Origin of the sequence: Teretinema zuelzerae, assembly GCF_021021555.1 — a bacterium.
In the GTDB taxonomy this organism is placed as follows: Bacteria; Spirochaetota; Spirochaetia; order Treponematales; family Treponemataceae; genus Teretinema; species Teretinema zuelzerae.
Map to the genome: position 1 here is coordinate 1,784,681 of NZ_JAINWA010000003.1, position 57,671 is coordinate 1,842,351.

Annotated in this window: 66 protein-coding genes and 1 pseudogene (1 of these 67 cut by a window edge); 5 read left to right on the forward strand and 62 right to left on the reverse strand. The window is 32.8% G+C overall.

The features are described 5' to 3' along the window. The 10 genes from K7J14_RS15035 to K7J14_RS15080 form a co-directional block, all read right to left on the reverse strand. Positions 1 to 580: the beginning of an IS256 family transposase gene (locus K7J14_RS15035; protein ID WP_230752658.1), read on the reverse strand. 623 nt of this gene lie to the left of the window's left edge; 580 of the gene's 1,203 nt are visible here — the first part of the coding sequence; it begins with the start codon at positions 578 to 580; the stop codon falls past the left edge of the window. A gap of 424 nt (positions 581 to 1,004) precedes the next feature. Beyond that, on the reverse strand, positions 1,005 to 1,385 hold the full coding sequence (locus tag K7J14_RS15040) for an alpha/beta fold hydrolase (RefSeq protein WP_230758318.1): 381 nt from the start codon (positions 1,383 to 1,385) through the stop codon (positions 1,005 to 1,007). Positions 1,386 to 1,733: 348 nt separating this feature from the next. After that, the gene (locus K7J14_RS15045; protein ID WP_456243442.1) at positions 1,734 to 2,804 is read right to left on the reverse strand and encodes an IS91 family transposase; all 1,071 of its coding nucleotides are present in this window, start codon (positions 2,802 to 2,804) and stop codon (positions 1,734 to 1,736) included. Positions 2,805 to 3,109: 305 nt separating this feature from the next. Then, complete coding sequence (locus K7J14_RS15050; protein ID WP_230758319.1) at positions 3,110 to 3,457, reverse strand: hypothetical protein; 348 nt, start codon at positions 3,455 to 3,457, stop codon at positions 3,110 to 3,112. Positions 3,458 to 4,015: 558 nt separating this feature from the next. Beyond that, positions 4,016 to 4,498, reverse strand: coding sequence for a hypothetical protein (locus K7J14_RS15055; protein WP_230758065.1), 483 nt, complete (start codon positions 4,496 to 4,498; stop codon positions 4,016 to 4,018). Positions 4,499 to 4,812: 314 nt separating this feature from the next. Continuing rightward, positions 4,813 to 5,778, reverse strand: a complete 966-nt coding sequence (locus tag K7J14_RS15060; protein WP_230758321.1) for a Fic family protein — start codon at positions 5,776 to 5,778, stop codon at positions 4,813 to 4,815. A gap of 196 nt (positions 5,779 to 5,974) precedes the next feature. Beyond that, positions 5,975 to 6,625 carry a hypothetical protein gene (locus K7J14_RS15065; RefSeq protein WP_230758323.1) on the reverse strand — a complete coding sequence of 217 codons (651 nt, stop codon included), beginning with the start codon at positions 6,623 to 6,625 and terminating at the stop codon, positions 5,975 to 5,977. A 166-nt stretch (positions 6,626 to 6,791) separates the two neighbouring features. Next, on the reverse strand, positions 6,792 to 7,460 hold the full coding sequence (locus K7J14_RS15070; protein WP_230758325.1) for an alpha/beta fold hydrolase: 669 nt from the start codon (positions 7,458 to 7,460) through the stop codon (positions 6,792 to 6,794). A gap of 183 nt (positions 7,461 to 7,643) precedes the next feature. Continuing rightward, positions 7,644 to 8,330: a 2-phosphosulfolactate phosphatase gene (locus K7J14_RS15075; protein ID WP_230758328.1), complete on the reverse strand. Its 687-nt coding sequence runs from the start codon at positions 8,328 to 8,330 to the stop codon at positions 7,644 to 7,646. A 273-nt stretch (positions 8,331 to 8,603) separates the two neighbouring features. Beyond that, positions 8,604 to 9,635 carry an IS91 family transposase gene (locus K7J14_RS15080; RefSeq protein WP_456243443.1) on the reverse strand — a complete coding sequence of 344 codons (1,032 nt, stop codon included), beginning with the start codon at positions 9,633 to 9,635 and terminating at the stop codon, positions 8,604 to 8,606. On the opposite strand from K7J14_RS15080, the gene K7J14_RS15085 reads away from it, so the two are divergent. Beyond that, a complete protein-coding gene (locus tag K7J14_RS15085; protein ID WP_230752658.1) occupies positions 9,611 to 10,813 on the forward strand; it encodes an IS256 family transposase in 1,203 nt (400 codons plus the stop codon). The genes K7J14_RS15080 and K7J14_RS15085 overlap by 25 nt on opposite strands. Here K7J14_RS15085 and K7J14_RS16445 read toward each other — a convergent pair. The 24 genes from K7J14_RS16445 to K7J14_RS15200 all read right to left on the reverse strand — a co-directional run bounded on the left by K7J14_RS16445 (position 10,763) and on the right by K7J14_RS15200 (position 32,863). Next, complete coding sequence (locus K7J14_RS16445; RefSeq protein WP_408034000.1) at positions 10,763 to 10,963, reverse strand: transposase zinc-binding domain-containing protein; 201 nt, start codon at positions 10,961 to 10,963, stop codon at positions 10,763 to 10,765. The genes K7J14_RS15085 and K7J14_RS16445 overlap by 51 nt on opposite strands. A 238-nt stretch (positions 10,964 to 11,201) precedes the next feature. After that, positions 11,202 to 11,687 (reverse strand): AAA family ATPase, encoded by a 486-nt coding sequence (locus K7J14_RS15090; RefSeq protein ID WP_230758333.1) that lies wholly within the window; start codon positions 11,685 to 11,687, stop codon positions 11,202 to 11,204. 826 nt (positions 11,688 to 12,513) lie between these two features. Next, entirely contained in the window at positions 12,514 to 12,708 is a 195-nt protein-coding gene (locus K7J14_RS15095; RefSeq protein ID WP_230758337.1) for a hypothetical protein, read from the reverse strand. 1,401 nt (positions 12,709 to 14,109) lie between these two features. After that, the gene (locus K7J14_RS15100; protein WP_230758340.1) at positions 14,110 to 15,198 is read right to left on the reverse strand and encodes an IS91 family transposase; all 1,089 of its coding nucleotides are present in this window, start codon (positions 15,196 to 15,198) and stop codon (positions 14,110 to 14,112) included. 920 nt (positions 15,199 to 16,118) lie between these two features. Next, positions 16,119 to 17,174 carry a GGDEF domain-containing protein gene (locus K7J14_RS15105; RefSeq protein ID WP_230758347.1) on the reverse strand — a complete coding sequence of 352 codons (1,056 nt, stop codon included), beginning with the start codon at positions 17,172 to 17,174 and terminating at the stop codon, positions 16,119 to 16,121. A gap of 904 nt (positions 17,175 to 18,078) precedes the next feature. After that, positions 18,079 to 18,954 (reverse strand): hypothetical protein, encoded by an 876-nt coding sequence (locus K7J14_RS15110; RefSeq protein ID WP_230758351.1) that lies wholly within the window; start codon positions 18,952 to 18,954, stop codon positions 18,079 to 18,081. A gap of 234 nt (positions 18,955 to 19,188) precedes the next feature. Next, positions 19,189 to 19,686: a DUF4304 domain-containing protein gene (locus K7J14_RS15115; RefSeq protein ID WP_230758354.1), complete on the reverse strand. Its 498-nt coding sequence runs from the start codon at positions 19,684 to 19,686 to the stop codon at positions 19,189 to 19,191. 161 nt (positions 19,687 to 19,847) lie between these two features. After that, positions 19,848 to 20,402, reverse strand: a complete 555-nt coding sequence (locus K7J14_RS15120) for a hypothetical protein (RefSeq protein WP_230758357.1) — start codon at positions 20,400 to 20,402, stop codon at positions 19,848 to 19,850. Between the two features lie 499 nt (positions 20,403 to 20,901). Continuing rightward, on the reverse strand, positions 20,902 to 21,093 hold the full coding sequence (locus K7J14_RS15125; protein WP_230758360.1) for a hypothetical protein: 192 nt from the start codon (positions 21,091 to 21,093) through the stop codon (positions 20,902 to 20,904). 18 nt (positions 21,094 to 21,111) lie between these two features. Further along, positions 21,112 to 21,351, reverse strand: a complete 240-nt coding sequence (locus K7J14_RS15130) for a hypothetical protein (protein ID WP_230758363.1) — start codon at positions 21,349 to 21,351, stop codon at positions 21,112 to 21,114. A 139-nt stretch (positions 21,352 to 21,490) separates the two neighbouring features. Beyond that, positions 21,491 to 21,892: a hypothetical protein gene (locus K7J14_RS15135; protein ID WP_230758366.1), complete on the reverse strand. Its 402-nt coding sequence runs from the start codon at positions 21,890 to 21,892 to the stop codon at positions 21,491 to 21,493. Positions 21,893 to 22,298: 406 nt separating this feature from the next. Beyond that, positions 22,299 to 23,036 carry an AAC(3) family N-acetyltransferase gene (locus K7J14_RS15140; protein ID WP_230758368.1) on the reverse strand — a complete coding sequence of 246 codons (738 nt, stop codon included), beginning with the start codon at positions 23,034 to 23,036 and terminating at the stop codon, positions 22,299 to 22,301. A 146-nt stretch (positions 23,037 to 23,182) separates the two neighbouring features. Beyond that, positions 23,183 to 23,920, reverse strand: coding sequence for an AAC(3) family N-acetyltransferase (locus K7J14_RS15145; RefSeq protein ID WP_230758370.1), 738 nt, complete (start codon positions 23,918 to 23,920; stop codon positions 23,183 to 23,185). A gap of 127 nt (positions 23,921 to 24,047) precedes the next feature. Then, entirely contained in the window at positions 24,048 to 24,344 is a 297-nt protein-coding gene (locus tag K7J14_RS15150; protein WP_230758372.1) for a nucleotidyltransferase domain-containing protein, read from the reverse strand. Continuing rightward, positions 24,331 to 24,633 (reverse strand): hypothetical protein, encoded by a 303-nt coding sequence (locus K7J14_RS15155; protein WP_230758374.1) that lies wholly within the window; start codon positions 24,631 to 24,633, stop codon positions 24,331 to 24,333. Before K7J14_RS15155 ends, K7J14_RS15150 begins: the two co-directional genes overlap by 14 nt. Then, entirely contained in the window at positions 24,630 to 25,148 is a 519-nt protein-coding gene (locus K7J14_RS15160) for a hypothetical protein (RefSeq protein ID WP_230758379.1), read from the reverse strand. Before K7J14_RS15160 ends, K7J14_RS15155 begins: the two co-directional genes overlap by 4 nt. Before the next feature lie 357 nt (positions 25,149 to 25,505). After that, positions 25,506 to 26,576, reverse strand: coding sequence for an IS91 family transposase (locus tag K7J14_RS15165; protein WP_230758381.1), 1,071 nt, complete (start codon positions 26,574 to 26,576; stop codon positions 25,506 to 25,508). A gap of 175 nt (positions 26,577 to 26,751) precedes the next feature. Then, entirely contained in the window at positions 26,752 to 27,564 is an 813-nt protein-coding gene (locus tag K7J14_RS15170) for an abortive infection family protein (protein WP_230758384.1), read from the reverse strand. 143 nt (positions 27,565 to 27,707) lie between these two features. Then, positions 27,708 to 28,385 carry a DUF4386 family protein gene (locus K7J14_RS15175; protein WP_230758216.1) on the reverse strand — a complete coding sequence of 226 codons (678 nt, stop codon included), beginning with the start codon at positions 28,383 to 28,385 and terminating at the stop codon, positions 27,708 to 27,710. Between the two features lie 1,657 nt (positions 28,386 to 30,042). After that, complete coding sequence (locus K7J14_RS15180) at positions 30,043 to 30,594, reverse strand: hypothetical protein (RefSeq protein WP_230758387.1); 552 nt, start codon at positions 30,592 to 30,594, stop codon at positions 30,043 to 30,045. Continuing rightward, positions 30,591 to 31,004, reverse strand: a complete 414-nt coding sequence (locus K7J14_RS15185; RefSeq protein WP_230758389.1) for a hypothetical protein — start codon at positions 31,002 to 31,004, stop codon at positions 30,591 to 30,593. The genes K7J14_RS15180 and K7J14_RS15185 overlap by 4 nt, the downstream gene beginning before the upstream one ends. A gap of 164 nt (positions 31,005 to 31,168) precedes the next feature. Further along, positions 31,169 to 32,224, reverse strand: a complete 1,056-nt coding sequence (locus K7J14_RS15190; protein ID WP_230758391.1) for a GGDEF domain-containing protein — start codon at positions 32,222 to 32,224, stop codon at positions 31,169 to 31,171. 153 nt (positions 32,225 to 32,377) lie between these two features. Continuing rightward, positions 32,378 to 32,599, reverse strand: a complete 222-nt coding sequence (locus tag K7J14_RS15195; RefSeq protein WP_230758393.1) for an ATP-binding protein — start codon at positions 32,597 to 32,599, stop codon at positions 32,378 to 32,380. Between the two features lie 9 nt (positions 32,600 to 32,608). Continuing rightward, positions 32,609 to 32,863 (reverse strand): AAA family ATPase, encoded by a 255-nt coding sequence (locus K7J14_RS15200; RefSeq protein WP_230758395.1) that lies wholly within the window; start codon positions 32,861 to 32,863, stop codon positions 32,609 to 32,611. Positions 32,864 to 34,045: 1,182 nt separating this feature from the next. Here K7J14_RS15200 and K7J14_RS15205 point away from each other — a divergent pair. Together K7J14_RS15205 and K7J14_RS15210 are read left to right on the forward strand one after the other, a co-directional pair. After that, entirely contained in the window at positions 34,046 to 34,288 is a 243-nt protein-coding gene (locus K7J14_RS15205) for a DUF6364 family protein (protein ID WP_230758398.1), read from the forward strand. Further along, entirely contained in the window at positions 34,269 to 34,676 is a 408-nt protein-coding gene (locus K7J14_RS15210) for a PIN domain-containing protein (RefSeq protein WP_230758080.1), read from the forward strand. The genes K7J14_RS15205 and K7J14_RS15210 overlap by 20 nt, the downstream gene beginning before the upstream one ends. Positions 34,677 to 34,982: 306 nt before the next feature. On the opposite strand, the gene K7J14_RS15215 is transcribed toward K7J14_RS15210, so the two are convergent. The 3 genes from K7J14_RS15215 to K7J14_RS15225 form a co-directional block, all read right to left on the reverse strand. Further along, positions 34,983 to 36,053: an IS91 family transposase gene (locus K7J14_RS15215; protein WP_456243444.1), complete on the reverse strand. Its 1,071-nt coding sequence runs from the start codon at positions 36,051 to 36,053 to the stop codon at positions 34,983 to 34,985. 175 nt (positions 36,054 to 36,228) lie between these two features. Then, on the reverse strand, positions 36,229 to 36,498 hold the full coding sequence (locus K7J14_RS15220; protein ID WP_230758107.1) for a hypothetical protein: 270 nt from the start codon (positions 36,496 to 36,498) through the stop codon (positions 36,229 to 36,231). Between the two features lie 62 nt (positions 36,499 to 36,560). Beyond that, the gene (locus K7J14_RS15225) at positions 36,561 to 37,109 is read right to left on the reverse strand and encodes a GNAT family N-acetyltransferase (RefSeq protein WP_230758404.1); all 549 of its coding nucleotides are present in this window, start codon (positions 37,107 to 37,109) and stop codon (positions 36,561 to 36,563) included. Positions 37,110 to 38,457: 1,348 nt separating this feature from the next. On the opposite strand from K7J14_RS15225, the gene K7J14_RS15230 reads away from it, so the two are divergent. Together K7J14_RS15230 and K7J14_RS15235 are read left to right on the forward strand one after the other, a co-directional pair. Further along, a complete protein-coding gene (locus K7J14_RS15230) occupies positions 38,458 to 38,625 on the forward strand; it encodes a hypothetical protein (RefSeq protein WP_230758944.1) in 168 nt (55 codons plus the stop codon). Further along, the gene (locus tag K7J14_RS15235; protein WP_230758414.1) at positions 38,606 to 39,013 is read left to right on the forward strand and encodes a PIN domain-containing protein; all 408 of its coding nucleotides are present in this window, start codon (positions 38,606 to 38,608) and stop codon (positions 39,011 to 39,013) included. Before K7J14_RS15230 ends, K7J14_RS15235 begins: the two co-directional genes overlap by 20 nt. A 340-nt stretch (positions 39,014 to 39,353) precedes the next feature. Here the strand turns inward: K7J14_RS15235 and K7J14_RS15240 are convergent, their stop codons facing one another. From K7J14_RS15240 to K7J14_RS15355, 25 genes and pseudogenes are all read right to left on the reverse strand, one after another. Beyond that, positions 39,354 to 40,463, reverse strand: coding sequence for an FRG domain-containing protein (locus K7J14_RS15240; protein WP_230758416.1), 1,110 nt, complete (start codon positions 40,461 to 40,463; stop codon positions 39,354 to 39,356). A 137-nt stretch (positions 40,464 to 40,600) separates the two neighbouring features. Then, complete coding sequence (locus K7J14_RS15245; RefSeq protein WP_230758418.1) at positions 40,601 to 41,152, reverse strand: CDP-alcohol phosphatidyltransferase family protein; 552 nt, start codon at positions 41,150 to 41,152, stop codon at positions 40,601 to 40,603. Positions 41,153 to 41,161: 9 nt separating this feature from the next. After that, the gene (locus K7J14_RS15250) at positions 41,162 to 42,364 is read right to left on the reverse strand and encodes an IS256 family transposase (protein WP_230756810.1); all 1,203 of its coding nucleotides are present in this window, start codon (positions 42,362 to 42,364) and stop codon (positions 41,162 to 41,164) included. Positions 42,365 to 42,461: 97 nt separating this feature from the next. Further along, a pseudogene (locus K7J14_RS16455) lies at positions 42,462 to 42,602 on the reverse strand (hypothetical protein); the annotation flags it as partial. A 267-nt stretch (positions 42,603 to 42,869) separates the two neighbouring features. Beyond that, on the reverse strand, positions 42,870 to 43,856 hold the full coding sequence (locus tag K7J14_RS15255; protein WP_230758420.1) for a Kelch repeat-containing protein: 987 nt from the start codon (positions 43,854 to 43,856) through the stop codon (positions 42,870 to 42,872). Positions 43,857 to 44,000: 144 nt separating this feature from the next. Further along, positions 44,001 to 44,537, reverse strand: a complete 537-nt coding sequence (locus tag K7J14_RS15260) for a GNAT family N-acetyltransferase (RefSeq protein WP_230758132.1) — start codon at positions 44,535 to 44,537, stop codon at positions 44,001 to 44,003. Between the two features lie 272 nt (positions 44,538 to 44,809). Continuing rightward, positions 44,810 to 45,268, reverse strand: coding sequence for a hypothetical protein (locus K7J14_RS15265; RefSeq protein WP_230758423.1), 459 nt, complete (start codon positions 45,266 to 45,268; stop codon positions 44,810 to 44,812). Positions 45,269 to 45,556: 288 nt separating this feature from the next. Next, a complete protein-coding gene (locus K7J14_RS15270; RefSeq protein ID WP_230758433.1) occupies positions 45,557 to 46,336 on the reverse strand; it encodes a PHP domain-containing protein in 780 nt (259 codons plus the stop codon). Between the two features lie 152 nt (positions 46,337 to 46,488). Next, positions 46,489 to 46,818 (reverse strand): type II toxin-antitoxin system RelE/ParE family toxin, encoded by a 330-nt coding sequence (locus tag K7J14_RS15275; RefSeq protein ID WP_230758435.1) that lies wholly within the window; start codon positions 46,816 to 46,818, stop codon positions 46,489 to 46,491. A 3-nt stretch (positions 46,819 to 46,821) separates the two neighbouring features. Then, complete coding sequence (locus tag K7J14_RS15280) at positions 46,822 to 47,103, reverse strand: type II toxin-antitoxin system Phd/YefM family antitoxin (protein ID WP_230758437.1); 282 nt, start codon at positions 47,101 to 47,103, stop codon at positions 46,822 to 46,824. 1,016 nt (positions 47,104 to 48,119) lie between these two features. Beyond that, positions 48,120 to 48,392, reverse strand: coding sequence for a type II toxin-antitoxin system RelE family toxin (locus tag K7J14_RS15285; RefSeq protein ID WP_230758439.1), 273 nt, complete (start codon positions 48,390 to 48,392; stop codon positions 48,120 to 48,122). After that, positions 48,385 to 48,618: a CopG family transcriptional regulator gene (locus K7J14_RS15290; RefSeq protein ID WP_230758441.1), complete on the reverse strand. Its 234-nt coding sequence runs from the start codon at positions 48,616 to 48,618 to the stop codon at positions 48,385 to 48,387. Before K7J14_RS15290 ends, K7J14_RS15285 begins: the two co-directional genes overlap by 8 nt. A 255-nt stretch (positions 48,619 to 48,873) precedes the next feature. After that, positions 48,874 to 49,722, reverse strand: a complete 849-nt coding sequence (locus K7J14_RS15295; protein ID WP_230758442.1) for a hypothetical protein — start codon at positions 49,720 to 49,722, stop codon at positions 48,874 to 48,876. Between the two features lie 108 nt (positions 49,723 to 49,830). Then, positions 49,831 to 50,316, reverse strand: a complete 486-nt coding sequence (locus K7J14_RS15300) for an AAA family ATPase (RefSeq protein WP_230758445.1) — start codon at positions 50,314 to 50,316, stop codon at positions 49,831 to 49,833. 330 nt (positions 50,317 to 50,646) lie between these two features. Continuing rightward, positions 50,647 to 51,684, reverse strand: coding sequence for a DMT family transporter (locus K7J14_RS15305; protein ID WP_230758449.1), 1,038 nt, complete (start codon positions 51,682 to 51,684; stop codon positions 50,647 to 50,649). 133 nt (positions 51,685 to 51,817) lie between these two features. Further along, positions 51,818 to 52,783, reverse strand: a complete 966-nt coding sequence (locus K7J14_RS15310) for a Fic family protein (RefSeq protein ID WP_230758451.1) — start codon at positions 52,781 to 52,783, stop codon at positions 51,818 to 51,820. Between the two features lie 196 nt (positions 52,784 to 52,979). Continuing rightward, positions 52,980 to 53,294: a hypothetical protein gene (locus tag K7J14_RS15315; RefSeq protein ID WP_230758454.1), complete on the reverse strand. Its 315-nt coding sequence runs from the start codon at positions 53,292 to 53,294 to the stop codon at positions 52,980 to 52,982. Positions 53,295 to 53,326: 32 nt separating this feature from the next. Further along, positions 53,327 to 53,749 (reverse strand): hypothetical protein, encoded by a 423-nt coding sequence (locus K7J14_RS15320; RefSeq protein WP_230758457.1) that lies wholly within the window; start codon positions 53,747 to 53,749, stop codon positions 53,327 to 53,329. 212 nt (positions 53,750 to 53,961) lie between these two features. Beyond that, the gene (locus K7J14_RS15325) at positions 53,962 to 54,108 is read right to left on the reverse strand and encodes a hypothetical protein (RefSeq protein WP_230758460.1); all 147 of its coding nucleotides are present in this window, start codon (positions 54,106 to 54,108) and stop codon (positions 53,962 to 53,964) included. Between the two features lie 71 nt (positions 54,109 to 54,179). Further along, positions 54,180 to 54,635: a GNAT family N-acetyltransferase gene (locus K7J14_RS15330; RefSeq protein WP_230758462.1), complete on the reverse strand. Its 456-nt coding sequence runs from the start codon at positions 54,633 to 54,635 to the stop codon at positions 54,180 to 54,182. Between the two features lie 115 nt (positions 54,636 to 54,750). Next, on the reverse strand, positions 54,751 to 54,990 hold the full coding sequence (locus K7J14_RS15335) for a hypothetical protein (protein WP_230758465.1): 240 nt from the start codon (positions 54,988 to 54,990) through the stop codon (positions 54,751 to 54,753). Positions 54,991 to 55,574: 584 nt separating this feature from the next. Continuing rightward, positions 55,575 to 55,904: a type II toxin-antitoxin system RelE/ParE family toxin gene (locus K7J14_RS15340; RefSeq protein WP_230758467.1), complete on the reverse strand. Its 330-nt coding sequence runs from the start codon at positions 55,902 to 55,904 to the stop codon at positions 55,575 to 55,577. A 3-nt stretch (positions 55,905 to 55,907) separates the two neighbouring features. Continuing rightward, positions 55,908 to 56,189, reverse strand: coding sequence for a type II toxin-antitoxin system Phd/YefM family antitoxin (locus K7J14_RS15345; protein WP_230758437.1), 282 nt, complete (start codon positions 56,187 to 56,189; stop codon positions 55,908 to 55,910). Positions 56,190 to 56,471: 282 nt separating this feature from the next. Further along, positions 56,472 to 57,026, reverse strand: a complete 555-nt coding sequence (locus tag K7J14_RS15350) for a YdeI/OmpD-associated family protein (protein WP_230758469.1) — start codon at positions 57,024 to 57,026, stop codon at positions 56,472 to 56,474. A gap of 180 nt (positions 57,027 to 57,206) precedes the next feature. After that, on the reverse strand, positions 57,207 to 57,476 hold the full coding sequence (locus tag K7J14_RS15355; RefSeq protein ID WP_230758287.1) for a hypothetical protein: 270 nt from the start codon (positions 57,474 to 57,476) through the stop codon (positions 57,207 to 57,209). Between the last annotated feature and the right edge of the window lie 195 nt (positions 57,477 to 57,671).

Sequence of the window (57,671 nt, forward strand, 5' to 3'; positions counted from 1 at the left end):
GCCGATTCCCGCTGTAATCAACGCCAATAGCCACTAGAAGAGCCTGCTTGACCACCTGGGAACCGACGCGCACCGATTCATAGGTCGCATCAAGTACCAAGTATTGAATCTGTCCGACAGGCTGCGCCTTCCAAGACGTAATCTCTTCATCGAGCTCCTTTGCCAGCCTGCTGACCTGGGACGAGCTGACTTCGGTGCCACAAAGAATTTCGACGATATCCGAGACCCTGCGGGTACTTACTCCTTTGACATACATTTCGGCGATGGCGAGCTTGAGAGCACGCTCACTGCGCATGCCTTTCTCGATGCAGCTGGGGTAAAACTCCATCCCGCGAACTTGTGGTACTTTCAAGAGGACTTTCCCGGTCGCAAGATTGAGCGTCTTGTCTTTAAATCCATTGGCATGCCCAGTACGCTCTTCCGTGCGTTCATATGGTTCGGCGTTGAGAGCCTTTGCTCGCTCGATCTTCATGGCCTCATTGACGACCACTTCGATAACACGAGAAAATTTATTGTCCCCATTCGCTGCCAGCATCTGGATCACTTGCTCCAAAAGTGTATATTCTGATTCGTAGGCCATCGGGTTCTCCTTATGGTTGGTTTGGTCACTTACCATTTGAGCCCGATCGGCCTGCTTTTTTCAACCCAATTTACAGAAAGAATTGTACACTAACAATAAGTCAGGTTGAAGCAGTTGTTAGGCAATCGTTTTTCGTTTAGCTCTTTAAGAAATTAATAACGTCATTTTTTACCATTTCTTTTTGTGTAATTAAGCCAAAATGATCAACTTTATCAAAAAAAACTACCCGTCCATTATTTTTAATTATTTTTTCGTTTTGGATATTCAATTTCTGATAAACACTAGCATCATCAGTTCCTGTGTATATAAGATAAGGACAATTCATTTGTTCTGGTTCAATTATTGGCCATTTATATAAAGCTCTTATCCTTTTTTGTAATACAATATCCTCTGTTCCTTTAATTCCCTTTTTTATAAATTCCTTTTAAAAAATTATTCCAAAATATGTACCACAAACAATTGCTTTTTTTAATCTATATTTTGAAGCGTATTGTGTTGTAATTGTTCCACCTAGAGACCACCCAAAAAGTATTGGATCGTTTATTTCTTCATAATCAAGTATTGAAGTAATATCAGCTAAATGATTTTCTATAGAATAAAAATCCTCATTGTGTCCCACTTCACTTTGACCACATCCTCGTAAATCAAAAGTTATTACAGTAAAATCATTTTTTAATTCATCTATCCAACCAGAATTATTCCAAATAGTATGATCACCACCCAATCCATGAATTAACAATATAGCAGGTCCTATACCCGTTTTATCATAATAAATTGAAGCGTTATCATTACTTTTTATGAACATATGTTCCTCAAAAAAAGACATTAAGAAAGCTCTTTAAGTTTAACAAATTCCTCGCCCGCCGAAGGCGTGTGCCTAACATTTGCTTAACCTGCATTGCGAAGCAATGTCAGGTTGAAGCAGTTGTTAGTCGCTTCTCTCTTATTGCATTTCAAATGATTTGATTTGGAAGATTTTACAGGTTTCTTTCTACTAGTTGCTGCTTTTAATACTTATACTCATCATCTTTTGTACTAGTTTTTTTTTTATTATATCTCTTTCACATTTATTTCTTTCATTTCTCTTTTTTGGACATATCTTTACCAGGTCTTTTACTATCTTGGAGTCGCTATACTCTTACACCCATTCTCTTTACGTTTCAGGAAGCTTTATCTTACACAATATTTCATGTGCAGGAACTTCTTCATACGGTTCCAAGGTCATAATGATTTCCATTGCCGCATGACATATAGGACAATGATCTACACATTCCGCTTCTTCCATCTCTATTTCCATCGGAAATATTTTCTGCAGTTTTTCTAACTTATCGCTGTATTGGTTTGAGTATAATCCATAATTCCGTACTGTTACAGTATGAGGGACAGGTATGTGATTCATGTATCGAGATACAAACAGTTCCTTATCCAACTCAATCCGCGTCTCTTTCCCTGCATGACGTTCAATATAACTAAATGTTCCTTTCTCTTCGTTTTCCACCAATTCTTGATTAAGGTTTATCACTACACCCTTAGCGGCGTGTGCTAAATATCCTATTATCTTTTGTACATTTCCCTGATAATATGTTGCGTATACATTCCATTCGCGATCATTAATATCCTTCTGTTCAGGAATATCTTGTATATGTTTTCTCTGTAATTCCTTAACAAGATATTCTTTTATCACATCAGTAATTCGCGTATATGATATCGTTCCTAACGGCATCCAGTCACCGTTACCAGTCAGTCCACCATCAGATAACACGCAATGTATATGCGGTTTATAAGACATCCCCTTTCCATGTGTTTGAAATACCGCTATACATCCAGGGGTTATTCCATAATATTTCGATATGTTATTTATTGCACGCTTTACACATTCGAAAAAAGCGTTCATGAAATCTTTCTTATTTCTGAGCCATACGCCTGTGAAAACCTGTGGAATTGATATGACTAAATGAAAGTGATTAACATTTAAAACAGATGTTAATACCTTATCCTCCCATCTTTTCTGGTTCGCTTTATAACAGATAGGACAACCACGTTGGTTACAGGAATTATATACAGTTGCGATTGTTCCACATTTTGTGCATTGCACAACTCGGCCGCCATACCGGGTTGTTTTACACTCCCTCATATTCTGAAGAGAGCGTTTTTGTTTCGCATCAAGCTTAAAGGATCTTTTAAGCGCAACAGAGCATATCTGCTCGAGTATACGGTTCTTCATGCATAGCTTGTATGCACAAATTCCTTTTCCTGCCTAACATATTCTTTCTTTTCCTCGGCGCCGTAGGCGTCCGACTAACATTTGCTTAACCTGCGTTTTGTTTGGCGCGGTTTTTGCCGAGCGTAGCGAAGTGCAAAAATCCGTGACAAGCAAATAAGTCAGGTTGAAGCAGTTGTTAGAGAGCCGAATTGATAGCGTGTATGCATTCCAATAATTATACGGATTTAATATTCAATGATTTCAATTTATCAATTGCACAATCAAAATCTGATCTCTGTTTTTTATAATTTCATAATTACTTATTCTTAATACTTTTGATTATTACCATTTAATATAGTATATGCTTTTACCCACAACCATTTTTTTTGTAATATCGTATAATCAGAACCATAATTTACTGATGTAAAGTGATTAAATACTTTTGATATGCTTATAATTCTGTTATTAATTGTTATTGTTTTAATTCCCTTACTAATTGAAACATAACTAATTAATAAAAAAATAATAATATCATATTTTAATGTTAAACTAGACAATGGTAAAACAAGTGATCCTGTACTAACTAAAAGCCAGATACTGATAATTGAAAAATATACAGTAAAAGCCATAAAGGTTTTAATTCCAATAAATAATACCGAGCCTTTATAGATCATTTTTTTCTCCTAGAGGTTAATCGAAATTATATCTCATTAAATAATATTTGAGTGAAGAAATATAATTTTGACTGAATATCTTACACCTAAGAATAATCAAAGCAATAACATTTAAATATCAGCGATATTATCAAATATTTTTTTTTGAAATAAAAAATAATATTGTATCGATAAAATAAAATACTTCTTCATCAAATTTTTATTTCATTTTTTTGTAGATTTTTTTTGTATTCACACCTTAATAGAAATTTATTTTGAGTAAATCTTAAAAAAACTAAAACCTTGTCACACACAATAATAGTTGAACAAGTTGTATGAATCACAAGGTCTTTCTAACATACGCTTAACCGGTAATTTCGCGCCCGTAGGGCTTGGCACATTTTTTGCAGAGGAGCGAAGCGACGACAGCACAAAATGTGACAAAGAAATTATCCGGTTGAAGCAGTTGTTCGATGCTCTTATACTAAATAACACTATTTATTTACGGATTAAAATCTATTTAATTTATTTTGATAAACTCATATACACATCCATCCAGTTACTATTCTGTTCTATAATTTAAATATTCTTTACAATAAATATTGATCCAATTAATAAAGAAACTAACTCCATGCTTCCAACAATATAATTAATAAAATTAAAATTTTGAAATGCTATGCCCTGTAAAAGACCTAAAACTATAAAAGGAATTAACCATAACACTTTTCTTCTAATAATTATATCAACTAATAATCCGATATATATAACAATTGATGCAAAATAATTATGTAAAGACAAATATTCAGGAAAATACGAACTAAATGTTGCTAAGGTAATAAACCCAATACCAGTTAAAAACTTATTATAAAGGAGCCAACAACCAATAATTAATAAAAAGAAAGTATAAAAATATACTCTACTAATATCCATACCCATAATTGAAGAATATGTTACTTGATTATGTAATAAAGCATCAATACAGCCTATAATAATAAATGAAAATAATATTAAAGCTGTAATCAATTTTCTTATTGTGACTTTGTTAACTCTTTTTATCAACATAATGCTTTCCTTGATTCTTTTGCTAATTTAGTAATTCACCTTTATTAATTTTATGATAAATTATATAAACCTACTACTAAAAGCCATAGATTTATCTTTATAAATATTTTTATTTACCTCAAAAAAATAATTTTAAAATTATTTCATTTATTTGTAAAATTACCAATAGTTTTTATATAGATAAATAATTCTTTCCGCGCGCGCAGCGTCCATCGAACATTTGCTTAACCTGCGTTTTGTTTGGCGCGGTTTTTGCCGAGCGCAGCGAAGTGCAAAAATCCGTGACAAGCAAATAAGTCAGGTTGAAGCAGTTGTTAGCCACTTGCTTTTTTACGATATTTTGTCATTCGGCCTGTACCTAATGACTCAATTTTCTCTTCAATAAGTAATTGTTTAATATCTCTACTCGCAGTTGCAGTTGATATACCCTTGCATACATTCATGTATTCTTTACGATCAAACCAATCATTTAAGACAGATAATGCATATTCAATTCGTTTCTTATAATCTGGGCTTGCGGGCTTTGCATCCTCAACAGTCTCTCTTAATGATTTATTAATCGTATCAAGCATGAACTCAATAAAACTAGTTGATGATCCAGATAAATCTGATTGCTCCAAAACCCTATAATATTCTTCTTGATTATCTCTTATTACCTTTTCTATTGGAACAAATTCAAAAATAGGATTAGCTTTCATCAATAATCGAGTTTGCCAGTAACGACCCATTCTACCATTTCCATCTTCAAACGGATGGATAAACTCCATTTCATAATGGAAAACACAGCTTTTAATTATCTCAAGATCATTATCATTTTTTAAGTAGTTAAATAGATCTTTCATGAGCCCTGGAACCATGTCATATCCAGGTGCAATATGCGAAACTTCTTTTCCCTTAATTATTCCTACTTGTGTTCTTCGAAATTTACCTGGATTCTCAACCAATCCATTCATTAATGTCTTATGAGCTTTTAAAAAGTCATTTACATTTACAGGATTAAACTCATTTAATTGCTCATATGCTTTAATTGCATTTTGTACTTCAAGAATGTCCTTCTGTGGTCCAAGAACATGATTATTATTTATCAACGCCGTTACATGCTCAATATTGAGAGTATTACCTTCAATGGCGAGAGATGAGTGGATTGTTTTAATGCGATTTTGCTTACGTAATCTTGCTTCAGGCTTAACAAGCAATAAACTCTGACAGATACCAAGAGCTTCAGTAATCTGTCCATATAAATCAAGTATTCTGTGAGTAATTTGATATGGTGGTTTCATACATACATGATAGTATCAAATGATACTATCGTCAAGATTTTTTTCCCCGGCGCCGGAGGCGTCTGGCTAACATTTGCTTAACCTGTATTTTCGCGCCCGAAGGGCTTGGCGCATTTTGTGCGTCAGGAGCGAAGCGACAGCACAAAATGTGACAAAGAAAATATCAGGTTGAAGCAGTTGTTAGATTTCTTCTTTCCTAAAACAGGAATTTTATATACAAATATAATTTATAACTTACAAAAAGGATCATGAATAAATTTGCAAATAAAACTACAAATATATTTTTTTTGGTTTTACATATCCCTTGTATATATGAAAAAATAAGATATATACCTACAGGGATAACAATACTTGGAATATTTATTAGTAAATAGATAACGAAAAGAAATAGATTTATTGCATAAATAGTTTTATTTTTTGCTTCTGATTTTTCTGTTATACATATTATTTGTTTTAATCTGAAAAGCAAGTCATCATAATTACTTATTGTTTTATAGATCCTATAATTCTCATTATTAGAAATAATCACCAAATCCTTATTAACTGTTGTATAAACTTCTTTTATTTCAGAAACAGGAATATATTTATCACATATCGAAATACTATCAGAAATATTAATTGTAAAAGTTCTTATTTTTTTTAGGCATATCAAATACCAATAGGGAATGCACAAAATGATAGTAATGGTTGATACAAGCAAATACACATTGAATGCATCATTATAATTTTTCATTTTAAGCAATATTGCAATACCTAATGTTGATAATAGTGTAGCAAAACTCAATATCAAGTATTTTTCGTTAAACTCAGATAAGGCTGATTGATATGGATTCTGGTAAGTATGCATATTGTTTCCTATAATTTGTTTCTCTTCTTCTGCCCGAAGGGTCAATCTAACATTTGCTTAACCTGCGTTTTGTTTGGCGCGGTTTTTGTCGAGCGTAGCGAAGTGCAAAAATCCGTGACAAGCAAATAAGTCAGGTTGAAGCAGTTGTTAGGCAATCGTTTTTCGTTTAGCTCTTTAAGAAATTAATAACGTCATTTTTTACCATTTCTTTTTGTGTAATTAAGCCAAAATGATCAACTTTATCAAAAAAAACTACCCGTCCATTATTTTTAATTATTTTTTCGTTTTGGATATTCAATTTCTGATAAACACTAGCATCATCAGTTCCTGTGTATATAAGATAAGGACAATTCATTTGTTCTGGTTCAATTATTGGCCATTTATATAAAGCTCTCATCCTTTTTTGTAATACAATATCCTCTGTTCCTTTAATTCCCTTTTTTATAAATTCCTTTGAAAAAATTATTCCAAAATATGTACCACAAACAATTGCTTTTTTTAATCTATATTTTGAAGCGTATTGTGTTGTAATTGTTCCACCTAGAGACCACCCAAAAAGTATTGGATCGTTTATTTCTTCATAATCAAGTATTGAAGTAATATCAGCTAAATGATTTTCTATAGAATAAAAATCCTCATTGTGTCCCACTTCACTTTGACCACATCCTCGTAAATCAAAAGTTATTACAGTAAAATCATTTTTTAATTCATCTATCCAACCAGAATTATTCCAAATAGTATGATCACCACCCAATCCATGAATTAACAATATAGCAGGTCCTATACCCGTTTTATCATAATAAATTGAAGCGTTATCATTACTTTTTATGAACATATGTTCCTCAAAAAAAGACATTAAGAAAGCTCTTTAAGTTTAACAAATTCCTCGCCCGCCGAAGGCGTGTGCCTAACATTTGCTTAACCTGTATTTTCGTGCCCGCAGGGCTTGGCGTAAAACTTGCCGAGCGAAGCGACAAGCAAGTTTTATGACAAAGAAAATATCAGGTTGAAGCAGTTGTTAGACCATTTTTTCTAATATCACACAATTACTTTCTACAGATTTCCTAACTATGATTGAATCGAATTTATCTAGATCCATACAGTATTCAAAATCTGAATATGGAGCAAACCCATTTTCCTTAAAACCTTTTCCGCTTCCTATTCTTAACTTTTTCTTTATTTCTATATAATCTACTTCTTCTTTTTCTATTTTTTTCTTTAAGTATTCTGCAAAATAATAATCTTCTTCTCCATACAAATTTCCCTTTTCTGCTGTACAATAAATGTTGACTACTTCGATTTTATTTTTATGGATATATTTTGTTATAGCATTTGCATTTACAAAACTCCCTACAATAACAGTATTGTGTTTTGGTTGACGCATGAGTCCTTTGGTTCCTGCTGTTGTTGTATGAATTATTGTTTTATTTGTAAAATCCTTATTAACAATTTCGGTGGGTGAATTACCGTAATCAAAACCATCGATTTTAACACCTTTTCTTTCTCCAATTAATAGTGATTTACTATCTTGGTGATTTAATAAAAAAGCTAATTCAATGTTATCAACCGCAATGTATTTTTGTGGATTATTAGCCATTATAAAATATGAAACAGTAAAAGCACGAAAAACATCAACTACAATAGTGAAACCATTTATGTTATTAACATCAGTTTCAGGATCATAAATATTCACAACTATATTCATAGTTTCCTTTATTCCTCGCTCGCCGAAGGCGTAGGTCTAACATTTGCTTAACCTGCATTGCGAAGCAATGTCAGGTTGAAGCAGTTGTTGGGCAAATCCTAAGATAATTTCATTAAGTTTTTTATCAGCTAATAATGTAAAGAACTAAACAATTTTCTAGAGTGCTCTTTACTTATTTTATGCATTTCATATTTTACGAACATTATTATAGCTTTTTTATACTGATTATTGAACTTTGAATATAGCTTCGCAACCCATATCCTACTTGAGAAATCAATTGTACGCATGTGAACCAAGTAATCTTGGCGGTCCATGGCTGCATAATTGTTCTATGTCTTCAGGATCAGTATTTGCAGGAAACAGTACAACTGTATACATTCGATTTTGACAATTCGGACACAGATCTATTACCGATTCTTCTTCTGTTTCTAAAACAGTTTCAAATTCTTTTCTTATTGCTTTTAACTCATCCGTATGTTGATTCGAGTATAATCCATAGTATCGAATTGTAACCAATCCCGCCGGCGGTATATGATTTAGATATCGTTCAACAAATACCTTTTTCCCTAATACTGTTTCTATTTGTTTTCCATTATGTGTTTCGCTAAAACCTATAGTGTTTTCATTTATATCAAAGGTCTGTTTTAAGTTTATTACTGCACCACACGAAGTGTGACCTAGATAACCAGCTATGCTTTTTCCTGTATCTCGATGATACTCCGGATATATACGCCACTCGTTGTCTTTAATATCTTTTGTGTTGGGTAAACTTTCTATATGAATCTGTTTTAGCAATTCTTGATAAGCAATCTCATGAAATCTATTTGCCATTTCAGTGTAGCGGAGTGTCCTGAGCCTTTCCCATTTTCCGTTCTGATTTATCCCACCATCACTGAGAATGCAGTGTATGTGAGGTTTATAACTCATTCCTCTTCCGTGCGACTGAAAATCTAAAGCACTTCCGCATAATAAACCTGTTGTTGCTCGTAATTCCGCAATAACTTTGCTAGCGCTCTTAAATAATATTTCTGCTACTTTTTTCTTGTTCCTTAGCCAGGTTGTTGTAAATGCTGCCGGCATAGAAAAAACTAAATGATAGTGGCTTACAGGCAAGAGCTTTTTACTAACCTTCTTTTGCCACAACACTTTATTTCTATTTGAACAGATTGGACATCCACGCGTATTGGTTAGTGTACAATTCTTTCTGTAAATTGGGTTGAAAAAAGCAGGCCGATCGGGCTCAAATGGTAAGTGACCAAACCAACCATAAGGAGAACCCGATGGCCTACGAATCAGAATATACACTTTTGGAGCAAGTGATCCAGATGCTGGCAGCGAATGGGGACAATAAATTTTCTCGTGTTATCGAAGTGGTCGTCAATGAGGCCATGAAGATCGAGCGAGCAAAGGCTCTCAACGCCGAACCATATGAACGCACGGAAGAGCGTACTGGGCATGCCAATGGATTTAAAGACAAGACGCTCAATCTTGCGACCGGGAAAGTCCTCTTGAAAGTACCACAAGTTCGCGGGATGGAGTTTTACCCCAGCTGCATCGAGAAAGGCATGCGCAGTGAGCGTGCTCTCAAGCTCGCCATCGCCGAAATGTATGTCAAAGGAGTAAGTACCCGCAGGGTCTCGGATATCGTCGAAATTCTTTGTGGCACCGAAGTCAGCTCGTCCCAGGTCAGCAGGCTGGCAAAGGAGCTCGATGAAGAGATTACGTCTTGGAAGGCGCAGCCTGTCGGACAGATTCAATACTTGGTACTTGATGCGACCTATGAATCGGTGCGCGTCGGTTCCCAGGTGGTCAAGCAGGCTCTTCTAGTGGCTATTGGCGTTGATTACAGCGGGAATCGGCATATTCTTGACGCCGAAGTCGCGAACAGTGAGGCAGAGGTAAACTGGCGTTCCTTTCTCGAGGATCTCGTACGACGAGGGATGCACGGCCTTCGAATGATCACCAGTGATGACCACTCAGGACTTCGCGCTGCAATCGATGCTGTCTTCCCTGGAATTCTGTGGCAACGCTGCCAGTTTCATCTGCAGCAGAATGCCCACTCCTACGTCACGAAAAAAGATGACATCCCGCTGGTAGCCGCCGATATTCGGAAGGTGTTCAATGCGCCTGACCGCGAGAATGCAGAACGATATTTGCAACAGCTCGTTGAAAAATATCAAAAAACCCATCCGCGTTTAGCGGCTTGGGCCGATGTAAATATACGGGAAGGATTGAGTGTATTCAACATCCCTGAAAATCACAGGAGGAAGATGCGAACATCGAATCTGGCAGAACGCCAGATGAAGGAGATTAACAGGCGAACGAAAGTAGTGGGTGTTTTCCCGAACGCCGAGAGTTTACTTCGCCTTGCGGCTTCTATGCTGATCGAACAAAACGACCAGTGGCAGAATGACAAACGGTACTTGCCTGAGTCAACCGACCGACCTGCTTTGAACGAAATTTACAGAAAAAAGGTTGCATAATCGCGTATTGCATGGGTTATACACTACTGTTCTGGTATAGCAGTTAGGGCATTGGACGATGCGTCCTCCTCGTGCAGCAGTTCGACACGTATGCATGTTTTCTACCGCTTTTCTTTGTTCTGTGCTTGCAAAGAAAAGCGGGCTATTCATAACCTGTGTGATCTCAGCGAGAATGGACTTGTTCACGTGAACTAAGTAATCAAAAATGTACGTTTCTGCCCATGTTTTCGGGTATCTTCTCTTCTCTTCCCGCACCGCGCAAGCGGTGTCGGCCCAACATTTAGTTAACCTGCATTGCGTACATTGGCGCACTTTTTGCCGCGAAGCGATAGCAAAAAGTGTGACAATAGCAATGTCAGGTTGAACTAGTTGTTAGACGCTTTTTTTCTCAGAATCCATTAATAATAATGAGTTCTCCTTCATCCTCTGTTGGAAATTCAAAATTATCATAATATTTTTCCGTTTCTTCAGTAGTTAACATTATTTCATCTGCATTACTACCATTTCTTTTTTCTATTCTCTCTATTACTATACTTTTTGGAGTTTTTATAACAATAATCTTAGGTTCAAGATTATATTCTTTTAAAATTTCCTTATATTTATTTCGCATTTTTTTTGACCAAAAAGAAAAATCTAAAACCACATCTATTCCATTAACAATATTTTCTTTTAGTATTTTTATAAGTCTGTTTTCAATTTCTTGATGCATTTCTTTTGATAAAGGATGTTTAGTAATACCCAGTTTAAATGATTCTTCATCAAACGATAAACGTAAAAAACCTTCCCGTTCAAGTTTTTTAGCATAAGTTGTTTTTCCTGATCCTGCTGGACCACACATAAAAAAAACATTTGGTTTAATTGGTTTTTTTTCCATAAATAAAGCCTTTATAAATTTATAAGAGTCTAAATCACAAATTCATATGTTTCGTATATCAACCATTATTTTGAATTATACTAGACTTATAAGGCATGGTTAAAAATCATTTTTAAATTGAATTACTAACAAAGTAGAAAAATAAGACTGCTAAACAATAGTTTTTTAATTGTTCTTCATTACTAAATTTCCTCGGCCCGAAGGGTCCGTCTAACATTTGCTTAACCTGCGTTTTGTTTGGCGCGGTTTTTGCCGAGCGTAGCGAAGTGCAAAAATCCGTGACAAGCAAATAAGTCAGGTTGAAGCAGTTGTTAGATCGCCAACTGTTTAACAATTCAGTTTATAACCAACTACATCAATGTTAGAAAACGATTTGCAGTACCATTAAAAACCCGAAGGCTGAATCCTTATGACTTGTTATAATGTGAAGCCTGAGGAAACTCTTCTGCATATCGTTTTCTAACATCTGTTCCTGCAAGTTTTAGCACAAGTGGTATGAAGTCAACTTCATCAACGAAAGAAAAAGTTTTAATCACGATAACACTTTCAGTAATAAACTAGGTGCAAACTGTATAACCGTCTTCCAGAGTGTTATCATCTGTTGAACTTTTTCTTAAGTCTATTTTCAGTGATAGTTTACTTCAGTTATACACAATCTTCTTCCAAATCTATTTCTTTTTCTTCTATTAATAAGTGTAGATTGGTCGAACTAACATTTGCTTAACCTGTAATTCCGGCCCGAAGGGATTGGCGCACTTTTTGCCGAGGAGCATAGCGACGACTAGCAAAAAGTGTGACAAGAGGAATTATCAGGTTGAAGCAGTTGTTAGATTTTTTCTTTGTTTTTTTTTCTTCTTTTAATGAAATACCAAATTACTACAAACGGCATTGTAAATGTTAAAAGAAACAATACTTTGGTTGTTTTACTTAATGTAATATTATTTTTTTCAGCATCTCTTGAAAAGAGTATGAACAAAACTATTACAATTGCAAAGGCAATAATTGAACTGGTTGATTGCATTTTAATTACTCCTTGATTCATTTCCAAAAATAAGCACTTTAATACTTTTTACTATTTCACAAATAAACTTATGTTTGATTGATAATATTTTTGTACGTATTTATACATCACCTCCGTATAGACAAAATATTTAGTAAATTATGAACAAATTTAGACTAATTTCTAAAATATATCAGTTATTATATATGTAATAATCAGAATTTATTCATTAATAGTTATTGCATCAAAATCATTTACATTGAAATCAATAAAAAAATCATCTTAATGTTTATTTAATACTCTTACCATCTTTTTAGTACATTTTTATTATAATTTTTATCAGATCAGTAACATAGACTATTAAAACATAGATGGTCCTATCATATTTGTTATAAAGAAAACTGGGTGTTTTTTCTTTTTCTTCGGCCCGAAGGGTCAATCTAACATTTAGTTAACCTGCATTGCGTACATTGGCGCACTTTTTGCCGAGGAGCGTAGCGACGACTGCAAAAAATGTGACAATAGCAATGTCAGGTTGAACTAGTTGTTATCCAATTTTTGGTTCCAATTCTGCTGTAGCTTCGTTTCAAACTAATTTTTATACTAATCTTTTTACTTTTACAAACGTTACCAACGTCTTAAATTTTATTCCGTAACAAAAATATTTCCTATAAAAAGCTCCGTTTTGTCTTTTGCTCTACTGCAGCTTCATACAAAACATTTTTCTTATTTTTTCTTTCTCTTTTCTTCTATTATATAAGACCAAATCCAGTTCAATTATCTTGATTCGTTTCTGCATAACCAACAACAGCCTGTTTTATAAACCTATAGAATGATAATCAACGCCTGAATCATTTTTTGACTTTGATTTGCTTCGTATAAGCCACTGTAAGGTTATTTCTCGAAACCAATTGTGCAGGATTCTCATTTTACTGCTGAATAACCACAGTAATCTAAAAAACCTTATATCCAGGATCTTTTCACTTCAAGATGTTAAAACAATTGAAAAGCAACGTCCTACAGTCGCCTTAAATTCTTGATAGTAAAAACGGAACACTGTTTTGCTGTTTTATTTTTAATGTATCTTCAGCATTTGTCGCGAGAACTTGCACCGTATTCCAAATTATATTTCGAGATTTATTAGCGTTCTTAGTTCTTCCATCCTCGCCCGCCGAAGGCGTGGGGATAACATTTGCTTAACCTGCATTGCGAAGCAATGTCAGGTTGAAGCAGTTGTTGGGCAAATCCTAAGATAATTTCATTAAGTTTTTTATCAGCTAATAATGTAAAGAACTAAACAATTTTCTAGAGTGCTCTTTACTTATTTTATGCATTTCATATTTTACGAACATTATTATAGCTTTTTTATACTGATTATTGAACTTTGAATATAGCTTCGCAACCCATATCCTACTTGAGAAATCAATTGTACGCATGTGAACCAAGTAATCTTGGCGGTCCATGGCTGCATAATTGTTCTATGTCTTCAGGATCAGTATTTGCAGGAAACAGTACAACTGTATACATTCGATTTTGACAATTCGGACACAGATCTATTACCGATTCTTCTTCTGTTTCTAAAACAGTTTCAAATTCTTTTCTTATTGCTTTTAACTCATCCGTATGTTGATTCGAGTATAATCCATAGTATCGAATTGTAACCAATCCCGCCGGCGGTATATGATTTAGATATCGTTCAACAAATACCTTTTTCCCTAATACTGTTTCTATTTGTTTTCCATTATGTGTTTCGCTAAAACCTATAGTGTTTTCATTTATATCAAAGGTCTGTTTTAAGTTTATTACTGCACCACACGAAGTGTGACCTAGATAACCAGCTATGCTTTTTCCTGTATCTCGATGATACTCCGGATATATACGCCACTCGTTGTCTTTAATATCTTTTGTTTTGGGTAAACTTTCTATATGAATCTGTTTTAGCAATTCTTGATAAGCAATCTCATGAAATCTATTTGCCATTTCAGTGTAGCGGAGTGTCCTGAGCCTTTCCCATTTTCCGTTCTGATTTATCCCACCATCACTGAGAATGCAGTGTATGTGAGGTTTATAACTCATTCCTCTTCCGTGCGACTGAAAATCTAAAGCACTTCCGCATAATAAACCTGTTGTTGCTCGTAATTCCGCAATAACTTTGCTAGCGCTCTTAAATAATATTTCTGCTACTTTTTTCTTGTTCCTTAGCCAGGTTGTTGTAAATGCTGCCGGCATAGAAAAAACTAAATGATAGTGGCTTACAGGCAAGAGCTTTTTACTAACCTTCTTTTGCCACAACACTTTATTTCTATTTGAACAGATTGGACATCCACGCGTATTGCATGGGTTATACACTACTGTTCTGGTATAGCAGTTAGGGCATTGGACGATGCGTCCTCCTCGTGCAGCAGTTCGACACGTATGCATGTTTTCTACCGCTTTTCTTTGTTCTGTGCTTGCAAAGAAAAGCGGGCTATTCATAACCTGTGTGATCTCAGCGAGAATGGACTTGTTCACGTGAACTAAGTAATCAAAAATGTACGTTTCTGCCCATGTTTTCGGGTATCTTCTCTTCTCTTCCCGCACCGCGCAAGCGGTGTCGGCCCAACATTTATTTAACCTGCATTGCGTACATTGGCGCACTTTTTGCCGAGCGAAGCGACTAGCAAAAAGTGTGACAATAGCAATGTCAGGTTGAAATAGTTGTTATCCAATTTTTGGTTTCAGTTCTGCTGTAGCTTCGTTTCCAACTAATTTGTGTACTAAGCTTTTTACTTTTACAAACGTTACCAACGTCTTAAATTTTAATACGCAACAAAAATATTTCCTACAGAAAGCTCCGTTATGTTTTTATTCTACAGCAGCTTTATACAAAACATTTTTCTTATTTTTATCTCTTTTCTTCTATTATATAAGACCAAATCCAGTCCAATTATCTTGATTCGTTTCTGCAAAACATCAAGATCCTATTGTATAAAACAATAGAATGATAACCAGTAACTGAATCAGTTACTTATTTTTGATTTGCTTCATACAAGCCACTGTAAGGTTATTTCTCGAAACCAATTGTGCAGGATTCTCATTTTACTGCTGAATAACCACAGTAATCTAAAAACCTTATATCCAGGATCTTTTCAATTCAAGATGTTAAAATTAATTGAAAAGCAACGTCCTACAGTCGCCTTAAATTCTTGGAAGTGAAAACGGAACACTGCTTTGCTGTTTTATTTTTAATGGATCTTCAGCATTTGTCGCGAGAGCTTGCACCGTAATCCAAATTATATTTCGAGATTTATAAGCGTTTTTAGTTCTTCCATCCTCGCCCGCCGAAGGCGTGGGGATAACATTTGCTTAACCTGTATTTTCGCGCCCGCAGGGCTTGGCGCATTTTGTGCATAAGGAGCGTAGCGACAGCACAAAATGTGACAAAGAAAATATCAGGTTGAAGCAGTTGTTAGGTTTAATTCATTTACAATTACTCGATTGCGGCCCGCTTGTTTTGCTTTATACAGCGCTGTGTCAGCACGAAGTATATGTTGTTTTAGTTCTTGTTTATCATCGATTAATGATACACCAACACTAATCGTTATTTTATGCTCTATAATTTCAGTACTTTCTACACTACTACGCAATCTCTCAGCATATTGAATTAATTGTGGTATTTCCGTAAACGACACAAGTATTAAGAACTCCTCGCCTCCATATCTAAAAATTGCATCATTCTCACGAGTATTTTCTACCATTATTTCAGCTATTCTTTTTAAAACCTTATCTCCAACATCATGTCCAAAAGTATCATTGACATACTTAAAATGATCAATATCACACATTAAAACAGCAAGAAAGCTTGATTTCCTTAAACTATCTGATAGTTTTACATTATATATTTGATGTAAATAATTTCTATTTAATAGGTTTGTTAATTGATCGTGAGAAGCCTTTTTTTCAATGTTTTCTTGAACAACTTTTCTGATAAAAAAGCCAACAAGTCCTAAAATACATACAATCGCAAATAATAGAAATAAAAACAAATACTGTAAAGCAATGTGGTTATGAGTTTTTATTGCAATTTTATTTACCACAATGTTTGATAACTTCCATAAATTCTCGCTACTATTTAATATTCGATCTTTTTGATTATTCTTAAGAATCTCTTTATATTCTGTCCAAGATTGCAGTAGGTTTGAAATTTCAACTTTATCATTACTGTTAAACACTCCGGTCTTCGAATTTACAAAATCTGATAATATAAAATTTGTTTCATCGATCATTTTTACTGATTCTTTTATGTCCTGATTCAATAAATACAATTTGGTAACACGTTGAATTCCCCCTCTAATTGAACCAGTACTATTAATAAAATTAGTTAATTTTTGAATATCATTTACTACATATAGAAAACTGACTGTTGAAAATACTATTATGATAATCGTGATTAAAACAGAAATCATAACAAGATTTGATCGCCGAGAAATAACTTTACTTGTGTTCATACTTTTCTCCTCTGCGCCGAAGGCGTCAACCTAACATTTATTTAACCTGCATTGCGTACATTGGCGCACTTTTTGCCGAGCGAAGCGACTAGCAAAAAGTGTGACAATAGCAATGTCAGGTTGAAATAGTTGTTATCCAATTTTTGGTTTCAGTTCTGCTGTAGCTTCGTTTCCAACTAATTTGTGTACTAAGCTTTTTACTTTTACAAACGTTACCAACGTCTTAAATTTTAATACGCAACAAAAATATTTCCTACAGAAAGCTCCGTTATGTTTTTATTCTACAGCAGCTTTATACAAAACATTTTTCTTATTTTTATCTCTTTTCTTCTATTATATAAGACCAAATCCAGTCCAATTATCTTGATTCGTTTCTGCAAAACATCAAGATCCTATTGTATAAAACAATAGAATGATAACCAGTAACTGAATCAGTTACTTATTTTTGATTTGCTTCATACAAGCCACTGTAAGGTTATTTCTCGAAACCAATTGTGCAGGATTCTCATTTTACTGCTGAATAACCACAGTAATCTAAAAACCTTATATCCAGGATCTTTTCAATTCAAGATGTTAAAATCAATTGAAAAGCAACGTCCTACAGTCGCCTTAAATTCTTGGAAGTGAAAACGGAACACTGCTTTGCTGTTTTATTTTTAATGGATCTTCAGCATTTGTCGCGAGAGCTTGCACAGTAATCCAAATTATAATTCGAGATTTATAAGCGTTTTTAGTTCTTCTATCCTCGCCCGCCGAAGGCGTGGGGATAACATTTGCTTAACCTGTAATTCCGGCCCGAAGGGATTGGCATGAAAATTGCCACAAAGGAGCGTAGCGACGACTGCAATTTTCATGACAAAAGGAATTATCAGGTTGAAGCAGTTGTTAGGTGAAATTTCTTAAACTAAAAAAACACTCTATTTGTAATATATTCATTACCATTAAATAGATACTTTCCAATTATAAGTTTTAATAAATTATTGTATTTAATAAAGAATAATTCCTTGTTGTTTTCTTTAATTTCTTTATAACTATATAACTTGTTTTTCCAACGATCAGATATTTTCATTTTATCTTCGTATAAAACAATATTTGTTTTCTTAATAATAAAAGTATAAAAGAATAACACTATTCTTATTAGTGAATATCCAAGCATGAATATCCCAGAACTCAATATAATAATTCTATCTAATTCACTTATTTTATTTAGTGATAAGTACCAACCAGAAAGCATTGAAAAAGAAATAAACAGTAAAGTATAAGTACCCTTTAATACTACAGGTTTTATTTTTAATCCATTAACTAATTGTTTATTAATATTATCAATAACTTCAATCGGTCTTTTTTCATCTGAATTATTGAAGTAATGAGCACTTTTATTATCTTCAATAAAAAGAAATATTCTTTTATCAGTTGTGAATATATATTTTGAGTAAGAAAAATTCCTAAACCTAAGCTTCGGGTCTACATATGAACACAAACCACCTTGATAACCAATTATTTCATTTTTATTGATTGTGTATTTATTAAATAGATTATTTATTTCAATTAGATCATCAGATATGATTACTTCGGTGAATAATCTATACATTGTGCTAAAAATTACATAGCTTACAGTGGTTAGTATTACAGAAACAGAAATTAGATTAAGATATTTTGACATATCTAACACGTTTATTAATAAAAACACAGAAACAGATAACACAGACAGCATTAGTAAAGAGTAACCAATTTTTACTGTTAATGAATTAATTATTTTAATTTTATAAGGTAATTCCATAATTCTTCCTGCGCCGAAGGCGTCCACCTAACATTTGCTTAACCTGCGAGGCATTTTGGCGCGATTCTTGCCGAGGAGCGCAGCGACGACCAGCAAGAATCGTGACATAGCCGAGTCAGGTTGAAGCAGTTGTTAGGTGAAATTCTTCATGAATACTAAAATTCATATTAACTATAACTACATTAACTTACACAATTTATTTCTGAAGAACTTGAATTTAATCATTTATAGTTGTTAACTATTTATTTGGATATTATTAGTTTCTATTTTTATCATTTCCTTAATAAACAAATCCCTGTATTCTGGTTTTACAATAAATATTTGCTTTCTTATTTTCTCTTTATAAATTTCTTTGGTTTCAATAATTGATTCACAAATTAATAAGAATTGCAATATTTCATTGTATATGTATTTTTCATTTTTTATATCTTGATCTCTCTTACATAAAAACCACCAGTCATTTTTACCCAACAAATGTCCAATTCTACTTTTACCATTGCATTGATCTGCTTTAACTATTACATTAATATCTGTTGGAATAATTCCATCAATATTTTTGATAATTAATCCAAAATTAATAGTCATTTTTACATTTTCATTATTTGAAGAACTACTTTTTTGTATATCTAAAACCACGGTAAAATCACATCCTTCTTTATAAAAGAATCGCTTATGCTTTTTATAGTTATTCGCGATTAGTAAAGATTCAATAGATTTTATGCATTGATCCATTTATTTTCCTCTGCCCGAAGGGTCCACCTAACATTTTGCTTAACCTGTAATTCCGGCCCGAAGGGATTGGCGCACTTTTTGCCGAGCGAAGCGACTGCAAAAAGTGTGACAAAAGGAATTATCAGGTTGAAGCAGTTGTTAGGCAATTTTTTGTTGCAAAATTACTTTTTTTTAAGTAATTCAAATTTATCTTTACTACTTCTACTAATAAGTTGATTAAATTCTACTTGCGAAAATTCTTTATTCGAATTGTTTAATATTTGATATATTATCCATATTCTTGTTGCTGATACCTCTAAAAGTGAATTAATTCCTATATCAAATTTATCACGTCTAACATATCTTGTAGAAATTAAGTTCGTATGCATGACTTTAATATTTATATCATTTTGTATGATACTAAATTGGAATTCTGGTTTTATATACTTCCAATATAGATCTGGAATAATGTCGGAAATGTTAAAATGATTTTGAATATTATTGCTTATAGTTTCTCTGTAATCATTTTTTGTATTCTCTGTAACAATTAAACCTTGGTTTATTAGATTATTAATTTTAATGACATTATTATAATATACACATGCTTTTATAAATAATAAATTCAGATATCTTTTGCAATTTCCTTTTTCCACCAATTTCGAGATAATAACTGGTATATATACACCAAGAAATGCACCAAGAAGAGTTGATGAAAAAGCAATAATAACATCAGACATTATAACCCCACTTATTTATATTTTTATGCATACATAGTCTGCGTAATATTAGTTTTATTTGCCTTAAATTTGGTGTCTTATTATTTTACATTCATTCAACATAAAATTACCATACATACAAAGAACCTTATATTATTTTCTTCGCCCGCCGAAGGCGTGTGCCTAACATTTGCTTAACCTGCATTGCGTACATTGGCGCAAAACTTGCCGAGCGAAGCGACTAGCAAGTTTTGTGACAATAGCAATGTCAGGTTGAAGCAGTTGTTAGGTAATTTTTCTTCTATTCAAACAAACTATTTACATCTATTGAAAAGCTATGAGGGTGATAAATAGGTGAATCAATTCCTTTAAGAATATTGTTCTCAAAAGATTCAAATTGAATAACACTCATTTCCTTATTAATATATTTATCAATCATTCCATCTATTTTTATAATTCGTACAAATTGATTTTTATCTTTTGTCCATTCAGAATATGCAAGATAATTTGAATTATCTGATCAAATAAATGAAGCACCTGCATTATCACTAATTTTTTCTTTCTTAGAATTATTATAGATTAACCACAATTCACCAAGAGTCGGTGCACCCATAGCAACTTCGCATCCATTCATATATTCTGCTTTTATTTTCTCATTTGGACTTATTTGTTCTGTATGATCTTCCCAAGGAGAAATTATTGTGGAGCTCATTATCAACCATCCTTATTATTAACTATTAAAAATACTTGGGTATCTTTCTATTACATAATCCTTATCTACTTCTACATATTCTGTTGGTCCGCCTGAATAATACATACTTTCTTCATCATATAATGGCTGGCATTCCACATATTTATTATCGTTTGTGATGTATAAATAATAAAGCAACGGTTTCTCATTGAATATTTTTTTGCCACGCCTTTCACACAAAATCGTCCAACTATCATCTGGTTTCATAAGCACTTTCATTTTTTTCCTCGCCCGCCGAAGGCGTGTACCTAACATTTGCTTAACCTGCAATCCGTATATTGGCGTGAAAATTGCCAGGCGCAGCCTGAAGCAATTTTCATGACAATAGGATTGACAGGTTGAAGCAGTTGTTAGATCCCTATTTTTTAATCACAATAAGAACTGTTTGTACTACTTTATACGGAACTAGAAAAATTGTTAACGTTAATTTACCAGCAAAAATCATTGATCTTATAGCTGGCATTGCATCACCAGCATCGAGACCAAATCTTGGTCGGTTACTATTGTATTCACTTTCTACCATTGATCTTCTAAAGTTATTTTTAATGTCATTCCAAAGCCATGGAATACAAAACAGAAAATAGCCAATTACTACACCTAATCCAATAACAGGTTCTCCTTCATTTTCTGGAGAGAAACTAGCAATTATTCCTAAAACAATAAAAGTAATAAATATAATCCCCCATGGAATAATCCTTCTAATTAATAGCCGCTGAGCATCCTCTACTTTTTGAGTAAATTCCTTTGTCTTTGATTCCATAAAAACTCCTTTTGTATTATAACTACTGTTAAACAGTAATGAATGACCATAAACTATACTTGAAGCTTTGTGAATCAACGTAGTGAGAATTACAAAATTGAATTATTGCTATCGTTAATTTTTTATTAATAAAAAATCTTTAACACATTACATTCATACTTTTTTTACTCATTAAAATTTTATCTTTGTAAAGCACTACATTAGTACAAAATTTGCATACTAATAACTGATTTATATTCTGATTAAATTTGTTCACTTTGTTTTATATAGTTTTTAAGCGCCGAAGGCGTCGATCTAACATTTAGTTAACCTGCATTGCGTCAATTGGCGCACTTTTTGCCGAGCGAAGCGACTGCAAAAAGTGTGACAATAGCAATGTCAGGTTGAACTAGTTGTTGGATGATCCTCACAGATCAATATCAAATAACTCACTAATATTATGTTTCAGTTCATTTTCATAAATAGCTATCACATCTTTAACTCTGAAAAACATACTATCCGCATTACCAATTTTACTTCGAGTTATCAACCCTTTATCTTCTGCAATTTTTTGTACTTTTAACCAACCTTTATGATATTTTGGCAGCATTTCTGTTGAGATGAAATAATCATTCTGATTATATATTTTATGAATTTCTTCATTCATTGGCATAAATAGTTTTGGCCAAACATCCTCTGGAATATTATTTTCCACATAATGCATCGCGGTTAATTTTCTAATATCAACACCAACTAATAATCCATAACCATTATCATCTACAAAATCCATTAAATCATTTACATATTGATTGGCATTTTTACCCCATACTGCCATTCTGTGTTGTCCAGTTCCTATCACTGTTCCTGGCATCTTACAAAAAATGTCAGCAATAATTCCCATATCGGTTCTTTCATTATGGTTTTCATCCAACCATTTATTTTTAGTAACAATTTCTAATGATACATCATGCTCAGTTAAGGGCAAGCATTTTGATAATGGAAAAGCAGGCATTATTATATTGCCCTCAGCTGTTATAATACTTTTTAAATCAGTAATAATACTTTCGGGAGTACAGCTAGTGTCATTTATTGATCTCATTGATGAATGAAACTCAATCGACATACCTTTTGTAATTCCAGTACTTACTAAATCATTAAGAATCATATTCTTTAATTCCTCGCGCGCCGAAGGCGTCCATCCAACATTTAGTTAACCTGCATTGCGTCAATTGGCGCACTTTTTGCCGAGCGAAGCGACTGCAAAAAGTGTGACAATAGCAATGTCAGGTTGAACTAGTTGTTGGATGATCCTCACAGATCAATATCAAATAACTCACTAATATTATGTTTCAGTTCATTTTCATAAATAGCTATCACATCTTTAACTCTGAAAAACATACTATCCGCATTACCAATTTTACTTCGAGTTATCAACCCTTTATCTTCTGCAATTTTTTGTACTTTTAACCAACCTTTATGATATTTTGGCAGCATTTCTGTTGAGATGAAATAATCATTCTGATTATATATTTTATGAATTTCTTCATTCATTGGCATAAATAGTTTTGGCCAAACATCCTCTGGAATATTATTTTCCACATAATGCATCGCGGTTAATTTTCTAATATCAACACCAACTAATAATCCATAACCATTATCATCTACAAAATCCATTAAATCATTTACATAGTGATTGGCATTTTTACCCCATACTGCCATTCTGTGTTGTCCAGTTCCTATCACTGTTCCTGGCATTTTACAAAAAATGTCAGCAATAATTCCCATATCGGTTCTTTCATTATGGTTTTCATCCAACCATTTATTTTTAGTAACAATTTCTAATGATACATCATGCTCAGTTAAGGGCAAGCATTTTGATAATGGAAAAGCAGGCATAATTATATTGCCCTCAGCTGTTATAATACTTTTTAAATCTGTAATAATACTTTCGGGAGTACAGCTAGTGTCATTTATTGATCTCATTGATGAATGAAACTCAATCGACATACCTTTTGTAATTCCAGTACATACTAAATCATTTATAATCATGTTCTTTAATTCCTCGCGCGCCGAAGGCGTCCATCCAACATTTGCTTAACCTGCAATTCCGGCCCGAAGGGCTTGGCGTGAAAATTGCCGAGCGAAGCGACTGCAATTTTCATGACAACAGGAATTGTCAGGTTGAAGCAGTTGTTGGACGAATCTTATATAATTTTATAAACTCATCACTACTAATCTCATGGTTAACTTTTTCATAGGAAAACTTATTCTCGATATTGTAATATTCACTACTTAAATAGATTTGTACATGAACAATATTCATCGGATTCTCAATGGATAACTTGTGAATATTCTCATTAATCATATTGATGTTTTCAATCCTTGGAATAACAACTAGAACATCAATATCGTTATAATTGAGATTTTTTAAATATGATCCAAATATATAGAACCTTGTTTTAGCTATTTCCATAATCACTAATAAATTTTCCAAATGGAATTACCTTAATTCCAAGTGATCTACCATATTCAACAGCTTCTCTAGTTGCTCTGCACCACTGAGTAGGATAAGCTAAAATATCAGCATTTAGTTGTGAAGCTTTAAATATTACTTTACTTGTTATTTCATATTCATCTGTGGTTGGACAATATAGAATCATTTTATTGCCTTCGAAAGTAAACTCGCCAGTATTTTCGCTAGTGATTTTAATTGTTAATTTATCCAAAAGCTGCTTTTTCATCCAATAGATGCTAGTACTCATAATACTGACTCCTTTTTGACTTCTTCAATTTCATTTGCTAATTTACTATACCAATTTGTGTCGTATTTATATTTACTATACATTTCATTAGGAGCCTTATCATATTCAGAGAATGCAGTACAATGAAGCATTAGGTCTTTAAGATATTGTTTTTTACCAATATCAATTTGAATCCAGTATTTTTGCAATAACGATCGTGCGAATTTAAGATTTGGAATAATTACATCTTCTTTTATTGAATTCCACCTATCACCATTTGCAGCTGCAATTTCTACAGATCTTCCAATAATTGTAGGCGGACCAAATTCTTTATATAAAGTTGAGTTTTCTGTTAATACAGAAAGTAACGGTCCATAGAATTCCTGTAAAAGGTTGTTAATGTACTCTCTTTTTCGATTGCGCTTATCATTTCTATATGTAACCCATGCAGATAAATAGGTTACTGCGATTGCAGATAGAACTGAAATTGCTATTGCTATTAATGCTATGATATTAGACATTTGATCATCATTCATTTTTATTTCCTCAGCGCCGAAGGCGTCCGTCCAACATTTGCTTAACCTGCGTTTTGTTTGGCACGGTTTTTGCCGAGCGTAGCGAAGTGCAAAAATCCGTGACAAGCAAATAAGTCAGGTTGAAGCAGTTGTTAGTCGCTTCTCTCTTATTGCATTTCAAATGATTTGATTTGGAAGATTTTACAGGTTTCTTTCTACTATTTGCTGCTTTTAATACTTATACTCATCATCTTTTGTACTAGTTTCTTTTTTTATTATATCTCTTTCACATTTATTTCTTTCATTTCTCTTTTTTGGACATATCTTTACCAGGTCTTTTACTATCTTGGAGTCGCTATACTCTTACACCCATTCTCTTTACGTTTCAGGAAGCTTTATCTTACACAATATTTCATGTGCAGGAACTTCTTCATACGGTTCCAAGGTCATAATGATTTCCATTGCCGCATGACATATAGGACAATGATCTACAAATTCCGCTTCTTCCATCTCTATTTCCATCGGAAATATTTTCTGCAGTTTTTCTAACTTATCACTGTATTGGTTTGAGTATAATCCATAATTCCGTACTGTTACAGTATGAGGGACAGGTATGTGATTCATGTATCGAGATACAAACAGTTCCTTATCCAACTCAATCCGCGTCTCTTTCCCTGCATGACGTTCAATATAACTAAATGTTCCTTTCTCTTCGTTTTCCACCAATTCTTGATTAAGGTTTATCACTACACCCTTAGCGGCGTGTGCTAAATATCCTATTATCTTTTGTACATTTCCCTGATAATATGTTGCGTATACATTCCATTCACGATCATTAATATCCTTCTGTTCAGGAATATCTTGTATATGTTTTCTCTGTAATTCCTTAACAAGATATTCTTTTATCACATCAGTAATTCGCGTATATGATATCGTTCCTAACGGCATCCAGTCACCGTTACCAGTCAGTCCACCATCAGATAACACGCAATGTATATGCGGTTTATAAGACATCCCCTTTCCATGTGTTTGAAATACCGCTATACATCCAGGGGTTATTCCATAATATTTCGATATGTTATTTATTGCACGCTTTACACATTCGAAAAAAGCGTTCATGAAATCTTTCTTATTTCTGAGCCACACGCCAGTGAAAACCTGTGGAATTGATATGACTAAATGAAAGTGATTAACATTTAAAACAGATGTTAATACCTTATCCTCCCATCTTTTCTGGTTCGCTTTATAACAGATAGGACAACCACGTTGGTTACAGGAATTATATACAGTTGCGATTGTTCCACATTTTGTGCATTGCACAACTCGGCCGCCATACCGGGTTGTTTTACACTCCCTCATATTCTGAAGAGAGCGTTTTTGTTTCGCATCAAGCTTAAAGGATCTTTTAAGCGCAACAGAGCATATCTGCTCGAGTATACGGTTCTTCATGCATAGCTTGTATGCACAAATTCCTTTTCCTGCCTAACATATTCTTTCTTTTCCTCGGCGCCGTAGGCGTCCGACTAACATTTGCTTAACCTGCATTGCGTACATTGGCGCGAAAAATGCCGAGCGCAGCGACAGCATTTTTCGTGACAATAGCAATGTCAGGTTGAAGCAGTTGTTAGAAGCTTGTTTTTCTTTTTTTCCATGTCTCTAATAAAAAAAGACTTGCCGTGTGTGCTGAATGAATAGCTAATCTTGCATGTCGCGGTTCAATTCGATATACGGTTTTGCCCATTCCATGTGCTGAACTTGCATGAGTTCTTAGTTCACCTATTCCTTCAACAATAGAAAAAAGTCCAGTTAATATTTTTTGTAAATCACCATCTTCAACTTTACTTGCATCAAATCCAAGATCTTTTTTAACGATATTCCATACAGGACGTAGATCTTGTTTTGCTGGCATTTCTAGTTTGTTAACTTCAATATACACTTTACAGATTGTTTCCAACATATTACTTGCGGCTGAAATAGCTTCTCTTGGGCTTGTATCTACATTTTTTAATGCACGATTAAACTCGAAATCAAAGTATTCAAGATTGTTTTCTTTGATATAATCTTCAAGACTTTTTGAAGGAGTATGCGCTCCTGTAACAACCAAGCCCCCTTGGAGATAATGTAATCCATATTTTTCCATGGCAGCAATTATTTTTTTGTTTTCAACTATTCTATCTTTTTCCCAAGATTTATTTTCATCTAAGATCTCTTCCATGTATTTTTCAAGTAACTTTCCTAATACTTCTAATGGATTAACTGTAAGGTCTTGATTAACTCTTTGAATCCAAGAAATTGCTTTAACTTGTTTGTTACCTTCTGGTGGTTCTCCTGGTGCCCCCGCATAAAGAAAAAGAGAATTTAATGAAGCATGTGTTTCTCTATTTGAGATCATATCACCAACCAAAGAAATAATTGTCTGCGGTATTACTTCTCTCATGCTATATTCCTTCTTTTTCCTCGGCCCGAAGGGTCCTTCTAACATTTGCTTAACCTGCGAGGCGTCATGGCGCGATTCTTGCCGAGGAGCGCAGCGACGACTAGCAAGAATCGTGACATAGCCGAGTCAGGTTGAAGCAGTTGTTAGATTTCTTTTCCTATTCTTACAAAGATCTTTGCATATAAAATGCTAAAGACGTACCATGGAATCAATGATAGCAATGAAAAAATTAAACCAATTGTTCCAGCAGTTGAAGGAATAATCATAAATATTGCTGCGAATAATCCCCAGGTTGCAGTTGCTTTTGAATAATATTTAGATTTATACATTAAAATGGAAATACAAAATAATGCAATTCCATTAAGAACATAATATGTATCAAAAGCTGTCCCTTGCCATCCTAATAAGCATGCTTTTCCAGCTGATTCAAATATTATCTTTTCAGTTTCAATATTTGTGCTAAAATATTCGTAGGAAAGTTTTAATATCTCGAAAGTTTTATTTGATGAAATATATGCTGAAATTCCAATTAATCCTAAAGCTATACCTATTTGTATTACACCTTTATTTACTTCTTTTAAAGTATGATAAAAAGCTAAATATATAATACTAATTAGAATATTATTAATTAAAATAAAAAAATCTGCATGAAAAAATCCGATTACTAAATTATCTTTAAACAAAGAAAACCATTCGATAGTTGTAGTAGGTAGCTTCGTTAATGCAAATACAAGTATCTGAATTGGAATAATGGTGAGCATAATAATCGTTGAAATAAATGCTGTTTTGTAGAGTGACTTGTAATCTTTTAATGCGTTCATTTTGGTTTTTTCTCCTTTTGCCCGAAGGGTCAATCTAACATTTATTTAACCTGCATTGCGTACATTGGCGCACTTTTTGCCGAGCGAAGCGACTAGCAAAAAGTGTGACAATAGCAATGTCAGGTTGAAATAGTTGTTATCCAATTTCTGGTTTCAGTTCTGCTGTAGCTTCGTTTCCAACTAATTTGTGTACTAAGCTTTTTACTTTTACAAACGTTACCAACGTCTTAAATTTTAATACGCAACAAAAATATTTACTACAAAAAGCTCCGTTTTGGTCTTTATTCTACAGCAGCTTTATACAAAACATTTTTCTTACCTTTTCTTTCTCTTTTCTTCTATTATATAAGATCAAATCCAGTCCAATTACCTTGATTCGTTTCTGCAAAACATCAAGATCCTATTGTATAAAACTATAGAATGATAACCAGCAACTGAATCAGTTACTTATTTTGATTTGCTTCATACAAGCCACTGTAAGGTTATTTCTCGAAAACAATTGTGCAGGATTCTCATTTTACTGCTGAATAACCACAGTAATCTAAAAACTTTATATCCAGGATCTTATCAATTCAAGATGTTAAAATCAATTGAAAAGCAACGTCCTACAGTCGCCTTAAATTCTTGATAGTAAAAACGGAACACTGTTTTGCTGTTTTATTTTTAATGTATCTTCAGCATTTGTCGCGAGAACTTGCACCGTATTACAAATTATATTTCGAGATTTATTAGCGTTCTTAGTTCTTCCATCCTCGCCCGCCGAAGGCGTGGGGATAACATTTATTTAACCTGCATTGCGTACATTGGCGCACTTTTTGCCGAGCGAAGCGACTAGCAAAAAGTGTGACAATAGCAATGTCAGGTTGAAATAGTTGTTATCCAATTTCTGGTTTCAGTTCTGCTGTAGCTTCGTTTCCAACTAATTTGTGTACTAAGCTTTTTACTTTTACAAACGTTACCAACGTCTTATATTTTATTACGTAACAAAAATATTTACTACAAAAAGCTCCGTTTTGGTCTTTATTCTACAGCAGCTTTATACAAAACATTTTTCTTACCTTTTCTTTCTCTTTTCTTCTATTATATAAGATCAAATCCAGTCCAATTACCTTGATTCGTTTCTGCAAAACATCAAGATCCTATTGTATAAAACTATAGAATGATAACCAGCAACTGAATCAGTTACTTATTTTGATTTGCTTCATACAAGCCACTGTAAGGTTATTTCTCGAAAACAATTGTGCAGGATTCTCATTTTACTGCTGAATAACCACAGTAATCTAAAAACTTTATATCCAGGATCTTATCAATTCAAGATGTTAAAATCAATTGAAAAGCAACGTCCTACAGTCGCCTTAAATTCTTGATAGTAAAAACGGAACACTGTTTTGCTGTTTTATTTTTAATGTATCTTCAGCATTTGTCGCGAGAACTTGCACCGTATTACAAATTATATTTCGAGATTTATTAGCGTTCTTAGTTCTTCCATCCTCGCCCGCCGAAGGCGTGGGGATAACATTTGCTTAACCTGCGTTTTGTTTGGCGCGGTTTTTGCCGAGCGCAGCGAAGTGCAAAAATCCGTGACAAGCAAATAAGTCAGGTTGAAGCAGTTGTTAGGTTTTTTCATATTACTTATTAATGATGTTGATAAAATAGATCAATAGGATATCTTCATACCTGTTACATATAGATCATAAATTACATTGGCAATTTTCTTATGATAATAACTTGCTCCTATCAGTCCTGATCCTGTTATAACAAACGAAGCAGGGAGGATCATTGCCTCAACATCAGAACCACTTGTCATATACAAAAAAAAGGATCCCCAAACAGTTAACATCCCACCAATAGAACGTTCCAAGACAATCCATTCATTGTTAAATGTATTAATTTTGGTAACATTTATTTCTAATTCTGTTATTCCATTAAATTGAGTATTTAATATTTCTTTGTTTAAATCCTCCTCAATACATAATTCATATTCTTTAACTGATAACGGAACTTTTATCTTTTTTTGGATTTCAAATCGTTCAGCATTCTTAAAGTCACTTGAATTTAGTATTTCTTTATCATTTCCTATACTTGCTGAGGCAGAAACAGGATAATAAGTTTCTAAGGGTTTTAGCATAATATTCTGATCTATTGTTGAGCACGATATAAATAATATAGAAATATAAAAAATTAAAAACATAAACCTTAGTTTTTTCATTTATTATTCCCCATTGTAGATTTGACAACAAAATTAGATATAAATTTACGATTATAACCATTGAAACTTGATTTTTCTTTAACACTCAGTTTAAAAGAATCAATTACATACCAATTTGTACTTACGGATGGTAAATCTATAAATTGTTCAGTAAGATTCTTTGTCATATTAAAACTATCAGAAAAACTTTGTGAGTCACGTCCTGAACCTAACACATAATTATACTCATAATATTCTGATGATAATTCAAAAACGTGTGTTTCAACGAGCTCATTCTTTATCGGACTTAACATAATTGGCATTTGCTGATTAGCTAAGTTCAAACTTAATTGTTTAGTTGGAAACTGCTTGCATCCAACTAATCCAATGAAAATAATTATCAAATAAATAATTATTTTATATCCTTTCATATTTTCTCCTATATCATAAATTGATTATTACAATCAAAATTTGATGACTACTAATACTTTAATAAACCTAACATTTGCTTAACCTGTATTTTCGCGCCCGCAGGGCTTGGCGCATTTTGTGTATAAGGAGCGTAGCGACAGCACAAAATGTGACAAAGAAAATATCAGGTTGAAGCAGTTGTTAGGTTTAATTCATTTACAATTACTCGATTGCGGCCCGCTTGTTTTGCTTTATACAGCGCTGTGTCAGCACGAAGTATATGTTGTTTTAGTTCTTGTTTATCATCGATTAATGATACACCAACACTAATCGTTATTTTATGCTCAATAATTTCAGTACTTTCTACACTACTACGCAATCTCTCAGCATATTGAATTAATTGTGGTATTTCCGTAAACGACACAAGTATTAAGAACTCCTCGCCTCCATATCTAAAAATTGCATCATTCTCACGAGTATTTTCCACCATTATTTCAGCTATTCTTTTTAAAACCTTATCTCCAACATCATGTCCAAAAGTATCATTGACATACTTAAAATGATCAATATCACATATTAAAACAGCAAGAAAGCTTGATTTCCTTAAACTATCTGATAGTTTTACATTATATATTTGATGTAAATAATTTCTATTTAATAGGTTTGTTAATTGATCGTGAGAAGCCTTTTTTTCAATGTTTTCTTGAACAACTTTTCTGATAAAAAAGCCAACAAGTCCTAAAATACATACAATCGCAAATAATAGAAATAAAAACAAATACTGTAAAGCAATGTGGTTATGAGTTTTTATTTCAATTTTATTTACCACAATGTTTGATAACTTCCATAAATTCTCGCTACTATTTAATATTCGATCTTTTTGATTATTCTTAAGAATCTCTTTATATTCTGTCCAAGATTGCAGTAGGTTTGAAAATTCAACTTTATCATTACTGTTAAACACTCCGGTCTTCGAATTTACAAAATCTGATATTATAAAATTTGTTTCATCGATCATTTTTACTGATTCTTTTATGTCCTGATTCAATAAATACAATTTGGTAACACGTTGAATTCCCCCTCTAATTGAACCAGTACTATTAATAAAATTAGTTAATTTTTGAATATCATTTACTACATATAGAAAACTGACTGTTGAAAATACTATTATGATAATCGTGATTAAAACAGAAATCAAAACAAGATTAGATCGCCGAGAAATAACTTTACTTGTGTTCATACTTTTCTCCTCTGCGCCGAAGGCGTCAACCTAACATTTAGTTAACCTGCATTGCGTACATTGGCGCACTTCTTGCCGAGGAGCGTAGCGACGACTGCAAAAAGTGTGACAATAGCAATGTCAGGTTGAACTAGTTGTTAGACGCTTTTTTTCTCAGAATCCATTAATAATAATGAGTTCTCCTTCATCCTCTGTTGGAAATTCAAAATTATCATAATATTTTTCCGTTTCTTCAGTAGTTAACATTATTTCATCTGCATTACTACCATTTCTTTTTTCTATTCTCTCTATTACTATACTTTTTAAAGTTTTTATAACAATAATCTTAGGTTCAAGATTATATTCTTTTAAAATTTCCTTATATTTTTTTCGCATTTTTTTTGATCAAAAAGAAAAATCTAAAACCACATCTATTCCATTAACAATATTTTCTTTTAGTATTTTTATAAGTCTGTTTTCAATTTCTTGATGCATTTCTTTTGATAAAGGATGTTTAGTAATACCCAGTTTAAATGATTCTTCATCAAACGATAAACGTAAAAAACCTTCCCGTTCAAGTTTTTTAGCATAAGTTGTTTTTCCTGATCCTGCTGGACCACACATAAAAAAAACATTTGGTTTAATTGGGTTTTTTTTCATAAATAAAGCCTTTATACATTTATAAGATTCTAAATCACAAAATCATATGTTTCGTATATCAACCATTATTTTGAATTATACTAGGCTTATAAGGCTTGGTTAAAAATCATTTTTAAATTGAATTACTAACAAAGTAGAAAAATAAGACTGCTAAACAATAGTTTTTTATTTGTTCTTCATTACTAAATTTCCTCGGCCCGAAGGGTCCGTCTAACATTTATTTAACCTGCATTGCGTACATTGGCGCACTTTTTGCCGAGCGAAGCGACTAGCAAAAAGTGTGACAATAGCAATGTCAGGTTGAAATAGTTGTTATCCAATTTTTGGTTTCAGTTCTGCTGTAGCTTCGTTTCCAACTAATTTGTGTACTAAGCTTTTTACTTTTACAAACGTTACCAACGTCTTAAATTTTAATACGCAACAAAAATATTTCCTACAGAAAGCTCCGTTATGTTTTTATTCTACAGCAGCTTTATACAAAACATTTTTCTTATTTTTATCTCTTTTCTTCTATTATATAAGACCAAATCCAGTCCAATTATCTTGATTCGTTTCTGCAAAACATCAAGATCCTATTGTATAAAACAATAGAATGATAACCAGTAACTGAATCAGTTACTTATTTTTGATTTGCTTCATACAAGCCACTGTAAGGTTATTTCTCGAAACCAATTGTGCAGGATTCTCATTTTACTGCTGAATAACCACAGTAATCTAAAAACCTTATATCCAGGATCTTTTCAATTCAAGATGTTAAAATCAATTGAAAAGCAACGTCCTACAGTCGCCTTAAATTCTTGGAAGTGAAAACGGAACACTGCTTTGCTGTTTTATTTTTAATGGATCTTCAGCATTTGTCGCGAGAGCTTGCACAGTAATCCAAATTATAATTCGAGATTTATAAGCGTTTTTAGTTCTTCTATCCTCGCCCGCCGAAGGCGTGGGGATAACATTTGCTTAACCTGCATTGCGAAGCAATGTCAGGTTGAAGCAGTTGTTAGACAATTTTTTATCAAAATAGCTAATTCATTATAGTACAAAGAAATAGTATTATTGCTATTTCATATTTCTTTATCAGATATTGATTTAATAGAATTTAATATTACCATTAAAAACACTTTCGAATCATTTATTGACTTATTATACGTATTGTTTTACATTTTATACGTAAGGAGGTTGATTATGTCTAAGAAATTAACATTGAACATTGATGATGAATTGATTACTTTTGCTCATTCCTATTCTCAACAAAATGGTTTGTCTATTTCTAAGCTGTTCGAGCAGTATCTTAATCGTTTACGATCAACTGATCAAAACCAAGAACTAAATTCTAAGACGACTACTTTATATGGTCTTTTCCAAGACTCACCTATTCCAGATAAAAAACTATTAAGGACAAAATTTCATGAAAAAGATACTAATTGATTTAAATATCATTCTTGATTTTTTGAATAAAAGAAATTTCCATGTAGAAGCAGCTCAAGTTATTAATATGTGTGTAGAAAAGAAAATATCTGGCTACATCTGTGCTCATGAAGTAACAACGTTATCATATTTTCTACTAAAAGATCAAAAAGATAAAACAAAAGTAATAAATACAATTACAGCATTACTAGATATATTCAATATAATTCCAATTGATGAAACTATTTTGCGGGATTCATTAATATCACCAATTTCTGATTACGAAGATGCAGTTATTGAAGTGAGTTCAATGAAATCAAATATTGACTACATTATTTCACGTAATATTTCTGACTTTAAATCTTCTCGTATTCCAACGTATACACCAGAACAATTTTTAATTCTTTAATTCTTTCCTCGCCCGCCGAAGGCGTGTGTCTAACATTTGCTTAACCTGCATTGCGAAGCAATGTCAGGTTGAAGCAGTTGTTAGTCGCTTCTCTCTTATTGCATTTCAAATGATTTGATTTGGAAGATTTTACAGGTTTCTTTCTACTAGTTGCTGCTTTTAATACTTATACTCATCATCTTTTGTACTAGTTTCATTTTTTATTATATCTCTTTCACATTTATTTCTTTCATTTCTTTTTTTTGGACATATCTTTACCAGGTCTTTTACTATCTTGGAGTCGCTATACTCTTACACCCATTCTCTTTACGTTTCAGGAAGCTTTATCTTACACAATATTTCATGTGCAGGAACTTCTTCATACGGTTCCAAGGTCATAATGATTTCCATTGCCGCATGACATATAGGACAATGATCTACACATTCCGCTTCTTCCATCTCTATTTCCATCGGAAATATTTTCTGCAGTTTTTCTAACTGATCACTGTATTGGTTTGAGTATAATCCATAATTCCGTACTGTTACAGTATGAGGGACAGGTATGTGATTCATGTATCGAGATACAAACAGTTCCTTATCCAACTCAATTCGCGTCTCTTTCCCTGCATGACGTTCAATATAACTAAATGTTCCTTTCTCTTCGTTTTCCACCAATTCTTGATTAAGGTTTATCACTACACCCTTAGCGGCGTGTGCTAAATATCCTATTATCTTTTGTACATTTCCCTGATAATATGTTGCGTATACATTCCATTCGCGATCATTAATATCCTTCTGTTCAGGAATATCTTGTATATGTTTTCTCTGTAATTCCTTAACAAGATATTCTTTTATCACATCAGTAATTCGCGTATATGATATCGTTCCTAACGGCATCCAGTCACCGTTACCAGTCAGTCCACCATCAGATAACACGCAATGTATATGCGGTTTATAAGACATCCCCTTTCCATGTGTTTGAAATACCGCTATACATCCAGGGGTTATTCCATAATATTTCGATATGTTATTTATTGCACGCTTTACACATTCGAAAAAAGCGTTCATGAAATCTTTCTTATTTCTGAGCCACACGCCAGTGAAAACCTGTGGAATTGATATGACTAAATGGAAGTGATTAACATTTAATACAGACGTTAATACCTTATCCTCCCATCTTTTCTGGTTCGCTTTATAACAGATAGGACAACCACGTTGGTTACAGGAATTATATACAGTTGCGATTGTTCCACATTTTGTGCATTGCACAACTCGGCCGCCATACCGGGTTGTTTTACACTCCCTCATATTCTGAAGAGAGCGTTTTTGTTTCGCATCAAGCTTAAAGGATCTTTTAAGCGCAACAGAGCATATCTGCTCGAGTATACGGTTCTTCATGCATAACTTGTATGCACAAATTCCTTTTCCTGCCTAACATATTCTTTCTTTTCCTCGGCGCCGTAGGCGTCCGACTAACATTGGTTTAACCTGCGTTTTGTTTGGCGCGGTTTTTGCCGAGCGCAGCGAAGTGCAAAAATCCGTGACAAGCAAATAAGTCAGGTTGAAACCGTTGTTAGTCGCTTTCTCTTGATATAAACACACCACCAAATAAACTTGTCATTGCATAGAAAGTGATATATTGATCATTATTTATTGATAACCGCACATAATATTTTGTCCCAGATCCTGGACCAACTGGACCAAACAATGACCAACAAACACTTAATCCTGTGATATTTTGATAGTTCTTTTTTACATATTTAACAATTCGTTGTCGCAAGTAATAAATATATATTACATACACAGGAATAACGACAGCTATACTCATTAAAAATGATTTCATTGTAACTTCCTTTTATTATGATTATCAATTAAACTCATCAATCAAAAAAGTTAAATAAATACTCAATTATTACCGGTTATTAAATATTCTGCTTTAATTAATTTTGATACATGTTGATTGCTTATTGTATCAACTGGATTAAATCCGTTTCGTGTATACATCTCGGTAATAGGTTTTCTGTTTCCATCATAATCTAATCGTATGTATTTTTTATTCATTTCTCGTCCATATTCTTTTACCCACTTAAGTATTCTATCAGAGTAATTCTTACCACAATACTTATTACTGATAACAAATTTGTAAAAAAAATATGTTGAATTATCAGTTACTTCTGGCCAATACAACCGATCATACTCAACTAAAATGAAACCACCAATAATTTCATTATTAATTATTCCTACATAAAAAACGGGATTCTCATATTTTTTATTCAATGCCTCAAGAATAAATTGAGATTCATCCCATAATGGTTTATTCATTGATCGCAACCATTTTACTTTCTCAATATAGATAGAAAGTAATGTATTTATTTCAGTAGAATCAGCTATTTTTATCGTTAACATAAATTCCTTTAATTTCTTTCTTCGGCGCCGTAGGCGTCCGACTAACATTTGCTTAACCTGCGTTTTGTTTGGCGCGGTTTTTGCCGAGCGTAGCGAAGTGCAAAAATCCGTGACAAGCAAATAAGTCAGGTTGAAGCAGTTGTTAGATCGCCAACTGTTAAACAATTCAGTTTATAACCAACTACATCAATGTTAGAAAACGATTTGCAGTACCATTAAAAACCCGAAGGCTGAATCCTTATGACTTGTTATAATGTGAAGACTGAGGCAACTCTTCTGCATATCGTTTTCTAACATCAGTTCCTGCAAGTTTTAGCACAAGTGGTATGAAGTCAACTTCATCAACGAAAGAAAAAGTTTTAATCACAATGACACTTTAAGTAATAAACTAGGTGCAAACTGTATAACCGTTTTTCAGAGTGTTATCATCTGTTGAACTTTTTCTTAAGTCTATTTTCAGTGACAGTTTACTTCAGTTATACACAATCTTCTTCCAAATCTATTTCTTTTTCTTCTTCTATTAATAAGTGTAGATTGGTCGTTCTAACATTTGCTTAACCTGCGTTTTGTTTGGCGCGGTTTTTGCCGAGCGTAGCGAAGTGCAAAAATCCGTGACAAGCAAATAAGTCAGGTTGAAGCAGTTGTTAGATCGCCAACTGTTAAACACTTCAGTTTATAACCAACTACATCAATGTTAGAAAACGATTTGCAGTACCATTAAAAACCCGAAGGCTGAATCCTTATGACTTGTTATAATGTGAAGACTGAGGCAACTCTTCTGCATATCGTTTTCTAACATCTGTTCCTGCAAGTTTTAGCACAAGTGGTATGAAGTCAACTTCATCAACGAAAGAAAAAGTTTTAATCACGATAACACTTTAAGTAATAAACTAGGTGCAAACTGTATAACCGTCTTCCAGAGTGTTATCATCTGTTGAACTTTTTCTTAAGTCTATTTTCAGTGACAGTTTACTTCAGTTATACACAATCTTCTTCCAAATCTATTTCTTTTTCTTCTATTAATAAGTGTAGATTGGTCGAACTAACATTTGCTTAACCTGCGTTTTGTTTGGCGCGGTTTTTGCCGAGCGCAGCGAAGTGCAAAAATCCGTGACAAGCAAATAAGTCAGGTTGAAGCAGTTGTTAGACAATTTTTTTTAGAAATAGCTAATTCATTATAATACAAAGAAATAGTATTATTGCTATTTCATATTTCTTTATCATATATAGATTTAATAGAATTTATTATTACCATTAAAAACACTTTCGAATCATTTATTGACTTATTATACGTATTGTTTTACATTTTATACGTAAGGAGGTTGATTATGTCTAAAAAATTAACATTGATGATGAATTGATTACTTTTGCTCATTCCTATTCTCAACAAAATGGTTTGTCTATTTCTAAGCTGTTCGAGCAGTATCTTAATCGTTTACGATCAACTGATCAAAACCAAGAACTAAATTCTAAAACGACTACTTTATATGGTCTTTTCCAAGACTCACCTATTCCAGATAAAAAACTATTAAGGACAAAATTTCATGAAAAAGATTCTCATTGATTTAAATATCATTCTTGATTTTTTGAATAAAAGAAATTTCCATGTAGAAGCAGCTCAAGTTATTAATATGTGTGTAGAAAAGAAAATATCTGGCTACATCTGTGCTCATGAAGTAACAACGTTATCATATTTTCTACTAAAAGATCAAAAAGATAAAACAAAAGTAATAAATACAATTACAGCATTACTAGATATATTCAATATAATTCCAATTGATGAAACTATTTTGCGGGATTCATTAATATCACCAATTTCTGATTACGAAGATGCAGTTATTGAAGTGAGTTCAATGAAAACAAATATTGACTACATTATTTCACGTAATATTTCTGACTTTAAATCTTCTCGTATTCCAACGTATACACCAGAACAATTTTTACTTCTTTAATTCTTTCCTCGCCCGCCGAAGGCGTGTGTCTAACATTTGCTTAACCTGTAATTCCGGCCCGTAGGGATTGGCGTGAAAATTGCCACAAAGGAGCGTAGCGACGACTGCAATTTTCATGACAAAAGGAATTATCAGGTTGAAGCAGTTGTTAGATGAAACTCCTATTAATATTTTATCTCATACTTCTGAGCAATAAACTTGGCACTATTCTCGATGTATGGAAAAACAGTACTTTCATTGATGTTTAATTTATCAAGATCTTCAAGTATTTTGCTTTTTCGTTTAATAGATATTCTTTCGATGATGATATTGTCATCGCCATTTTCATCTAATACAGCATTCAAACCAAATAGGAAAAAAGCTCCTGATTGAGAAAGAATTCTACTATTGTTATATTTTCCTTTAACACACACAATTTTTGTATATCTTTTGGAACAATTTTTGGCTCGAAAAAAGGTTTTTCTTCTTTTATGAAATGGATAAGACGTTTTATAGAAGATTGATTATTAAATACTTTTGAATTCAAATCGATGTTATCCTGATCTTTTTTAGGCAATCGTGCAAGGTTTGATAAACAACTCACAGTATCAGAATCAAAATACTTTATTTCATCTGTTTTTACATGGAAAATAATCACTTCACCTTCAGTATCACTATTAGATTTACATGCAAAATATAAAGCTATTAATGGATTTGAAGTTATATCCAGTAGCCTTGTTGGTAAAGAATAGTGCTGCATTTTTATTAAGACATCAATTGTCGAACTATAATCAATAAACTCCGAAGGATTTGCAATTAGCATTTCACGATATATTAATGATTCGTTTTGTAAATACTTATAATTACCATTGATATCTTTTCTAAATAATGAAGGAGTTAATCGATACCCATCCCTTTTTGAATGGCCACGATAAAATATTGTTCTGCTAGCATCTTTATTTATTTCAAATATTTTCTTTATAAAGCCATTAAGACTCATTACAGATATTTTATCATCATTCGATGTATTCGGAATTTCCGTATTACTAAATTCGTATTGCTTTTTAAAAAGAGTATTTAAATCAATTAGATTAACCTGATGTAATCTTTCAAACAAATTTTCGTCTTTAACAGCCCAATGAGTTCTATTTATTTCCCAATCACGAATATCAAAAAGCGTTGCATTACTTTCAATTATTTTGACATCTAATGGTTCAATTTCATCATCAAAAGCATATTCAATTAATATCTTTTGATCTCTTTGTTTTATTGATGTCAAATGTCCAATCCGGAATTTACTTTTATATTGCTCGAATCCAAAGAGACACGGAATATTTTTTAATTCATTGTGATTATTTAGGAATTGGCTCGCAATGTTTTCTCGTGTAAATTCTAAAAACCTACTTTTATCAAATTCAAAGTATTTTTTATCCCATGCTTCCTTAAATGATGCAATAAAAAGATTGTACATTTTTATCCTTTTTAGCGCCGAAGGCGTCCATCTAACATTTGCTTAACCTGCGTTTTGTTTGGCGCGGTTTTTGCCGAGCGTAGCGAAGTGCAAAAATCCGTGACAAGCAAATAAGTCAGGTTGAAGCAGTTGTTAGGTTATCGGTTTTTAGAACTCATATCAAATACACTTTTCCTGTTTTCATCTGGATTCTTTACTAGTATTTCTATTAAAATTTCTTCTATTCCTGCTAAAAGAATAAAAAACAATACATATATCATAATTTTATATATCTCTAGAGTAATAACAGTTATTACTCCAATAACCACCATTATTCCACTTAGCTTATTCAGAATCGTATGTATAAAAACCAATTTTTTATACTTAATCAATCCGATAATTAATGGAATAAACTTAACAACTACAACACACATTAATAATTTTCTATTTTCGATCAATACATATCTTCTATACACTATCACATAAGCTAATAGCATTATAAAGAATAGCATATCTCCTAAAGAATCCAGTTGTGATCCAAATTGACTTTGACAGTTGAATTTTCGTGCAAAATAACCATCCAAAATATCTGTCAATCCAATACCGATTATCAATGTAATTAACAGTAGATTATTTTCTGTAATAAATAAAAGTGCCGGACAAAGGACTATGCGAATAATTGATAATATATTTGGAATGTAGCATTTCATTTCTAACGATTATGCAACCTTTTTTCTGTAAATTTCGTTCAAAGCAGGTCGGTCGGTTGACTCAGGCAAGTACCGTTTGTCATTCTGCCACTGGTCGTTTTGTTCGATCAGCATAGAAGCCGCAAGGCGAAGTAAACTCTCGGCGTTCGGGAAAACACCCACTACTTTCGTTCGCCTGTTGATCTCCTTCATCTGGCGCTCTGCCAGATTCGATGTTCGCATTTTCCTCCTGTGATTCTCCGGGATGTTGAATACACTCAATCCTTCCCGTATATTCTCATCGGCCCAAGCCGCTAAACGCGGATGGGTTTTTTGATATTTTTCAACGAGCTGTTGCAAATATCGTTCCGCGTTCTCGCGGTCAGGTGCATTGAACACCTTCCGAATATCAGCGGCTATCAGCGGGATGTCATCTTTTTTCGTGACGTAGGAGTGGGCATTCTGCTGCAGATGAAACTGGCAGCGTTGCCACAGAATTCCAGGGAAGACAGCATCGATTGCAGCGCGCAGTCCTGAGTGGTCATCACTGGTGATCATTCGCAGGCCGTGCATCCCTCGTCGTACGAGATCCTCGAGAAAGGAACGCCAGTTTACCTCTGCCTCACTGTTCGCGACTTCGGCGTCAAGAATATGCCGATTCCCGCTGTAATCAACGCCAATAGCCACTAGAAGAGCCTGCTTGACCACCTGGGAACCGACGCGCACCGATTCATAGGTCGCATCAAGTACCAAGTATTGAATCTGTCCGACAGGCTGCGCCTTCCAAGACGTAATCTCTTCATCGAGCTCCTTTGCCAGCCTGCTGACCTGGGACGAGCTGACTTCGGTGCCACAAAGAATTTCGACGATATCCGAGACCCTGCGGGTACTTACTCCTTTGACATACATTTCGGCGATGGCGAGCTTGAGAGCACGCTCACTGCGCATGCCTTTCTCGATGCAGCTGGGGTAAAACTCCATCCCGCGAACTTGTGGTACTTTCAAGAGGACTTTCCCGGTCGCAAGATTGAGCGTCTTGTCTTTAAATCCATTGGCATGCCCAGTACGCTCTTCCGTGCGTTCATATGGTTCGGCGTTGAGAGCCTTTGCTCGCTCGATCTTCATGGCCTCATTGACGACCACTTCGATAACACGAGAAAATTTATTGTCCCCATTCGCTGCCAGCATCTGGATCACTTGCTCCAAAAGTGTATATTCTGATTCGTAGGCCATCGGGTTCTCCTTATGGTTGGTTTGGTCACTTACCATTTGAGCCCGATCGGCCTGCTTTTTTCAACCCAATTTACAGAAAGAATTGTACACTAACTTTCTAACAAACCCCACACTTCATATTTTCTCTGTGCAGTTTTAATAGTGAAGCATTTTGTTTTATAGTGATTGTAATTCCTTTATGTAGAACATAGAATCTTTTACCTCTACATTCTACTAAACTACTATTATCATTAATAGTTTGGTTACACCATTAAATAATACTGATATTATCTATTCAAACATTTTTTAGCGGATTCGTTGTAAGCCTAATTTAGTAGTATAAATTTGATTTCTATTTTGTATTAGCAATTTTTTTCTGTAATCATTATTATTAATTTATTTCCTCGCCCGCCGAAGGCGTGAACCTAACATTTGCTTAACCTGCGTTTTGTTTGGCGCGGTTTTTGCCGAGCGTAGCGAAGTGCAAAAATCCGTGACAAGCAAATAAGTCAGGTTGAAGCAGTTGTTAGAAAAAAATTTCTGTATACATTGGATTCTTTTCTAAAACATTCAAATCTAAAGACCATTTATATGGCTGGATTTTATTCATACTAAAACCTCCATATATAAATATTCTATTTTTACTTGAACAATAAAATACAACACTTTCATTCAAGTCAAATGGTAATCCTTGAACAAATAAATCATTAAACTCATTTTTTTCAATATCATAATATATAATGGATCTACACACTTCCATTCCATTATATGTTCCTAACATAAAAAACACTTTCTTATATTTTTCTATATACACTGCTTTTGAAAATGTACGACCAACAAATTCATTACATTTTTTGCTAATGAACTTCATATTCTTTAAGTCCATTAACAAATATTCACTATGACATATAGGATAATCATTCTGTGTAAAACCAGAGAAACATAAAACCTTATCAGTTTTTATACATATTGATGTTGAGCCGGTCTTAAATACAATATTTTCATCAAGAATAAATGTGTCACATGTTTTCGTGGTAATATCAAAAACATTCAGTAATTGCGGATCACAATTTAATCCACCATAGTAATATATTTTCTTATCTTCAATACTTAACACGCTTGATGACCGAAATTTTATATTTGGTGCATCTATTTTTTCTATCTCATCATTTTCCAAGTCATAAATAAGAATTTCATCAAATACTTTAGTTGAACCAAATTGTGTATATGATAAACCTCCAACTATGTATAGTTTGTTGTCATAAAAATACATTTCATGATTTATTCTTGGAGTGACTGGTAAAATAGTATTTTTACATATTTTTGAAGTACTAATATCAAAGACAACTAATTCACTTGTTGGAGTAAATTTATTGGTAATTCCACCAAATACAAACAGCATTGAATTTTTTTGATCAATACAAGAAGCAGCACTTCCTTTTAAGAAAGGACTGTTTTCATCTAGTAATTCATAATCCCAATAGTCTTGTAATTCAAAAGAAATCATTTTCATTTTTTGTAATATCCTTTTTTCGCGCCGCGAAAGCGGCGTCGTTCTAACATTTGCTTAACCTGCGTTTTGTTTGGCGCGGTTTTTGCCGAGCGCAGCGAAGTGCAAAAATCCGTGACAAGCAAATAAGTCAGGTTGAAGCAGTTGTTAGGCGAATTCTTTTTCAAGAGACACTTCATATTCAACTTCGTCTAATTCAACATTACTCATATTAATACTTTTAAATTCTTTAACAATTATTCCATTTAAACTCTCTGGAATTTTCCTACTAGAAATATTTCTTTTATCAACTGGATAGCGAGCTTTATTCCATTTATTCTGTTTAACAGCCCAATTGACAATTCCTTTAATTGTTTCTTGCCCATATTTATTCCCAAAAGACTCTTTTTTAATCCATATTCCTAATTCTGGAATTTCACTTGTTAAATCATGTAATCCAGCACAACCAATAAATTCATGAGTGTCTTTTTTTGTTATAATAACTTGATAATTTGTTCCTTTCTTCATTTCTAATATAGAGTTGCTCAAAAAATCTATTGTTTCACTAATATCATTTGCAGGTTTCGGATACATATATTTTGTGGTTTCACTATTAAAGTTTTTAAATATTTCATTTGCAAATTTTAGATCAGCAGGCACTAATAATAATCTTTCTGTCTCAATAACTTCTAATGTAAGATCCATATAAATTCCTTCTTGTTAAAGTCATTAAAGAAACAATTATACAAAACATTATGTTTTGATATTCTGTGGTTATTAAGTCTAAAAAATTTTAAGTAATTCAAATCACTTTTTGGGTATTCTTTATCTTCGCCGCCGAAGGCGTGCGCCTAACATTTGCTTAACCTGTATTTTCGTGCCCGTAGGGCTTGGCGTAAAACTTGCCGAGCGTAGCGACTAGCAAGTTTTATGACAAAGAAAATATCAGGTTGAAGCAGTTGTTAGAAGAATTCTTCCTAATTTCTTTTTAATCGCCTTAGAGCCTCTTTTGCAACTCGTTTTTCTTGATAATACTGTTTAAACTCATCACATCTAGTCAATGTTTGTTTATTGATTAAGAAAAAACCTATTAATATATTTACAACAATAAAAACTGTTCTGCTTATCCATACTGAAATAGAATGAGGTTCTGTTGTTAATACTAGTATATTTACTATTTGGTAAAGTACATTTAAAAAAATAATAATTGAAGTTATTAGAAATACTACTTTATTATATCTAACAAGATTAACAATTAATGCAAAGGTCAGTGCTAATGTTAAGAAAATAATTAGGTTATTGAAATAGTAAGGCTCATTATTTAGTTTAAAATATTCAGAACTTCTTAATCGCATTCCTCTTGTTAACACAGAATATACAATAAAGATAATCAACGAAATTATATAAACAATAAAACTTCTTTTTGGCTTTTCCATACACATCTCCTATTTTTCCGAATATTTAATACAATTATTTATTACTTCTATTATTCTATAAGCAGTAACCAGTATACCTGTATGTTAGTATTATTTATCTAAACTGTAATTGTGGTGAAACCATATATTGTTGGATATATTTTCCGCGCGCGCAGCGTCCTTCTAACATTTGCTTAACCTGCGAGGCGTTTTGGCGCGATTCTTGCCGAGGAGCGTAGCGACGACTAGCAAGAATTGTGACATAGCCGAGTCAGGTTGAAGCAGTTGTTAGACCGAATTTTTTTGTTTTCATGCATCCTGTATAGCCAATAAAGCTTTTTTGATATTTTTCCCTACATCTTCAGGGCAATGAGCATCTGTAGCTGTGATTATTTCAATATTATTTGCTTTAAGTTTTTTTAGATAATTTATTTCTAAACCTATTTTTTGATGACCGTAGTTATTATATAAACCACAACTCTGTTCAAATTTAATATTTGTTTTCTTTGCTATATCGATTACTTCTTCATATGTTTCATTTAAGTCATATGAAGGATAGTGATTAAAGCATTTTATTGAATCCGGATGTGCTAAATTATCAAAAACACCGCTTTTAATTAACCTTTTTTCTTTTTCAAAGTATTTCTTATATTCTGTATCAATTTCCTTATCTACCCAAAACTCTTTCTTATGATCAAAACCCCATCCATTTATCCAAAGAACTGATCCTGTATAAAAATCCATTATATTTTCTTTTTTCAATTTTTCTATTTCGTTTTCAATTCCAGATAAATAGCAAACTTCCAAACCCCATTTTATTTTTACTATATTGTTTTCGTTATTCTTATAACTCTTGATCAATTCCAAATACGATTCTAACGATAAACCAGTTCTGTTTTTATACCAATCATTTTGATAGTTACTATAACTGCTTATCTCTTCATAGTATTTCTCAAATTCTTTAAATCTATGAGTGTGTTCAAGAAGATACAATTCAGTAATTCCCATTTTTAAGGCTTGATTAATAAATTCATTTACCCATTCAAGAGTATACGGTCCACGCTCAATATGAACATGCGCATCAATCAATTAAACTTCCTTTTTTTCCTCACGCCGAAGGCGCCGGTCTAACATTTGCTTAACCTGTATTTTCGCGCCCGAAGGGCTTGGCGCATTTTGTGCGTAAGAAGCGCAGTGACAGCACAAAATGTGACAAAGAAAATATCAGGTTGAAGCAGTTGTTAGACGAATTTTCTTTTTAATTTTTCCACTAATAAATCTTGTACATTTCTTCTTGCATCTATTACTGTAAATATTTCAACCATATCATTATCAATCCGATAGATGATTCGCCAGTAAGATTCAAGAATTTCACGATATTCATTTATGTTATATTCAAGGAGCTCCGGAACAATTCTTCCCTTATTAGGAAAACTTATTAATGAGTTTATCCTTTCAAACAATAATTCAAATATTTTCTTTGCGTATTCAGGTCGATCATCAAAATAATATTCAATGATTTCTTCAATATCTTTTTTAACACTATTTGGAATACGAACTTTATATTCCATAGTTTATTTCCTGAAATATTTATTATTTAATTCATTGAAGACTTCATCTGATTCTTGAAAGTTGCCCCTTTTAATCTCATCTTCAGATATTTTGATTATGTTTAATAAAGCAAAAGCATTTTGCATGTTTTGATACGAATCAATATCCATTAAGACGGCTTTAGCTTCGCCGTTTTGAGTAATAATAATCGGATTTCGATTATCATTAACATATTTCATCATTTCAGCAGCATTTGTTTTAATGTATGAAATCGGTTTTATATCGTTCTTAAAGTTTACATTCATATAATACTCCTTGCCAGTCCTTAAAATATACTTTATAAAGACTTTATTGTCAAATTCTAAGATGTTTCAATAAAGAATTGTATTGACATAATTTGTTGTATTATAAGGATTTATAACATAATTATAGGTGATCTTTTGTTGCGCGCGAAGCGCGTCCGTCTAACATTTAGTTAACCTGCATTGCGTACATTGGCGCACTTTTTGCCGAGCGTAGCGACTGCAAAAAGTGTGACAATAGCAATGTCAGGTTGAACTAGTTGTTATCCAATTTTTGGTTCCAGTTCTGCCGTAGCTTCATTTTCAACTAATTTGTGTCCTAATCTTTTTACTTTTACAAACGTTACCAACGTCTTAAATTTTATTCTGTAACAAAAATATTTCCTACAAAAAGCTCCGTTTTGTCTTTTGCTCTACTGCAGCTTCATACAAAACATTTTTCTTATTTTTTTCTCTTTTCTTCTATTATATATGACCAAATCCAGTCCAATTCACTTGATTCGTTTCTACATAACCAACAACATCCTGTTTTCTAAACCTATAGAATGATAACCAACGCCTGAATCATTTTCTGACTTTGATTTGCTTCATATAAGCCACTGTAAGGTCATTTTTCGTAAACAATTGTGCAGGATGATGTATTTTACTGCTGAATAACCACAGTAATCTAAAAACCTTATATCCAGGATCTTTTCAATTCAAGATGTTAAAATCAATTGAACAGCAACGTCCTACAGTCGCCTTAAATTCTTGGAAGTAGAAACGGAACACTGTTTTGCTGTTTTACTTTTAATGTATCTTCAGCATTTGTCGCGAGAACATGCACCGTATCACAAGTTATATTTCAATTTTTTTTAAGTGTTTATAGTTCTTCCATCCTCGCCCGCCGAAGGCGTGGGGATAACATTTGCTTAACCTGCGTTTTGTTTGGCACGGTTTTTGCCGAGCGTAGCGAAATGCAAAAATCCGTGACAAGCAAATAAGTCAGGTTGAAGCAGTTGTTGGGCGCTTATTCTTATTTATTGATAAGCATCTTTTCTTGATTCAATATCGACAATAAATACAATTACTGTTTCTTCTGATATTTTGTAAAAAAGTCGATAATCACCAATACGGAAACGATAAATTTCCTTAAACTCACCTTTTAATTTTTTTATATTTGGTCCAAAAAATGGATTAGTTCTTAATATTGGGTATACATAATCCGTAATTTTGCTATACAAATTCCTATACTTTAAAGTCTTTATTTTTTTTTCAAATGTTTCAGTTTCTGCAATCTTGTAATTAGCCAATTACTTTGTACCTTCCAGCAGAAATATCACTTAATCCTTTTTTAATATCCTTGCTAAATGAAAGGATTTCATTCATTTCTGTATCATCAACAACAGTTTCATTAACAATGTAGTTTAGAGTTGCATACTCGAGATAATTAGAAATAGTTCTTTTTTGACCATCAGCAGCTTTCTTGAAAATATCATAAACAGAATCATCAATTCTAACGGTAATTGTTTTAGGCATTGTTGGCCTCCATGCTTCAAATGTATTCTATATGCATCTTTCCGTCAACATCATTATGGCCTGATTTTTAGTAATTCTACTTAAGGAAATAGGTAATATTGTGTGTTTATTCCTCGGCGCCGAAGGCGTCCGCCCAACATTTGCTTAACCTGTGGTTTCGTGCCCGAAGGGCTTGGCGCATTTTGTGCGTTAGGAGCGAAGCGACAGCACAAAATGTGACAAAGAAAGCATCAGGTTGAAGCAGTTGTTAGACGCTTATCTTGAACGAAAAAAACCTTTTACAAATGTTCCATTTGCTCGTGTATATGAGTTAACCCATACCTTTCCATTTTTAACATTAGCACCTTGGATACCTTGTGGTTGTGAAATATTATCTCCAATGGCACTTCTTATCAGTAAGATAAGTAACGTTACAATTGGAATTGCCATTAAAATAACACACTGTCTAAAAATAGCATTTTTTAATGAATACTTGAAACTCAAATTAATTGAAATTAATAGTGAAAGAATAAAATAACCAATATTTAAATACGATAATTCTATTGTATGCGGTAATAAAGTGTTAATAAGTTCTATTTGTGATAATGAAATAATAACTGTGGGAATCAAAAAATTAATGCTAAACAAGTCAAGAATAAATGAATCAAATAGAAAAATGAATAAACAGATTCCCAATAAGACAAGAGGTATCATCTGGAAAATATTGATTATTGTTTTTATCATGGAAATGATTCCAATAATCAAAATAATTATACCAATAATTGGAATAAATGTTGCAATTATCCCACCAATAAATGAAACAATCAAACCAATTATCATTTCTTTTAAGATGCCTTCAGATATAATATAAAAAATAAAATATGCTGCACACGATAATGTCAATATTAATAAAAAATAAAATATAGAATCAACAGTCCCATCATAGGTTTTAAATTTTAATAAATAAATACCTATAAAAAGCAATGAAGTAATTGCAGATTTAATTATAAAAGCAATGAAAAATTGAACTTTTGTTCCAAATGGTAATTCATTAAATGGCATACCGTCTTCGATTACTTGCATTTTTTCTCCTTTTATTTTGCGCCAAAGGCGTCCGTCTAACATTTAGTTAACCTGCATTGCGTACATTGGCGCACTTTTTGCCGCGAAGCGATAGCAAAAAGTGTGACAATAGCAATGTCAGGTTGAACTAGTTGTTAGACGCTTTTTTTCTCAGAATCCATTAATAATAATGAGTTCTCCTTCATCCTCTGTTGGAAATTCAAAATTATCATAATATTTTTCCATTTCTTCAGTAGTTAACATTATTTCATCTGCATTACTACCATTTCTTTTTTCTATTCTCGCTATTACTATACTTTTTGGAGTTTTTATAACAATAATCTTAGGTTCAAGATTATATTCTTTTAAAATTTCCTTATATTTATTTCGCATTTTTTTTGACCAAAAAGAAAAATCTAAAACCACATCTATTCCATTAACAATATTTTCTTTTAGTATTTTTATAAGTCTGTTTTCAATTTCTTGATGCATTTCTTTTGATAAAGGATGTTTAGTAATACCCAGTTTAAATGATTCTTCATCAAACGATAAACGTAAAAAACCTTCCCGTTCAAGTTTTTTAGCATAAGTTGTTTTTCCTGATCCTGCTGGACCACACATAAAAAAAACATTTGGTTTAATTGGTTTTTTTTCCATAAATAAAGCCTTTATAAATTTATAAGAGTCTAAATCACAAATTCATATGTTTCGTATATCAACCATTATTTTGAATTATACTAGGCTTATAAGGCTTGGTTAAAAATCATTTTTAAATTGAATTACTAACAAAGTAGAAAAATAAGACTGATAAACAATAGTTTTTTAATTGTTCTTCATTACTAAATTTCCTCGGCCCGAAGGGTCCGTCTAACATTTGCTTAACCTGCGAGGCGTCATGGCGCGATTCTTGCCGAGGAGCGTAGCGACGACTAGCAAGAATCGTGACATAGCCGAGTCAGGTTGAAGCAGTTGTTAGATTTTTCTTCTTTAATGTTCATGTCTATGATGCATATCAGGATAATGACTATGTTCATGTGTTATTTCATCATGCTCATGTATATGCGAATGTTTTGTATGAGTATCAAAGTTTTCACCATGTGAATGATTATGATGATCATCGTCGTGAGTATGCATGTGTATATGAACCATTCTACTATGAAAGTGACTATGTTTATGTAATATTTTATTACTAAAAATGATTCCAATAAATAATAGTATAAATGCAATAATAGTTATGAAGCTAAATTTCTCTCTAAGAAATAAATACGCAGCAATTATTCCCCAAAATGTTGATGAGCTAAATAATATTTGACTTCTAGTTGCTCCTAAATTCTGTGCAGAAGTTACATATAGAAAAATACTAATACCATATGAGAACACGCCGATTAATAAACCAATACCAATATATTGTATTTCAATTTTATTGCCGGATAAGAACATTCCAATCATTAAATTTACTGTTCCACCAAATAGACCCTTTATGAAAGTAGTTGCTTGAGGTGTAATTCCATCGATAATTGCTGTTAAATGATTATCAACACCCCAGCAAATACATGCCAATATAATAAATAAAGCAGAAATGATTCCGCTGGAATTTTCTTGCGAGCATATAACAATACTTGATAAAAGCGTAAAAATTATTCCAAGTAATGTATATCGACCAAGGCTTTCTTTAAATATTATAACTCCTAACAGAGCAGTCGCAACTAACTCCATATTGAGCCAAATTGAAACTGACATTGAGTTTGCTGATTTCAAACCAACCATTAGAAATAACGGACCTAACAAACCACCAAATAGGACGATTCCTATAAGATGTTTTTTTGTGCCTTTCGTATTTAACAATACTAGTTTTTTTGATTTATTAATTATCATGTAAGGCAAAAAAGCGATACTTGCGCCAAGGTATAATAAACCTGCAAGTTGGAAACTATTAAGATGTGAAAGAGTTAATTTACTTAACGGTGTTGCAATTCCAAAAAGCAAGCCGGCTGCTAAACCCATTATTATTGCGATAATTTGCATTCGTTCGTTTTTCCTCGGCCCGAAGGGTCAATCTAACATTTGCTTAACCTGCGTTTTGCTTGGCGCGGTTTTTGCCGAGCGTAGCGAAGTGGAAAAATCCGTGACAAGCAAATAAGTCAGGTTGAAGCAGTTGTTAGCCACTTGCTTTTTTACGATATTTTGTCATTCGGCCTGTACCTAATGACTCAATTTTCTCTTCAATAAGTAATTGTTTAATATCTCTACTCGCAGTTGCAGTTGATATACCCTTGCATACATTCATGTATTCTTTACGATCAAACCAATCATTTAAGACAGATAATGCATATTCAATTCGTTTCTTATAATCTGGGCTTGCGGGCTTTGCATCCTCAACAGTCTCTCTTAATGATTTATTAATCGTATCAAGCATGAACTCAATAAAACTAGTTGATGATCCAGATAAATCTGATTGCTCCAAAACCCTATAATATTCTTCTTGATTATCTCTTATTACCTTTTCTATTGGAACAAATTCAAAAATAGGATTAGCTTTCATCAATAATCGAGTCTGCCAGTAACGACCCATTCTACCATTTCCATCTTCAAACGGATGGATAAACTCCATTTCATAATGGAAAACACAGCTTTTAATTATCTCAAGATCATTATCATTTTTTAAGTAGTTAAATAGATCTTTCATGAGCCCTGGAACCATGTCATATCCAGGTGCAATATGCGAAACTTCTTTTCCCTTAATTATTCCTACTTGTGTTCTTCGAAATTTACCTGGATTCTCAACCAATCCATTCATTAATGTCTTATGAGCTTTTAAAAAGTCATTTACATTTACAGGATTAAACTCATTTAATTGCTCATATGCTTTAATTGCATTTTGTACTTCAAGAATGTCCTTCTGTGGTCCAAAAACGTGATTATTATTTATCAACGCCGTTACATGCTCAATATTGAGAGTATTACCTTCAATGGCAAGAGACGAGTGGATTGTTTTAATGCGATTTTGCTTACGTAATCTTGCTTCAGGCTTAACCAGCAATAAACTCTGACAGATACCAAGAGCTTCAGTAATCTGTCCATATAAATCAAGTATTCTGTGAGTAATTTGATATGGTGGTTTCATACATACATGATAGTATCAAATGATACTATCGTCAAGATTCTTTTCCCCGGCGCCGGAGGCGTCTGGCTAACATTTGCTTAACCTGTGGTTTCGTGCCCGTAGGGCTTGGCGCATTTTGTGCGTCAGGAGCGTAGCGACAGCACAAAATGTGACAAAGAAAGCATCAGGTTGAAGCAGTTGTTATGTTAAAAGTTGTTTAATCTTGCCAACTTGTAATAAATCCATTCTCTACATATACATATATATTCTCATAATCTTTCTTTCCCGGATATACAAACTGTTCATGTTTTCCCCAAGGGCCAACAGAGGTGTTGATATCTTCTGGATTTCCAAAACTTGCTATCAATCCATCTCGACTCATTCCTATAAAAATACTTTTATTATAAACACACTCTATTTCATAATCCGATAGATTAGGCCATCTCTTTTTAAGAGATTCAATTTGACTGTTTCGTAATTCAATCTGTTTTCTATTTAAAAACTCAGAAAATGTCTCCTTTTCATTTTTCATCTTCTCTTTTTCTATTCTCTTATTTTCATCTTCTATTTTTTCTTTTCTTGAATATCAACATACTCTTTATCTTCAGATCGAATTTTATTAAATTGATTAGTTCTCTGAAATGATGAAACTATACCATCTACATAAGATATTCCATAAAAAGACAAACAAATTGCTGCTGTAGATTTCATTAATGTTTGCCCTGCTTCTGTATCAGTATCTATGGTTTTTTGTAGTACTTGATTAACAATCAAAGGTACAGAAAACCCAGTAAAATATACACTGGCTTCCAAGTATTCACCATTTAATAGTTGTGGTAATCCAGGAACAAATCCCAAAAGAATACTTTTTGATGCAGATAATGGTTTTTTGCGGAATTGATTGTAATCATCAATTGTATAAGGTCGAGTTACACAACCTGTAAGAACAAGCACAAAAAAAAGCAATAAAGAAATACGTGATTTCATTTTAACTCCTTGATTTTCTATTTTCGCGCCGCATAAGCGGCGTCGACATAACATTTTATTAACCTGCTTTTCCGTGCCCGAAGGGCTTGGCGTGAAAATTGCATAAGGAGCGAAGCGACTGCAATTTTCATGCCAAAGGAAATGTCAGGTTGAATAAGTTGTTAGAGATTTTTTTCATCGCAATAAATCATAATCGTATACAGCAATATTTCCTAGAAAGCTATAAGTTTATTCTTAATTATATTCTTTCCAAAGTTTATTGATTCCTTTTCAGCTTCTTGTTGAAGTATCAATGAAATTTTTGTGTCCAGAAATATTTCCTTTTTTATTAACCCTTTTACATTTTTTTCAATAATCACTTCAACAGAATAACGATCATCAAATCGTCGTTTACTGCAAGTTGTTAGTGTATAATCATTATAGTTTTCTTTTAACATAATTCTTTTGTTAACACACCAACTTTAAAGGGTAAGTTTTCATATACATCAACAGCAATTACTTGGAAACCCTGATTTTCATACCATTTTTTCAATGTAATATTTTCATAAACGATTTCCACTTTAGCGACTTTACCATTATTCTCTTTAATACGGTTTATTGCATAATTCATTAGTGTTTGACCAATTTTATTATGTCTTTGATCAGGAAGAACTGCGAGCCGTTCTATTTTATATATATTGTTTTCTGTTTCCTTTATTCCAACTGAACCAAGAACTTGACCTGAATCAACATATACAAACAATACCAAACCATTTTTCATCTGTTTATCTATAACATCAACAGTAATAAACGCAGGAAAATGTGGTACAGACTCTTTTGTAAAATGAAAATCTTGCGCAACTGTACTAAATGATTGTGTAATTACATTATGTACTTTTTCAATCATTTCTGATGAATCTACACTTTGTATTGTGTACATTATTTTCTCTTGCCGCGCCGAAGGCGTCGCTCTAACATTTGCTTAACCTGCATTGCGAAGCAATGTCAGGTTGAAGCAGTTGTTAGTTTATTTTTTTTATCTGTATAACAAATGTAACAATAATCAATATTCCAACTGCGAAAGAAACATAACTTACTGGTTCTCCAATATTTAGAAAACCTATTAACAGTTGTAAAACACCTAATAGAATCATACTAATTGTTAGTGTTTTATTCATTTTATCCGTTTTCAATTCTTTACTCAAAAAATAAATCAACAGCGCTACAGTGATTAATAAAAATACAAACAGTACAGTATTCATGTTCCTTTCCTATTTAAAATCCAAATTCTCTTTTTTAAAATTCTTTTGTTACTGATAAGTTTCCAAATAAATCTTTATCCAAAGATAACACTATTTTTTTTCAACAAAATATTCCTATCTTTATAACAATCATTATGTGTAGAAGGGTTTTACGCACGTAAACTGTTTTAATCATTGTTCTTTATTTTTTGTTATTTACTAAAAGCATTAAGGTTTCTTTATTACTAGAGTTAGTGTTATCAATTATTGAAAGATTTTTTCCAATATTATTAGCATTCTTTTTCAATAGAATTATCAATCTATTTTTTATTGCTTCATTCTTACTATGACAAAAGCAGTCTTATTAATCAAATCCATTAATGTGTCGAACCGTTATTAGCATTTTTTTATTTCATATAATTCTTAAAAACCAGAAGCCCTTGTTACAGCATTTTACAATGCATTTTTCCTCGCGCGCCGAAGGCGTCAAACTAACATTTGCTTAACCTGTATTTTCGCGCCCGAAGGGCTTGGCGCATTTTGTGCGTAAGGAGCGCAGCGACAGCACAAAATGTGACAAAGAAAATATCAGGTTGAAGCAGTTGTTAGACGAATTTTCTTTTTAATTTTTCCACTAATAAATCTTGTACATTTCTTCTTGCATCTATTACTGTAAATATTTCAACCATATCATTATCAATCCGATAGATGATTCGCCAGTAAGATTCAAGAATTTCACGATATTCGTTTATGTTATATTCAAGGAGCTCCGGAACAATTCTTCCCTTATTAGGAAAACTTTTTAATGAGTTTATCCTTTCAAACAATAATTCAAATATTTTCTTTGCGTATTCAGGTCGATCATCAAAATAATATTCAATGATTTCTTCAATATCTCTTTTCACACTATTTGGAATACGAACTTCATATTCCATAGTTTATTTCCTGAAATATTTGTTATTTAATTCATTGAAGACTTCATCTGATTCTTGAAAGTTGCCCCTTTTAATCTCATCTTCAGATATTTTGATTATGTTTAATAAAGCAAAAGCATTTTGCATATTTTGATACGAATCAATATCCATTAAGACGGCTTTAGCTTCGCCGTTTTGAGTAATAATAATCGGATTTCGATTATCATTAACATATTTCATCATTTCAGCAGCATTTGTTTTAATGTATGAAATCGGTTTTATATCGTTCTTAAAGTTTACATTCATCTAATCCTCCTTGCCAGTCCTTAAAATATACTTTATAAAGACTTTATTGTCAAATTCTAAGATGTTTTAATTATGGATTGTATTGCCATAAATTGTTTTATTATAAGGATTTATAACATAACTATAATGTGCTCTTTTGTTGCGCGCGAAGCGCGTCCGTCTAACATTTGCTTAACCTGCGTTTTGTTTGGCGCGGTTTTTGCCGAGCGTAGCGAAGTGCAAAAATCCGTGACAAGCAAATAAGTCAGGTTGAAGCAGTTGTTAGGCGTCTATTTGATTAAATTAATACAACATTCCGTTATAGTTATTTTGGAGTGCATCAATTATTTTATTTCTTCTTTTATTTTTTGTTTCTTCGGTTTTAGCATCACAATAAAAGCCAGCAAATTGCTTTTGTTTTGATAATGGTTTTTCATTGTATAATCTTACTATTTCGGGCATTGTTTGAAGCACATTTCTTAAACACTCTATTTTATCTTCTATACTTAATTGAGTATTTTCGTTGCTAATTTCTGGTAAATAAACATCAACACCGGATTTTGTCATTGCATTATTATCTACCATTTTCTTAAATATTTGCTTATTCTTCTCTGACCATTTATGAACATCTTTTCTTTTTGAAAAATATTTTCTATATCTTTCATCATTTATTGACTTCATAACCCCATCAATCCATCCAAAGCAGATTGATTCCTCTAGTGCGTCATTTGCAGTAAAATCTTTATTACCCTTTTTAAACTCTATCCAAATACTATTTTCTTTTTTGTGATTAATTACCAACCATTCTCTATATTTAACCCTATTCTCAAATTCAAGAACAACAACATCTTCATTCATATCGAACCTCGCTACAATCAATACAATGAAAAAAATATTTCAAGTTTTAAATATATTTTCCTCTGCCCGAAGGGTCCGCCTAACATTTGCTTAACCTGCGTTTTGTTTGGCGCGGTTTTTGCCGAGCGTAGCGAAGTGCAAAAATCCGTGACAAGCAAATAAGTCAGGTTGAAGCAGTTGTTAGTCGCTTTCTTTTGATATAAACACACCACCAAATAAACTTGTCATTGCATAGAAAGTGATATATTGATCATTATTTATTGATAACCGCACATAATATTTTGTCCCAGATCCTGGACCAACTGGACCAAACAATGACCAACAAACACTTAATCCTGTGATATTTTGATAGTTCTTTTTTACATATTTAACAATTCGTTGTCGCAAGTAATAAATATATATTACATACACAGGAATAACGACAGCTATACTCATTAAAAATGATTTCATTGTAACTTCCTTTTATTAAAGATTATCAATTAAGCTCATCAAACAAAAAAGATTAATAAATACTCAATTATTACCGGTTATTAAATATTCTGCTTTAATCAATTTTAATACATGTTGATTGCTTATTGTATCAACTGGAATATATCCGTTTCGTGTATACATCTCGGTAATAGGTTTTCTGTTTCCATCATAATC

Excerpts from the sequence above, each read along its gene's own strand:
- K7J14_RS15155 (WP_230758374.1), bottom strand. The coding sequence starts at position 24,633 with ATGAGTACTAGCATCTATTGGATGAAAAAGCAGCTTTTGGATAAATTA.
- K7J14_RS15150 (WP_230758372.1), bottom strand. The coding sequence starts at position 24,344 with ATGGAAATAGCTAAAACAAGGTTCTATATATTTGGATCATATTTAAAA.
- K7J14_RS15295 (WP_230758442.1), bottom strand. The coding sequence starts at position 49,722 with ATGTTAGACGGACGCCTTTGGCGCAAAATAAAAGGAGAAAAAATGCAA.
- K7J14_RS15290 (WP_230758441.1), bottom strand. The coding sequence starts at position 48,618 with ATGCCTAAAACAATTACCGTTAGAATTGATGATTCTGTTTATGATATT.
- K7J14_RS15085 (WP_230752658.1), top strand. The coding sequence starts at position 9,611 with ATGGCCTACGAATCAGAATATACACTTTTGGAGCAAGTGATCCAGATG.
- K7J14_RS15200 (WP_230758395.1), bottom strand. The coding sequence starts at position 32,863 with ATGAAAAAAAACCCAATTAAACCAAATGTTTTTTTTATGTGTGGTCCA.
- K7J14_RS15040 (WP_230758318.1), bottom strand. The coding sequence starts at position 1,385 with ATGTTCATAAAAAGTAATGATAACGCTTCAATTTATTATGATAAAACG.
- K7J14_RS15345 (WP_230758437.1), bottom strand. The coding sequence starts at position 56,189 with ATGAATGTAAACTTTAAGAACGATATAAAACCGATTTCATACATTAAA.
- K7J14_RS15095 (WP_230758337.1), bottom strand. The coding sequence starts at position 12,708 with ATGCAATCAACCAGTTCAATTATTGCCTTTGCAATTGTAATAGTTTTG.
- K7J14_RS15190 (WP_230758391.1), bottom strand. The coding sequence starts at position 32,224 with ATGAACACAAGTAAAGTTATTTCTCGGCGATCTAATCTTGTTTTGATT.
- K7J14_RS15335 (WP_230758465.1), bottom strand. The coding sequence starts at position 54,990 with ATGAATACTGTACTGTTTGTATTTTTATTAATCACTGTAGCGCTGTTG.
- K7J14_RS15185 (WP_230758389.1), bottom strand. The coding sequence starts at position 31,004 with ATGAAAGGATATAAAATAATTATTTATTTGATAATTATTTTCATTGGA.
- K7J14_RS15225 (WP_230758404.1), bottom strand. The coding sequence starts at position 37,109 with ATGTTAGTCGGACGCCTACGGCGCCGAAGAAAGAAATTAAAGGAATTT.
- K7J14_RS15165 (WP_230758381.1), bottom strand. The coding sequence starts at position 26,576 with ATGAAGAACCGTATACTCGAGCAGATATGCTCTGTTGCGCTTAAAAGA.
- K7J14_RS15350 (WP_230758469.1), bottom strand. The coding sequence starts at position 57,026 with ATGAATGAAGATGTTGTTGTTCTTGAATTTGAGAATAGGGTTAAATAT.
- K7J14_RS15145 (WP_230758370.1), bottom strand. The coding sequence starts at position 23,920 with ATGATTATAAATGATTTAGTATGTACTGGAATTACAAAAGGTATGTCG.
- K7J14_RS16445 (WP_408034000.1), bottom strand. The coding sequence starts at position 10,963 with ATGAATAGCCCGCTTTTCTTTGCAAGCACAGAACAAAGAAAAGCGGTA.
- K7J14_RS15245 (WP_230758418.1), bottom strand. The coding sequence starts at position 41,152 with ATGAAATGCTACATTCCAAATATATTATCAATTATTCGCATAGTCCTT.
- K7J14_RS15330 (WP_230758462.1), bottom strand. The coding sequence starts at position 54,635 with ATGATTGAAAAAGTACATAATGTAATTACACAATCATTTAGTACAGTT.
- K7J14_RS15305 (WP_230758449.1), bottom strand. The coding sequence starts at position 51,684 with ATGCAAATTATCGCAATAATAATGGGTTTAGCAGCCGGCTTGCTTTTT.
- K7J14_RS15320 (WP_230758457.1), bottom strand. The coding sequence starts at position 53,749 with ATGAAATCACGTATTTCTTTATTGCTTTTTTTTGTGCTTGTTCTTACA.
- K7J14_RS15240 (WP_230758416.1), bottom strand. The coding sequence starts at position 40,463 with ATGTACAATCTTTTTATTGCATCATTTAAGGAAGCATGGGATAAAAAA.
- K7J14_RS15250 (WP_230756810.1), bottom strand. The coding sequence starts at position 42,364 with ATGGCCTACGAATCAGAATATACACTTTTGGAGCAAGTGATCCAGATG.
- K7J14_RS15300 (WP_230758445.1), bottom strand. The coding sequence starts at position 50,316 with ATGGAAAAAAAACCAATTAAACCAAATGTTTTTTTTATGTGTGGTCCA.
- K7J14_RS15115 (WP_230758354.1), bottom strand. The coding sequence starts at position 19,686 with ATGGATCAATGCATAAAATCTATTGAATCTTTACTAATCGCGAATAAC.
- K7J14_RS15075 (WP_230758328.1), bottom strand. The coding sequence starts at position 8,330 with ATGAATATAGTTGTGAATATTTATGATCCTGAAACTGATGTTAATAAC.
- K7J14_RS15205 (WP_230758398.1), top strand. The coding sequence starts at position 34,046 with ATGTCTAAGAAATTAACATTGAACATTGATGATGAATTGATTACTTTT.
- K7J14_RS15220 (WP_230758107.1), bottom strand. The coding sequence starts at position 36,498 with ATGAAATCATTTTTAATGAGTATAGCTGTCGTTATTCCTGTGTATGTA.
- K7J14_RS15045 (WP_456243442.1), bottom strand. The coding sequence starts at position 2,804 with ATGAAGAACCGTATACTCGAGCAGATATGCTCTGTTGCGCTTAAAAGA.
- K7J14_RS15215 (WP_456243444.1), bottom strand. The coding sequence starts at position 36,053 with ATGAAGAACCGTATACTCGAGCAGATATGCTCTGTTGCGCTTAAAAGA.
- K7J14_RS15120 (WP_230758357.1), bottom strand. The coding sequence starts at position 20,402 with ATGTCTGATGTTATTATTGCTTTTTCATCAACTCTTCTTGGTGCATTT.
- K7J14_RS15125 (WP_230758360.1), bottom strand. The coding sequence starts at position 21,093 with ATGAGCTCCACAATAATTTCTCCTTGGGAAGATCATACAGAACAAATA.
- K7J14_RS15070 (WP_230758325.1), bottom strand. The coding sequence starts at position 7,460 with ATGTTCATAAAAAGTAATGATAACGCTTCAATTTATTATGATAAAACG.
- K7J14_RS15275 (WP_230758435.1), bottom strand. The coding sequence starts at position 46,818 with ATGGAATATAAAGTTCGTATTCCAAATAGTGTTAAAAAAGATATTGAA.
- K7J14_RS15055 (WP_230758065.1), bottom strand. The coding sequence starts at position 4,498 with ATGTTGATAAAAAGAGTTAACAAAGTCACAATAAGAAAATTGATTACA.
- K7J14_RS15160 (WP_230758379.1), bottom strand. The coding sequence starts at position 25,148 with ATGAATGATGATCAAATGTCTAATATCATAGCATTAATAGCAATAGCA.
- K7J14_RS15355 (WP_230758287.1), bottom strand. The coding sequence starts at position 57,476 with ATGAAATCATTTTTAATGAGTATAGCTGTCGTTATTCCTGTGTATGTA.
- K7J14_RS15235 (WP_230758414.1), top strand. The coding sequence starts at position 38,606 with ATGAAAAAGATTCTCATTGATTTAAATATCATTCTTGATTTTTTGAAT.
- K7J14_RS15315 (WP_230758454.1), bottom strand. The coding sequence starts at position 53,294 with ATGAAAAATGAAAAGGAGACATTTTCTGAGTTTTTAAATAGAAAACAG.
- K7J14_RS15065 (WP_230758323.1), bottom strand. The coding sequence starts at position 6,625 with ATGCATACTTACCAGAATCCATATCAATCAGCCTTATCTGAGTTTAAC.
- K7J14_RS15180 (WP_230758387.1), bottom strand. The coding sequence starts at position 30,594 with ATGAAAAAACTAAGGTTTATGTTTTTAATTTTTTATATTTCTATATTA.
- K7J14_RS15140 (WP_230758368.1), bottom strand. The coding sequence starts at position 23,036 with ATGATTCTTAATGATTTAGTAAGTACTGGAATTACAAAAGGTATGTCG.
- K7J14_RS15170 (WP_230758384.1), bottom strand. The coding sequence starts at position 27,564 with ATGAGAGAAGTAATACCGCAGACAATTATTTCTTTGGTTGGTGATATG.
- K7J14_RS15310 (WP_230758451.1), bottom strand. The coding sequence starts at position 52,783 with ATGAAACCACCATATCAAATTACTCACAGAATACTTGATTTATATGGA.
- K7J14_RS15060 (WP_230758321.1), bottom strand. The coding sequence starts at position 5,778 with ATGAAACCACCATATCAAATTACTCACAGAATACTTGATTTATATGGA.
- K7J14_RS15195 (WP_230758393.1), bottom strand. The coding sequence starts at position 32,599 with ATGCGAAAAAAATATAAGGAAATTTTAAAAGAATATAATCTTGAACCT.
- K7J14_RS15340 (WP_230758467.1), bottom strand. The coding sequence starts at position 55,904 with ATGGAATATGAAGTTCGTATTCCAAATAGTGTGAAAAGAGATATTGAA.
- K7J14_RS15110 (WP_230758351.1), bottom strand. The coding sequence starts at position 18,954 with ATGGAATTACCTTATAAAATTAAAATAATTAATTCATTAACAGTAAAA.
- K7J14_RS15090 (WP_230758333.1), bottom strand. The coding sequence starts at position 11,687 with ATGGAAAAAAAACCAATTAAACCAAATGTTTTTTTTATGTGTGGTCCA.
- K7J14_RS15050 (WP_230758319.1), bottom strand. The coding sequence starts at position 3,457 with ATGATCTATAAAGGCTCGGTATTATTTATTGGAATTAAAACCTTTATG.
- K7J14_RS15260 (WP_230758132.1), bottom strand. The coding sequence starts at position 44,537 with ATGGATCTTACATTAGAAGTTATTGAGACAGAAAGATTATTATTAGTG.
- K7J14_RS15135 (WP_230758366.1), bottom strand. The coding sequence starts at position 21,892 with ATGGAATCAAAGACAAAGGAATTTACTCAAAAAGTAGAGGATGCTCAG.
- K7J14_RS15130 (WP_230758363.1), bottom strand. The coding sequence starts at position 21,351 with ATGAAAGTGCTTATGAAACCAGATGATAGTTGGACGATTTTGTGTGAA.
- K7J14_RS15265 (WP_230758423.1), bottom strand. The coding sequence starts at position 45,268 with ATGGAAAAGCCAAAAAGAAGTTTTATTGTTTATATAATTTCGTTGATT.
- K7J14_RS15280 (WP_230758437.1), bottom strand. The coding sequence starts at position 47,103 with ATGAATGTAAACTTTAAGAACGATATAAAACCGATTTCATACATTAAA.
- K7J14_RS15105 (WP_230758347.1), bottom strand. The coding sequence starts at position 17,174 with ATGAACACAAGTAAAGTTATTTCTCGGCGATCAAATCTTGTTATGATT.
- K7J14_RS15175 (WP_230758216.1), bottom strand. The coding sequence starts at position 28,385 with ATGAACGCATTAAAAGATTACAAGTCACTCTACAAAACAGCATTTATT.
- K7J14_RS15210 (WP_230758080.1), top strand. The coding sequence starts at position 34,269 with ATGAAAAAGATACTAATTGATTTAAATATCATTCTTGATTTTTTGAAT.
- K7J14_RS15255 (WP_230758420.1), bottom strand. The coding sequence starts at position 43,856 with ATGAAAATGATTTCTTTTGAATTACAAGACTATTGGGATTATGAATTA.